This is a genomic window from Microbispora bryophytorum (assembly GCF_043197435.1).
GTDB lineage: Bacteria > Actinomycetota > Actinomycetes > Streptosporangiales > Streptosporangiaceae > Microbispora > Microbispora bryophytorum.
In genome coordinates, this window is the sequence record NZ_JBICTF010000005.1 from 222,756 (window position 1) to 277,726 (window position 54,971).

Below are 54,971 nucleotides of genomic sequence, written 5' to 3' on the forward strand. Positions count from 1 at the left end.
CACATGCGATCATTCGGACCATGGACGTGATGGAGGTGCTCGGGCATCCGGTGCGGCTGCGCGTCGTGCAGGCGCTCGCCGGTGGGCGGGTTCTCACGACATCGCAGTTGTGCGAGCGCATATCGGACGTGCACAAGGCGACCGTCTACCGCCACGTCCGCGCGCTCGCCGACGCCGGCGTAGTGGAGGTGGACGGCGAGCACCGGGTGCGCGGCGCGGTGGAACGGCGCTACCGGCTGCGCGAGCGAGTGGTGATCGACGCCGACACCGTGGCGGCGATGTCGCCGGAGGACCACCGGCGCACCTTCGCCACGGCGATGGCCGCGCTGATGTCCGAGTTCGACGCCTATCTCGGTCTGGACGGCGCCGATCCGGTGACCGACGAGGTGGGTTACCGGCAGCACGTGCTGTGGCTGAGCCGGGAGGAGCGTGCCGAGATGATCGAGGAGCTGCGCGCGACGATCGTCGCGCGGATGAGGAACGAGCCGGCGCCACAGCGCGGGCGGCATCTGCTCAGCCCGATCCTGTTCCCGGTCGAGACGCCCCCGCCGGACGCCGGGGCGTGACCGGCCTCGGGGACGTCGCGCTGCTGGCCGCCGCCGGGACGCTCGCCGGGCTGGTCGGCACCGCGGGCGGCATCACGTCGCTCATCTCCTACCCGGCCCTGCTCGCGGCGGGCCTGCCCGCCCTCGCGGCGAACGTGGCCAACATCGTCGCGCTCGTCGCCTGCTGGCCCGGCTCGGCACTGGCCTCGCAGCCCGAGCTGCGCGGGAAGGCGCCGTGGCTGCGTCGCTGGGTGCCGCTGTCGGCGCTGGGCGGGGCGGCCGGGTCGGCGTTGCTGCTGTCCACCCCGCCCGGCGTCTTCGCCCGCGTCGTGCCGTTCCTCGTGGCCGCGGGTTCGCTGGCGCTGCTGGCACAGCCCCGCCTCGCCGTACGGCACGAGCGGCGCGGTTCACCAGACGCCGCTCTTCCGCTCGGGCTGACCGCCCTGTCGGTCTACAACGGGTATTTCGGCGCGGGGTCGGGGGTGATGATCCTCGCTCTCCTCCTGGTGACGGCCGAGCCGCGGCTGCCCGCCGCCAACGCCCTGAAGAACATGCTTCTCGGCGCGGGAGCCCTGGTCTCCGCCGCCGGATTCGCCGTCTTCGGGCCCGTCGACTGGGCCGCCGTCGCCCCGCTCGCCGCGGGCCTGTTCGCCGGGTCCACGCTCGGTCCCCGGGTCGCCCGGCGCCTGCCGGCCGGGCTGCTGCGCTGGCTGGTCGCCGTGATCGGCCTCGGCCTGGCGGTCCGCCTGTGGGTCGCGCCGGGCACCTGACCGCCGCCGCATACCCGCATGCTGCCGGCTGCCGGCTGCGTTTGTCCGGCATCGAGGCACCGCACTACCGTGCCAGTGTGGATCTCTTCACACGCTCGTGGACGGCATTGCGCGGGGCGGTCGCCGAACTGCCGGACGAGGACTTCGCACAGCCGTCCGGCTGTGCCGGCTGGCTTGTGCGGGATCTGGCGTGTCATCTGGTGATCGACGCTCAGGACGTCCTGATCACCCTCGTGACCCCGGCGGAAACGGAACCGACCCGTGACGCGGTGACCTATTGGGAGGTCTCCGCGACGCCGCCGACCGGCGACGATCCGCTCGACGCGCTGATCGTCCGGCTGGCCGCCGCCTACGAGGAGCCTCGGCTGCTCAAGTTCCACCTCGACGACGTCGGCTCCGCCGCCGGCCGCGCCGCGAGGCTCGCCGACCCGGACCTGCGGGTCGGCACCCGCGGCGAGGTCCTCACCGCGGGCGACTACCTTTCGGCGTACGTCCTGGAGTGGACGCTGCACCACCTCGACCTGGTCGCGCATCTGCCGGGCGCGGCGGAACCGCCCGCCGAGGGGCTCGCCCGGTCCCGGGACATGCTGGAGAAGATCGCCGGGACCGCCTTCCCCGCGTCGTTCTCCGACAAGGACGCACTGCTGGTCGGCACGGGCCGCCGCGCCCCGGCCGACGCGCAGGAGGCCGAGCTGGGCGAGCTGGCCGCGAGACTCCCCCTCGTCCTCGGCTGATCGTCCGGCTCGTGGGAGTGTCGCTTGACGATGTCCCGGCGCGCGTGCCATCCTGATTACGGGACTGAGGTTGACACTACAGATACGTGTGGACATTCGTTTGCACGTTGCTTTATGATGCCTTCTGCGCTCGCTCTTTGGCATCCCCTTCCGCTCCAGATCGGTAGAGCTGTCGTCCGGCGTGCGCGTAGTCGATCCGCGAGCCTTCGGAAGGACATCTGTTGGCAGCCTCGCCCCACCCTTTGGCCATACCACCCGGTCCTCGTCGCGTGTCTTTCGCGCGCATCGAGGAGCCGCTCGAAGTGCCCGACCTTCTCGCCCTGCAGACCGAGTCCTTCGACTGGTTGGTGGGCAACGAGAAATGGAAGGGCCGGGTTGAGGCGGCTCGCCAGGCCGGGCGCAAGGACGTCCCGGCCCAGTCGGGTCTTGAAGAGATCTTCGAGGAGATCAGTCCCATCGAGGACTTCTCCGGAACCATGTCCCTGTCGTTCCGGGACCACAGGTTCGAGGCGCCCAAGTACTCAGTCGATGAGTGCAAAGACAAGGACATGACCTACTCCGCCCCGATGTTCGTCACGGCGGAGTTCATCAATAACACCACAGGTGAGATCAAGAGCCAGACGGTGTTCATGGGCGACTTCCCGCTCATGACGTCGAAGGGCACCTTCATCGTCAACGGCACCGAGCGTGTCGTGGTCTCCCAGCTCGTCCGGTCGCCCGGTGTCTACTTCGACCGCAGTGTCGACAAGACCTCCGACAAGGACCTGTTCGGCTGCCGGGTGATCCCGTCGCGCGGCGCGTGGCTCGAGTTCGAGATCGACAAGCGTGACAGTGTCGGCGTGCGCATCGACCGTAAGCGCAAGCAGCCGGTGACGGTGCTGCTGAAGGCGCTGGGCTGGACCAGTGACCAGATTCTGGAGCGTTTCGGTCAGTACGAGTCGATGCGGGCGACTCTGGAGAAGGACCACACCTCTGGTCAGGACGACGCGCTGCTGGACATCTACCGCAAGCTGCGTCCGGGCGAGCCGCCGACCAAGGAGTCGGCGCAGGCGCTGCTGGAGAACCTGTACTTCAACCCGAAGCGCTACGACCTCGCCAAGGTCGGCCGTTACAAGATCAACAAGAAGCTGGGCGTCCAGGCCGACATCACTCAGGGCACGCTGACCGACGAGGACATCGTGTCCACCATCGAGTACATCGTCCGGTTGCACGCCGGCGAGGACTCGATGCGAGTCGCCGGCAGTGAGGTCATCGTCGAGACCGACGACATCGACCACTTCGGCAACCGCCGTCTGCGCACGGTGGGCGAGTTGATCCAGAACCAGGTCCGGCTGGGCCTGGCCCGCATGGAGCGCGTCGTGCGCGAGCGCATGACGACGCAGGACGTCGAGGCGATCACGCCGCAGACCCTGATCAACATCCGCCCGGTCGTGGCGTCGATCAAGGAGTTCTTCGGCACCTCGCAGCTTTCGCAGTTCATGGACCACATCAACCCGCTGGCCGCGCTGACCCAGAAACGACGCCTGAACGCGCTGGGTCCCGGTGGTCTGTCGCGTGAGCGGGCCGGCTTCGAGGTCCGCGACGTGCACCCGTCCCACTACGGCCGGATGTGCCCGATCGAGTCGCCGGAAGGCCCGAACATCGGCCTGATCGGCTCGCTGGCGTCCTATGGGCGGGTCAACGCCTTCGGCTTCGTCGAGACGCCCTATCGCAGGGTCGTCGACGGCAAGGTGACCGACGAGATCGACTACCTGACCGCGGACGAGGAGGACCGGTTCGTCAAGGCGCAGGCCAACACGGCCCTCAATCCAGACGGCTCGTTCGCCGAGCCTCGGGTCCTGGTGCGGACCAAGGGTGGTGAGACCGAACTCGCCCGTGCCGAGGAGGTCGACTACATCGACGTGTCGCCGCGTCAGATGGTGTCGGTGGCGACGGCGATGATTCCGTTCCTGGAGCACGACGACGCCAACCGGGCGTTGATGGGTTCGAACATGCAGCGTCAGTCGGTGCCTTTGCTCAAGAGCGAGGCTCCGCTGGTCGGCACGGGGATGGAGTATCGCGCGGCGACCGATGCCGGTGATGTGATCACGGCGGAGAAGGCCGGTGTGGTGGAGGAGGTCTCGGCCGACTACATCACGGTGATGAACGACGACGATACGCGGACGACGTATCGGGTGGCGAAGTTCAAGCGGTCGAACCAGGGCACCTGTTTCAACCAGAAGCCGATCGTGGCCGAGGGGGATCGGGTCGAGCGGGGTCAGGTCGTCGCCGACGGTCCGTGCACGGACAACGGTGAGATGGCGCTGGGCAAGAACCTGCTGGTGGCGTTCATGCCGTGGGAGGGTCACAACTACGAGGACGCGATCATCCTGTCCCAGCGTCTGGTGCAGGACGACGTGCTGTCGTCGATTCACATCGAGGAGCACGAGGTCGACGCCCGCGACACCAAGCTGGGCCCCGAGGAGATCACCCGGGACATCCCGAACGCCTCCGAGGACGCGCTGGCCGACCTGGACGAGCGGGGCATCATCCGGATCGGCGCCGAAGTGGAGACCGGCGACATCCTGGTGGGCAAGGTCACTCCCAAGGGCGAGACGGAGCTGACGCCCGAGGAGCGGCTGCTGCGCGCGATCTTCGGTGAGAAGGCGCGTGAGGTTCGCGACACCTCGCTGAAGGTGCCGCACGGTGAGACCGGCAAGGTCATCGGGGTGCGGGTGTTCAGCCGTGAGGAGGGCGACGAGCTTCCTCCGGGTGTCAACGAGCTGGTCCGGGTGTATGTGGCGCAGAAGCGCAAGATCACCGATGGGGACAAGCTGGCCGGTCGTCACGGCAACAAGGGCGTCATCTCCAAGATCCTGCCGGTGGAGGACATGCCGTTCCTTGAGGACGGCACGCCGGTCGACATCGTCCTCAACCCGCTGGGCGTGCCCGGCCGGATGAACGTCGGTCAGGTGCTGGAGACCCATCTCGGGTGGATCGCCGCCCAGGGCTGGGACGTCTCCGGTGTCGAAGAGGCCTGGGCCGAGCGCCTGCGCGACAAGGACCTGGACAGGGTCGAGCCCTGGACCAACGTCGCCACCCCGGTGTTCGACGGTGCCGGCGAACAGGAGATCATCGGTCTGCTGGGCAGCACCCTCGTCAACCGCGACGGCGACCGGACGGTGATGCCCAGCGGCAAGGCGCGGCTGTTCGACGGCCGCTCCGGCGAGCCGTTCCCGCACCCGATCTCGGTGGGCTACATCTACATCCTGAAGCTGCTGCACCTGGTCGACGACAAGATCCACGCTCGCTCGACCGGCCCGTACTCGATGATCACCCAGCAGCCGCTGGGTGGTAAGGCGCAGTTCGGCGGCCAGCGCTTCGGCGAGATGGAGGTGTGGGCGCTGGAGGCCTACGGCGCGGCATACGCGCTGCAGGAGCTGCTGACGATCAAGTCCGACGACGTACTGGGCCGAGTGAAGGTCTACGAGGCCATCGTCAAGGGCGAGAACATCCCCGAGGCGGGCATTCCCGAGTCCTTCAAGGTCCTCATCAAGGAGATGCAGTCGCTCTGCCTCAACGTCGAGGTCCTCTCCAGCGACGGCACGTCGATCGAGATGAGGGACACCGACGAGGACGTCTTCCGCGCGGCGGAGGAGCTCGGCATCGACCTGTCCCGGCGTCCCCACGAGGGCGCGATGACCGTCGACGACATCTGAGGAACGGCAGGCCCGGTCAGCGGGCGGCGCCGGGGACGCGAAGCCGGTCGACGGCCTCGCGGCGGCGCCGCTCCGGCCGCCGGTCGTAGCGGGCGGTGGTGGCGGGGGAGGCGTGGCCCACCAGGGCCTGGGTGGTGGCGAGGTCGACCCCGGCGTCGAGCAGTTCGCCGATGAACGTGCGCCGGAAGTCGTGCGGCGTACGGGGGGACGCCCCGGCGGCGGCCAGGCGCCGGGAGACGATGTCGGCGATGGCCTGGCCGGTCATGTGGGCCAGCCGCAGCCGCCCGCCCTTGTTGACGGGGCAGAACAGGGGGCCCGTCGCCCGGCCGCGTACGGCGAGCCAGAGGCCGAGGCGTTCGACGGCTTCCGCGGTCAGGTAGACCAGCCGTTCCTTGTCGCCCTTGCCGCGCACCCGCAGGGAGCGCGCATGGGGGTCGAAGTCGGCCAGGGTGAGCCCGGCGATCTCGGCGCGGCGGCAGCCGGTGGAGTAGAGCGCAGCCAGCATCGCGCCGTCGCGGCGGCCGGCGGGGGAGGGGTCGTCGTCGCACACCTCGAGCGTGGCCGCCAGCGCCTCGGCCTCGACGTGCCGTCCCGCCGGGACGCGGGTGTGCTTGTAGGCGGGCAGGTCGGCGGCCCGCTGGTAGTCCTCGCCGGTCATCAGGCCGAGCCGCCACGCCTCCTTCAGCACGCGCCGCAGCGCGACCAGGTGCTTGTTGACATGGGAGGGCGACCAGCCCTGCTCGCGCATCAGCGTCCGCAGCCGGATGGTGTGCTCGTAGCGGAGCAGTTCCCAGGGCTGGCCGGCGCCGGTCGCCTCCGGGTCGCCGGTGATGAGGCGGGCGATGCGGTCGAGGCAGCCCCTCATCGTGCGCTTGGACTCGGGACTCTGCAGCGCGTCGAGATACACCCGGTAGGGGTCGCGCTCTGGCCGTGCGGGGGTGTTCCGCTCGGGGACGGCGGGGGTGTCCATCGCCTCGATCCTACTATGAATCTACATTGTAAAGGCGCCCGGTCACTGCAAGATCATCTGCACCTAACGGCCGAACCCTCGACGACAATGAGGGAATCATGCGAATCGGGATTCTCGGGCCGCTGCGGGTGACCGGCACTCCTATCAGGGGTGCGCGCCTGCGTGTGCTGCTGATCCGGCTCGCTCTGGAGCCCGGAAAGGTGGTCACCGCCGAGACGCTCGCCGACGACCTGTGGGAGGAGCCACCGGCGAACCCGGCGGCGGCGCTGCACTCCCTGGTGTCGCGCCTCCGTCGTGAGCTGCAGAAGGGCCTGCAAGAGGAATCGCAGGAGGAATTACGGGGTGCCGTGGTGTCGCATCCGGCCGGTTACCTGCTCGACGTCCCGCCGGAGGCGGTGGACGCGGCGGAGTTCGAGCACCTGCTGCGCGCGGGCCGGGCCGAGCGTGATCCCCGGCGTGCCGCCGCGGTCCTGCGGTCCGCCCTGTCACTCTGGCGCGGTGCGGCGCTCGCCGACGCGGCGGACCTGCCGTTCGCGCGGGTGGCGGCGGCGCGCCTGGAAGAGTTGCGCCTTTCCGCGCTGGAGGCCCGGGTGACGGCCGACCTCGCCGTGGCGGGCGCGGCCGCGCCCGGAGCGCTGGTGGCGGAGCTGGAGGAGCTCGTCGCCGCGCACCCACTGCGTGAGCCGTTCCACGCTCTGTTGATGCGTGCGCTGTGCGCGGCGGGACGGCGCGGAGACGCACTGAAGACGTTCGAACGCGTCAGGCGGCGGCTGGCGGACGAGCTGGGTGTCGATCCCGGGCCGGAACTACGCGCGGCACACCTTGAGGCGCTGCGCGACCCGCCCGCGACGCCGGCCGCACCGACGCGGGCCGTACGGGGGAACGTGCCGGCGCCGGTGACGAGCCTGGTCGGGCGGCGGGAGGACGTGGCACGGGTGCGTGGCCTGCTGTCGGCCGCACGGCTGGTCACGCTGACCGGACCGGGCGGCGCGGGCAAGACCAGGCTGGCGGTGGAGGTCGCGGGCGGGCTCACCGCCGCTTCGGGGGTGTGGTTGGTCGAGCTGGCCTCTGCCGGGGATCCGGCGGACGTGGCCGCCGCCGTGCGCGCGACCATACCTCCGGCGGCGCCCGAGCCGGACGGGGACGTCGCGAGGCGGCCGGCCGGGTCGCCGCTCGACGCGCTGGTGGAGGCGCTGGCGGGCCGGGAGCTCGTGCTCGTGCTGGACAACTGCGAGCACGTGGTGGACGGCGTGGCGGCGGTGGCGGAGCGGCTGTTGGCGGGGGTGCCGGGGCTGCGGGTCCTGGCGACCAGCCGGGAGCCGCTGGACGTTCCGGGGGAGCATCTCCATCCGGTGCGGCCGCTGGCGCTGCCCGGCGTTGGGGCGGACGCGGCGCGGGCGCTGGAGTTCCCGGCGGTGGCGTTGTTCGCGGCGCGGGCGTCGGCGGCGCGTCCGGGGTTCGCGGTGGACGAGTCCGTGGTGGCCGATGTGGTCGCGGTCTGCCGGGAGCTGGACGGCCTGCCGCTCGCGATCGAGCTGGCGGCGGCCCGGCTGCGGTCGTTCACGGTGCGGCAGCTCGCGGAGGCGGTGGGGGAACGGCTGACGCTGCGCGGTGGCCGTACGGCGGGGCCGCGGCATCGGACGCTGCGGGCGGTGATCGACTGGAGCTGGGATCTGCTGTCACCGGGGGAGCGGGTGGCGTTGCGCCGGTTGTCGGTGTTCGCGGGCGGGGCGACGGCGGAGGCGGCGCTGCGGGTGTGCGGGGCCGGCCTGGAGACGGTGGCCGCTCTGGTGGACAAGTCGCTGGTCGTCGTGGCCGAGCCGGACGGGCCCGGGGGCCGGGCCTCGCGGGTGCGTTACCGCTTGCTGGAGACCGTCCGGGCGTACGCGGCCGAGCGGCTGGAGGAGGCGGGCGAGGCGCAGGCCGTGCGGGACCGGCATCTGAGCCTGTTCCTGGAAACGGCGGAGGAGTCCGAGCCCGGGTTGCGTACGGCCGACCAGCTTGGCCTGCTGGCGATGCTGGACGCCGAGCGGGGGAACCTCGACGCGGCGCTCGGCCATGCCGTACGGACCGGGCGGGAGCGGCAGGCGCTGCGGCTGTTCATGGCCAGGTTGTGGGCGTGGACGGTGCGGGGACGGGGCGACGAGGCGGCCAGGTGGGCGCGGGCGATCAGGGCGGCGCGGGGTGATGCCCCGCCGCCCGGGCTGGAGCTGCCGCACACGTTGTGTGCGCTGCTGGCGTCCGGCGGGCCGAGTGCGTCGCCGGAGGCGCTGCGCGTGGTCGAGGAGTCGGGCCATCCCGTGGCGTTGTGGGCCTGGATCGTGGGGGTCAGGCCCGCGGGCGCGGGCGTGGACCACTGGCGCAGGGCGCTCGCGGCGATGCGGGCGTTCGGCGATCACGAGGACCCGTGGGCGCGGGCGACGGCGCTGCTGATGGGCGGGATCGGCGAGTTCGAGTACGGCAGGGCGGGGGCGAGGGCGGCCGAGGGGTGGCTGCGGGAGGCGCTGGCGGGCTACCGCGCGCTGGGGGAGCGGTGGGGGCTGTCCCTGGCGCTGTACTGGTTGTCGCTGGCGGCGGAGAACCGGGGGCAGGCGGCCGAGGCGCTGACGCTGCTGGAGGAGGCGGCGGAGCTGGCGGGGCTGCTCGGGGGGATGGAGGCGGTTCCCGTCCCGTTGATGCTGCGGGTGCGGTTGGCCCAGTTACGCGCCCGTACGGGTGATCTGGCGGGGGCGGATCGGGAGCTCGCGCGGGCTGGTGAGGTGGCCGGCCGTACGGGGGATCGGGTGGCGGCGGCGCGGGTGCGGCAGGCCGCCGGAGAGGTGGCGCGGCGGCGGGGGGAGCTCGGCGAGGCGGAGGGTCTGCTGGTGGGGGCGTTGGATCTGGTCGGCGGGCAGGCGGGCGTGCCGGGGCAGTTTCTGGCCACGGTGCATGTCGAGCTGGCGCGGGTGCGGGCGGGGCGCGGTGACCGCGAGGCGGCGTGGCGGTCGTTGCGCTCGGCGCTGGAGTCGTCGGGGCGCGCGGGTGACGAGACGGTGCGGGCGACGGTGCTGGAGGCGGTGGCCGAGTGGTGCGCCGTCGGCGGGGACCTGTCGCGTGCCGCGCTGCTCGCGGGTGCGGCGCGGTCGCTGCGCGGGCTGGACGGCGTTTCCGACGGCGTTTCCGACGGCGTTCCCGGGGACGTGCCTGGGTCGTGCCCCGGGGTGTGCGCCGGGGTGTGCGCCGGGGTGTGCTCTGACGGGGGGACCCCGCGTCCGCAGCCGCGGCTGAGGTTCGTCAGGACAGTTGCGCGCGCACCCATCGAGGGTCGGGATTGACGTGCGGTTCGCCCGCCACGACCACGGTGGGCACCGTCTCGTCGCCGCCGGTGGCGGCCCGCACCGCCGCGGCGCCGTCCGGGTCGCGCCAGATGTCGACCCAGTGCATCCGGTGGGCGTGCCGGCCGAGCCGGGTGCGGAGCCGCATGCAGTAGCGGCAGCCGGGGCGCCAGTAGACGATGGGCCGACCGTCGGCCGCGCTGCGGCGCAGCGCCTCCGCCGCGCTGACGGACCTCGGGAACATCAGCGGGGACAGCAGGACGGCGCCGACCAGGAAGATCAGGAGCAGTGTGACGGCGGCGACCGGGGACCCCTGGGCGATCTGCCGCGCCGCTGCGGTGAGCCCGGCAGCCAGGAAGAGGATCGGCAGCATCCATCGGCGCAGCATGGCGATCACGCTAACGCATCCGCCCGGGGTGTCGGCGGACGAGGGGGGCCGGTTGATCGACGAGCTGACTGTCGCCCGAGCACGACCGGCGCAGCCCGTCCAGCACGAGGGTGATGACACCGTCGGCCTCGGCCCGCCAACCGGGGCGGTCATGGGCGGCGCCGATGCCGTGCAGTGCCATCATGACGGCACCGGCATCCACGTCGTCGCGGACGGCGCCGTCCTTCACGGCGGCGGCCACCAGGTCGGTGACAGCCTGCTCCAGCGCCCGGCTGCCCTCGGCGAGGGCACCTGAGCCGACGGCCATGAGCGTGGCCAGCGTCCGGGCGAGGCCCTGGTGGGCGTCTATGTGGTCGACCATGCCGCGTAGGAAGGTCGCCAAAGCCTCCGCCGCGGGCAGCGTGGCCTGCAGCCGGCGGGCGCGGTCGCACAGCGCGGCGACTTCCCCGTGGTAGACCGCCTCGGCCAGTGCCTCCCGGGTGGGGAAGTGGCGGTACAGCGTGCCGGTGCCCACCCCGGCCAGGCGTGCGAAGTCGTCGAAGCGCAGGTCGAAGAAATCACCGGCGTCGAAGACCTCTCGTGCCGTGGCGATCAGGGCATCGCGGTTGCGTCGGGCGTCGGCCCGCAGCGGCTTGTCGGCGGTCATGGGCTACCTCGCGTTGACAAGTGGAGATGACCTCCATATTTTAGCAAAGTGGAGATTGCCTCCAGATCGATCGTACTCCACGAGGTGCAACGTGAAGATCCTGATGTTCGGCCGGGGCGTGATCGCCACCGTCTACGGCTGGGTCCTGCACCAGGCGGGACATGACGTCGAGTTCTACGTCCGGCCGGGCCGCGCGGCGACGTACGGAGACGCGGTGGACCTCGACCTGTTCGATATGCGGCGCCGGGTGTGGGGGCGGCGCGTCGTCGAGAAGTGGCCGGTGCGCTACCGCGAGGCGCTGGAGCCGGACCACGACTTCGACCTGATCGTGCTCAGCGTGCCGCACCATCGCCTCCCGGTGGCGACGGCCTTCCTGTCCCCGCGTGTCGGCCAGGCCACGGTGCTGGTCTTCGGCAACCTCTGGACCGAGCCGTCGGCCGCGATCGGCGCACTCCCCGTCGACCGGATCGCCTGGGGCTTTCCCCAGGCCGGTGGCGGTTTCGGCGCGGACGGCGTGCTCCGTGGGGGGCTGCTGCCGTCGGTCGTCTTCGGCACCCTCGGCCAGCCCCCGACCGTACGGGAGCGGGCCGTGCGCCAGGCGTTTCGCGAGGCCGGGCTCCGGCTCAAGGAGCAGCCTGACTTCCGCGGCTGGCTGTGGGTCCATTTCGTGTCGGACGCCGGCCTGTTCTCGCAGGGCCTGCGGCTGGGTTCCCTGTCCAAGCTGGCCGGGTCGACGAGCGACTTCCGCGAGGCGCTGCTGACCGGCCGCGAACTGCTGCCGCTCCTCAAGGCACGCGGCGTCGACCTGCGACGTCACCGGGGCGGTGTGCTGCTGTTCCGTGCGCCCACCTGGCTGACGGCTCCCGCGCTCGCCTGGCTGACCGCTCATGTCGCGCCGATGCGCGCGAATTTCGCCGCGCACTCCGACCCCGACGCAGAGGAGCCGCGTGAGGTCTGCCGGGACACCCTGGCCGAAGCACGCCGGTTGGGCGTCGCGGTACCGCGACTGGAAGCGGCGGAACCGAGCTTCGCCCGCGAGGTGACAGGCTGAGTGAGCGGGCCCGCTGGAGCGCTTCGCGGTCGCAGCCGGCGTCGCGGGCCGTGCCGCCGGGTGCGGTGCTGTTCAAAGAGTCGGTAGGCCCGGGGCCGGGTCCGCGCGTGCCTGCGTGACTATGCCTTCGCGTCCGGGGAACCTGCCTTGGCGGAGATCCGCACAGCGGCGCGGAGGGGACGGAGGCAGGGCGATGGCGACCACCGCGGGCGAGGCCCGGGCCGGTGCGGCGCCGGTCAGTCTGCGGCTGCCGGGGATCGTGCTCGGGGTGGGACTCGGCGGGTTCGTCGACGGCATCCTGCTGCACCAGCTCCTGCAGTGGCATCACATGCTGAGCAGCACCAACAGCGATCGCATCGGGGTGCGGTATTACAACCCCCGCACGGTCTCCGGGCTGGAGATGAACACGGTGTGGGACGGCATCTTCCACGCGGTGTGCTGGCTCGCGGTGCTCATCGGCCTCGCGATCCTGTACTCCAGGGTCACCCGAGAGCGGCGGCGGGTGTGGACCTCGCGGGTGCTGTGGGGGTGGATCCTGGCCGGCTGGGGGATCTTCAATCTCGTCGAAGGCGTCCTGGATCATCACATCCTGGCCATCCATCACGTCCACGGCGGTCCCTACCAGTTCTGGTGGGACATCGGTTTCCTCGTCCTGGGCGCGCTGCTGCTCGCCGGGGGCTACCTGCTCGCGCGCAGCGGCCGGTCCTTCGACCCCGCCGAGACCCCGCGCGGACGGGCCCGGCGTGATGGGCCAGTGACGTGATGGGCCATGACGTGATGAACCACGGTGTGATGGGTCACGGTGTGATGGACCACGGTACGCACGTGGCGGGGTTGCCGGGGGCGCTGCCGCCGGTGCTCGCCCTGCTCGTCTACCTGCACCTGGTCCGGCGGGCGCGCCGCCGCAACCCCGTAGTGGGCTGGAGCCGGTGGCGCACGGCGAGCTTCGCCACCGGGGTCGCGCTGTCGGCGGTGGCGCTCCTGCCGCCCGTCGCGCCGTTCGCGCACGCCGACTTCCGCGGCCACATGGTTCAGCACCTGCTGATCGGCATGTACGCCCCGATCGCGCTGGTGCTGGGCGCTCCGGTCACTTTGCTGCTGCGGACTCTGCCCGCCCGCGGCGCGCGGCGGCTGTCCGCGGTCGTGCACAGCCGTGCCGGCCGGCTGCCGACCCATCCGGCGACCGCCCTGCTGCTGTCGACCGGCAGCCTCGGCGTGCTCTACTTCACCCCGCTCTACAACGCCGTCACGGCCCTGCCCGCCGGGCACTGGCTGCTGCACGCGCACTTCCTGCTGTCTGGCTGCCTGTTCGCGCATGCCGTCGCCGGTCCCGATCCCGCGCCCGCCCGGCCCGGCGTACGGGCCCGCCTGGTCTACCTCGGCTGCGCCATCTTCGTGCACGCGGTCGTCGCACAGCTGATGTACGGGGGCTTCTGGGTGAACGTGCACGCGCCCATTCCCGAGATCCGGGGCGGCGCGGAGATCATGTACTACGGCGGCGACATCGCCGAACTCCTCCTGGCGGCCGCCCTCGTCTCCTCCTGGCGTCCGGAGCGCCGTTCCCGGCCCGCCGCCGGGCGGGTCAGGGGGGCCGTACGGGCCTGAAACGCGACCGGCCCGCCGCCGCGCGACGCGGGGCAGGCCGGTGGGTGCGGGCCGGTGAGTGCCGGCCGGTGCAGGGGGGCGCGACGGCGTCAGGCGCGGCTCGCCACTCGCGTGAGGAGCGGCTGGACCAGACGGGCAGCCAGGGGGCCGAAGGCGGCCAGGATCAGGACGTACGTCGCCGCCAGCGCACCCAGGTCGGGATGGGCGCCGGCGGCCACCGCCAGCCCGGCGATGACGATGTTGAACTCGCCGCGGGGGATGAGCGCGATGCCCGCGCGGACCCGTCCTGCACGGGCGATGCCGGCCCGTCGAGCGGCGTAGATGCCGGTCAGCAGCTTGGTGATCATCGTCACCAGGGCCAGGCCCGCGGCCAGGCCGGCGGAGGGCAGGATCTTGGTGGGGTCGGTCTGCAGGCCGAAGAACACGAAGAAGACCGCGGCGAACAGGTCGCGCAGCGGCGCGAGCAGCACCTGGGCGTCTTCGGCCAGTTCGCCCGACAGCGCGATGCCGACGAGGAACGCTCCGACCGCGGCCGACACCTGCAGCTGCTGGGCCAGGCCGGCCACCAGCAGCGCCAGCCCGACCACCTTGAGCACGAGCACCTCGGAGTTGGGGCTGGCGACGAACGCCTCGATGTAGCGGCCGAAGCGGAGCGCGACCAGCAGGACCACGCTCACGGCCACCAGCGCGACGGCCACGGCGACCGCTCCGGCGACCAGGCTCAGGCCCGCCAGCATGGCGGTCAGGATTGGTAGGTAGACCGCCATCGTGAGGTCCTCGAACACCAGCAGCGACAGCACTACCGGGGTTTCCCGGTTGCCGATCCAGCCCAGATCGGACAGGACCTTCGCGGTGATGCCGGAGGAGGTGGCGTAGGTGACGCCGGCCATGGCGACGGCGGCGACCGGCCCCCACCCGAGGAGCAGCGCCAAGATCGCGCCGGGGGCGGCGTTGAGCACGAGGTCGACCAGGCCGGCGCGGGCGTTGCCCTTGAGGCTGGTCACCAGCTCGTCGGCGTTGTATTCCAGGCCGAGGGTGAGCAGCAGCAGGATGACGCCTAATTCGGCGCCGGTGGCGGTGAACTCCTCGCTGGTGGCCAGGGGGAGGATGCCGCCGGTGCCGAAGGCCAGGCCCGCGAGGAGGTAGAGAGGGATAGGGGAGATGCCGACGCGCAGCGCCAGCGCTCCGAGGATGCCGAGTCCGAGGACGACGGCGCCGAATTCCAGGAAAAGTATCGCCGTATTGTGCACGCGCTGCCCTCAGCCGCTGGCGAGGATGTCGGCGACGGTGGCGGTGCTGTCCTCGCTGCCCACCACGACCACGATGTCGTCCCCGGTGAGGACGAAGTCGGGGGCGGGGCTGGCGAAGACGTGCCCGGCACGGACGACGGCCACGATGGAGGCTCCGGTGCGCGTGCGCACCTGCGCCTCGCCCATGGGACGGCCGGTGTAGGGGGAACCGGGCGCGATCGGAAGCTGGACACTGACCAGCCCCTCGACCTCGCGGTGCAGGGCGTTGAGCCGCTGGACGATGCGGGGGGCGCCGAGCAGCTCGACGAGCGCGTCCGCCTCCTCGTCGTTGAGTTTCACCGTCTCACAGGCCCTGTCGGGATCGTCGGGATCGTAGATCACCAGGTCGCGCCGCCCGGTGCGGTGGGAGACCACCCCGATGCGCCGTCCCGAGCGCGTGGTGAACTCGTGCCGCAGCCCGATTCCCGGCAACACCGTCTGCTCGACATCCACGGCGTCGCTCCTCCGATCTGATAAGTCAACACTTATCCAGGAACCTACCAATAATGGACGGTGGTCTCATTTCGGTCATCCGCACGGGTCATTGCCGGTGTGGCAAGCTGACGACGTGGACGACGACCTCGAACACGCGCTCGTGTCGGTCGGGCCCCGGCTGCGCGCGCTGCGCCGGCAGCGCGAGACGACCCTGGCCGACCTGTCGGCGGCGACCGGCATCTCGGTGAGCACGCTGTCGCGGCTGGAGTCGGGCGCGCGGCGGCCGACCCTCGAACTGCTGCTGCCCCTGGCAAAGGCCCACGGTGTCACCCTGGACGAGCTCGTCGACGCCCCGCCGACGGGAGATCCGCGCATCCACCTGCGGCCGGTCGTCCGCCACGGCATGACGATGTTGCCGCTGACCCGCCGGGCCGGGGGCATCCAGGCCTACAAGCTGGTGATCGCGGCGGGCAGCGTCAGGAGAACGCCGGAGCCGAAGACGCACGAGGGCTACGAGTGGCTGTACGTGCTCAACGGGCGGCTGAGGATGGTGCTCGGCGAGCAGGATCTGGTGCTGTCACCGGGTGAGGCGGCCGAGTTCGACACCCGGCTGCCGCACTGGTTCGGCGCCGCCGACGAGCAGGCGGTCGAGTTCCTCAGCCTGTTCGGCAGCCAGGGCGAGCGCGCCCACCTGCGTGCCCGCCCCCGGACCGTGCACAGACGATCCGGCTCCCGAACGGACCCGATCTCCTGAACAGGCCCGGTCTCCTGAACGGGCCCGGTCAGTTTCCGCAATGCGCCGCGGCGACTCGCTTCGGCACCACCATGCGCCAGGCGTCGGTCACGATCTCGGCGAGCTCGACGGTGCCGAGCGTGGCCAGACGCACGCGCACCCAGTTGTACCGCTCGTCCGACGGTATGGGCATGAGGAACCTGTCGGGGTCGGAGGCGACCAGCGCGGCGCGTTCCTCCTTGGGGAAGGCGAAACCCATGAGCGTCTCGTCGCGGGACAGCGAGACGTAGACGATCCGCCCGACCCGGAACTTGATCCGGTCACGGATCAGGTGCTCGGTGGTGCGCGGCAACGACATGGTCACCTGCCGCACGTCCTGGGTGGTCACCACGGTCGCCTCCTGACAGGTGCGTGCGGACGGTGCGGCCCACTTTAGAGGGGTCGCAATCGGTCGGGAACCCGGGTGGTGGCCGCCGCCGGCACGGTCAGCCGCGTTCCGTCACGGCGCCTGCCCGGGTGGGCGGTACCGGCGTGACGGCGGCCCGCGTCTGGGCGCGCTGCCGGGCCACGGCCAGCAGCAGGGTGCCGACGGAGACGACGACGATGCCCGCGCCGAAGATCTGGAAGGTCTGCACCGCGCCCAGTTGACGGACGGAGAACCCGGCGGCGACCGCGGGCAGCGAGATCGCGGCGTAGGCGACGATGTAGAAGGCGGCCATGACCTGGGCGCGCCGGTCCGGCGGCGCTGCGGCGCCGACGGTGCGCAGCGATCCGAACATGCCGAACCCGACGCCGATGCCGATCACCACGCTCGCCACGACGAACAGGGCCGCGCCGTCGGCGGACAGCGACCAGGCCGTCAACGCGATGCCGCCGGTGAGCGCGATCGTCCCCCAGGCGATCTGGACGGCCGGGGCCATCTTCCGAGTGACCAGCGGCGGCACCGCGGAGGTGCCGCCCAGGGCCAGGATGGCCAGACCGGCCGCGAGCTGGCTCGTGGAGTGAAGCAGGGCGGGGGCGAGCGTCCCTACGAGCCCCAGGTAGATGCCGATGATCGACCAGGTGCAGGTGATCCCGAGGGCGGCGAGCGTGAAGGGGGCGATGATCTGCCGGGGAACGCCCGGCGCGGCCATCCGGAACCCGGTGCGGGACGTGCCGGTCACGGTCTCGGGCACGCCCAGCATGCCGAGCAGCAGTACGACGATCAGCGCGGTGAGCACGATGAACGGGGTCACCAGCGGTCCCGGCGCGTACTGCACGAGCACGGCGCCGAGCAGGCCGCCGACGCCGACGCCCAGGGCGCTGGCGACGACGTTGTAGAGACTGGCCTTGGCCGGGTTGCCGCCCTGGTACAACTCGAGCAGGGCCGCGCCGGAGGCGCTGATGGCGATGCCGGTGGCCAGGCCCTGTACGGCGCGGGCGGCGAACAGCCAGCCGGTGCCGGACGCGGACATGAAGACCACCATCGAGACGAGGAGGCCGACGAGGCCGGCCACGATGACCGGTCGGCGGCCCCAGGTGTCGGAGACGCGGCCGAAGGCGAGCAGTGAGACGAGCACCCCGAAGCAGTAGGTGGCATAGATCAGGGTGACGGTGGAGGTCTGCACGTGCCATTGGGCCGCGTAGAGCCTGTACAGCGGAGACGGCAGGGCCGAGGCGGCGAGGCAGACTCCGATGACCCCCGCGGTCAGGGCGAACGCCGGCCCGGGTCCCGGCCGCCTCGCGGGCGGAGCAGCGGATGCGTCGTTGTTCACGCTCATCAGCGTCGCCCGTCGCCCGACGGCTGACGAGTGGCAGGACTGCCTGTCTTCATCAAAATCCTGCCGCTACCTTGATGACATGGAAGCCGTCACCGGCGTCGTGGCCCTCGCCGTCACCGCGGACATGCCGTTGTTCGAGCTGTCCATCGCCTGCGAGATCTTCGGCACCGATCGCAGCGACCTCGCCGACCCCTGGTACGAACTGCGGCTTTGCGCGGCCGACCCGGGAGGGACGCGGACACAGAACGGGTTCGTCCTGCACACCCCGCATGACCTGGAGGCGCTCGCCGCGGCCGACACCGTGGTGGTCCCGGCGGTGTCCGCCGACGCGGTGCTGTCCGGCGAGCCCGCCGCCCCGCGGCTGCTCGACGCGCTGCGGGCGGCGCACGCGAACGGGGCGCGGATCGTCTCGCTGTGCACCGGGGCCTTCGTCCTCGCCGAGGCCGGGCTGCTCGACGGGCGGCGGGCCACCACGCACTGGGTGTACACCGACATCCTCAGCGCGCGCCATCCTGAGGTGCGGGTCGATCCTGCGGTCCTCTACGTGGACGAGGGCGACGTTCTCACCAGCGCCGGCCGCAGCGCGGGGATCGACCTGTGCCTGCACCTGATCCGGGCCGATCTCGGCGCCGAGATCGCCAACCAGGTCGCACGCCGGATGGTCGTGCCCGCACACCGGCCCGGCGGGCAGGCGCAGTACATCGAGACCCCGGTTCCCCGCGCCGGAGACGACGGGCTGGCCCCGGTCCTGCAGTGGGCCGTCGAGCACCTGGACCAGCAGCTCACCGTCGCGCAGATGGCCTGCTTGGCCGGGGTGAGCCCGCGCACCCTGGTCCGGCGATTCCACGACGCCACCGGCACCACGCCGCTGCGCTGGCTGCACGCGCAGCGCCTGGCACGGGCCCGGCACCTGCTGGAGTCGACGGATTTGCCGATCGAGCGGATCAGCCAGTTGTGCGGCATGGGCACGGCGGGCAATCTGCGTCACCATTTCACCAGGTCGGTCGGCGTGACCCCGATGGAGTATCGGCGGACATTCCACGGCCAGTCCACGCCCGTCCTGTCGTCCGTTCCGTGAGCCTGGTTCTCGATGGAGCGTCTCGCCCTGTGACCGGCTGTCACGTGCTCAGCTCCGCGACGCCCTCCGGCTGTCTCTCGGCAGTCCTCCGGCGGCGGTGATCGAGCCGCACGTACAGCAGCGCGGCCCCCGTCACCACCAACGGCCACAGGAGATAGACGCCGGACATGAGCAGCAGCGCGACCACCGCGACCAGCGCCGCGATCGCCGTGGCCCGGCCCAGGCTGCGCCGGGGCAGCAGCTTGATCGCGGCGGCCACCCCGATCGCGTACACCGCGACGAACGAGCCGGTGGTGAGCAGCACCAGCGGCCGGGAGCCCACCCCCGTCGCGACCACGATGGCCAGCGCGGCGAACGACATGGCCGAGTTGACCGCCAGGCTGCGGCGCGGCACTTCGCCCGCCACACTGCCCTCGGCCAGCCTGCCGGGCAGGGCCCCGTCCCGGCCGAGGGCGGCACCGAGCTTGGCGGCGCCGGCGTAGTAGGCGTTCATCGCGCCGAGCGTCAGCAGCACCGCCGCGGCGGCGGCCGGCCACCGGGCGTTGCCGCCCAGCCCGATGGCCATCAGTTCGCCCAGCGGCGCGTTGGTCCGGGCCGCGCCGCTGCCGAGGACCGCGACGGTGGCGAAGGCCACCAGCAGATAGAGCACGCCCACGATGGTGACCGCGGCGGCGGTCGCCCTCGGCAGATCGCGCTGAGGGCGGCGAAACTCGCCGGCGAGATGGGTGATCGCCTCCCATCCCGCGAAACTCCACACCAGGAGCGCGGCCGCCGAGCCGATCGCGGTCCAGCCGTGCGGCGCGAACGGCTCCAGGTTGCCCATGTCGGCGTGGGGCAGCGACAGCCCGACCGACACCAGCAGCAGCAGGATCAGCAACCCCGCCAGTGCGAACTGCAGTTTGCCGCTGACCTGCAGGCCGACGGCATTGGCCGCGGTGACCACGACCATCAGGCCCGCCGCGGTCACCGTGGTGGTCGTCGTCCCGCCGCCGAGCGCGGCCGAGACGTACGCGCCGCCGAAAAGCGCCGCGGCGGCGGCCCCCGGTGGCACCGCGAAGTAGAAACACCAGCCGACCACCGCGGCGGCGTGTTCGCCGAACGCCAGCCTGGTGTAGGTGGACACGCCGCCCGCGTCGGGGTGTCGCGCGCCGAGCGCGGCGAAGGTCCCGGCCAGCGGCGCCGACAGCAGGATGAGGGCCAGCCAGGCCAGCAGCGAGGCCGGCCCGGCGGCCTCGGCCGCCAGCGCGGGCAGCGCGATGACGCCGGTGCCCAGCACCGCTCCCACGTACATCGCCGTGCCGTGGCCGACGGTCATCCGGCCCCTGTGCGTCACGTCAGTCATGGAGATCAGCATCCGGGCACGTGTCGAAGGACAACCAGTGGCAGAAACGCCATTCTGCGCTAAATTTCAGCCATGAGCCGACACGTCATCGGCCTCGCCGTCACCGACGGCACGCCGGTGTTCGAGCTGGCGGTGCCATGCGAGGTCTTCGGCACCGACCGCAGCGACCTCGTCGATCCGTGGTACGAGCTGCGCTTGTGCGCCGCCAAACCCGGGCCGCTGCGCACCACCGCGGGGTTGAGGGTCGACACGCCGTACGGGCTGGACGACCTGCTCCAGGCCGACACCGTCGTGGTGGCCGCCGTCGCCCGCGCCGTGCAGCTCGATCCCCCGCAGGGCCTGGTCGAGGCGCTGCGCATCGCGCACGAGCGGGGCAAACGCATCATGTCGATCTGCTCGGGAGCCTACGTGCTGGCCGCCGCGGGGCTGCTCAACGGCCGGCGCGCCACCACCCACTGGCTGAACGGCGGCGACTTCGCCCATCGCTTCCCCGAGATCGACTTCGACCCCGTGCCGCTCTACATCGACGAAGGCGACATCATCACTTCCGCCGGCACCGGCTCGGTCATCGACGCCTGCCTGCACATGGTCCGCCGGGATCACGGCGCGGCGATCGCCAACGAGGTCGCCCGGCGCATGGTGGTGCCGCCGCACCGGGAGGGCGGTCAGGCGCAGTACACCCAGGTCGTCACGGCCCCGGGCAGGAACGACTCGCTGACGCCCGTGCTGGATTGGGCCCGTGACCATCTGGGGGAGCCGTTGACGGTTCCCCGGCTCGCCCAGGTGGCGCACCTGAGCGAACGCACCTTCGCCCGCCGGTTCCGCGACACCCTGGGGATCACTCCGCTGCAGTGGCTGTTGCAACAGCGGGTGCGGCTGGCGCAGGAGCTCCTGGAGACCACCGACGAGTCCGTCGAGGACATCGCGCGCCGATCCGGCTTCGGCGCCGCCGCGACTCTCCGCTATCACTTCGGCCGCGTCACCAGCGTCTCCCCTCAGACCTACCGCCACGTCTTCCGCGACCGCTCCTAAAGTGCGCCCGCCCGCCGGTCACCGGTCGTCGGCGGTCTGGTTCGGAGTCGTCCGCCCGGTGCGGATGAGATGCCGCCCGTCGATCGCGTTCCGGTCGAGGAGTGGCAGCCGGAGGACGAAGCGCGCTCCGTTGGCGGAGTCTTCGATGCGCAGGGTGCCGTGGTGAATGTGGGCGATGTCGCGGGAGATGGCCAGTCCCAGTCCGGTGCCGCCGGAGTCGCGGCGTCGTCCCTCGTCCAGGCGGGTGAACCGTTCGAAGATGCGTTCGCGGTCGGCCGGTGCGATGCCGTCGCCGTCGTCGGTGACCGTGACGACGGCCTGGCCGTCGGAGGATTCGACGCGGACCGTGACGCCGGTCCTGGCGTGCCGCCGGGCGTTGGTCAGGAGGTTGTCCACCAGCCGGATCAGTTGGATCCGTGAGCCGTGCACCCACACGTCTCCGGTCGTGTCGATCTTCACTGGTGTACCGCCGGCGGGTGTGTCTGTCTCCTTGGTGATCAGTGTGGTGAGGTTGATCGGTTCGTGTGGTGCCGGCTGGCCTCCGCGGAGCCGGGTCATGGTCAGCACGTCCTGGACGATCGCCTCCAGGCGGCCGGTGACCGTCAGGGCTTTGCGGATGGTGTCGCGGGGATCGACGTGGTCGGGGTGGAGCAGTGCTTCTTCCAGTTGGACGCGTAGTCCGGCGATGGGTGTCCTGAGTTCGTGGGAGGTGACGGAGGCGAGGTGGCGTTGCTGTTCGGCCGGGCGTAGCGCCCGGTCGATGATGGTCCAGATGAGGCGGCCGCCGGTCAGGACGATCAGGAGGGTGGCTCCGGTGATGAGGTATTCGAGGCGGTGTGTCGCGAGGAGGGGTGGTTCGGTTGTTCCGGCGTAGACCACGGGTGCGTCGGGGGCCGGTGAGACGCGGTCGGCCATGAGCAGGACGCACGGCCCGCCGCCGGGGTGGCACTCGACGCGCTGCTGGAGCCGGTTGCCGGGTGGGGGCCGGAAGGTGCTGAGCGGCGGTCGTTTCGTGGCGGCCGGGCTGGCGACCGTGACCGTGCCGTGGGCGTTGACCAGTTGGACGAGGTTGACGGTGCCGGAGGCGGAGGCGGGATCGGGCAGCGCGCCGGCGCGTACCTGGGCGGTCCACTGGGTGGCGACCTGTTCGGCGGCGGAGAACGCCTGGTCCTCGATCCGGTATCGGATCGCCAGGTCCAGGCTCACACCGCCCAGGGCCGTGAGCAGGAGCAACAGCATCGTCACCGCTGTGGTACAACGCGCCTGCAGCGAGTGCAGAGACGGCATCGGTCTCACCATTCTCCTGCCGCACCCGTGGACGGCCGGCACCTTCGAGGAAAGATTGGACGATTTCGTCCACTTTGGGGCTATTTATCCGATTCTGTCAAGCGGGTGCGCATGGCCTGACGTGGCCTTTACCGCGGCCCAACGCCATTTCGAGGGCGACCATGAGGGGCCGTTCGTCCTGCATGGTCTCGGCGAGCAGGTAGCCGCCCTGCAGGGCGGCGATGACCGCGACGGAGAGCTCCCGGGGATCCGCGCCGGGGTCGAGCTCGCCGCTTTCCCAGCTCCGAGTGAGACCGTTCGCGAGTAATCCCTGCCACCTGGCGAAGACGGCCGCGAGAGACTGGCGGGCGTCGTCGCAGCGGCAGGCGAGCTCGTTGGCCAGTGCGCCGATGGGGCATCTGTAGGGTTCGCCGCGCTCCCGGCTGCCCGTCACCAGCGAGTCGCCGTCGCCCCCCTATACGGCACATCCTCGCAGCCACGTAGGGATTGGTGACGTGGTGATGCGTCGCACAGCATCAGGTGCGGACGGTGCTCTCAGACCCACACGAGCGTCAAGAGCGTCCGTCTCTGCTACGCCGGCATCGCGATCTGGCCCTGCTGGTGGGAGATCGATACGCGAAGGTGCGACGAGGACGCGACGGAACGGGGCGCCGCGAGGCGAGCTCAATTCTCAAGCGCTCACATGCTCACTCTTCAGCGGGAGTACCGCCCGCGGATCCGCCACGGATGCCAGGGGCGGCCCGTACTTTGCATCGGAGGACTGCTCCCTATGGCGGCCAAACCGGCCGAGAGACTCGTGCATCCGGTGCCGGTGCGACCCACAGCGAGGAATGAGGGTCTCAGTCACGGCGGGCCCATCTGCTCAAGAATCTCCGCCGCGTCCTCGACGGCGGCATGGCATCCCTCGGTCATGTGCACCCCGGCGGTGTTCAGGATGACCTCGTCCACGCCCGCCCGCTCGTATTCGCCCAAGGCCGCTCCTATCCGCTGCGGGGTGCCGAAGAGGAAGATCCCGTCCTCGACGATCCGGTGCGCGCCGGACACCGGATCGTACGGATTAACATCGCAGTCGGCTTGGCGCGGCTCCGTACCAGAGGCTGGTGCGTTCGCAGGTCGATGTCAGCGGCGTGTGTAGGAAGTTCGCGACCGAGACGGCCCCCGGCCAGGGCGCCGGAATCTCCGCCATGTTTCCGGGCCATCGCCGGTCAGTCCGGGAACGGCGTGCCGGCGCCCCCGGTGAGGTGCTGGTACACCTCCCAGGCGTTGCGCTCGACAAAGTTGTGCAGCAGCGTGCCGTCCTCGGCGACGGCCCACACGGCGGTCCCGGTCATGCGGATCGGCTCCTGCCTCGGTGGCGTGCCGAGGACGCCGTTGTTCCCGCCGGTGAGGATCCACCGTGAGCAGACCCGGCTGCCGTCCTCGTTCTGGAACGTCTCGACGGTTTCCAGGCGCATATCGGTGATCTTCGATTGGAAGGCCACGACCCATTCCTTGAACGCCTGGCGGGAGACGACGTCCACGCCGCCCGTCGTGATGACGAAGTCCTCGGCGACGAACCGGTCGATCGCCTCCACGTCGTACGGCGGGTTCCACACCGTCCGCCAGAAGTCGTGCACGATCTCCACGGAGTTCCTGTGCCTCATCCCCGGTCGCCCCCATTCGCCGTGCCGTCCCTTTCGGGTGTCGATACCCCAGGTGGTCGGGGCATACGGGCGGCCAGGGCGACGAACTCGGCGACGAGCGGGTCGCGGCGGCCCGACACCCAGGCGAGGGCCACCTCGTTGGGCGGGATGTCGAGGATGGGGACGTAGACGACGTCGCGCCGCTGGTAGTACATGGCCGTCGACTCCGGGAGGATGCTGATCCCCGGCCGCCGTCAGCGCGCTCCGGCGCTTGTCGCGGGTGAACAGCGACAGCCCGGCGCGGTCGCCACCACCGGTGTGGGGCCGGCACCGCGCTCGAAAGGGGCCGTCCCCGGAGCGCGGAGCGGGTGAGCCTCCCGGCCCTGACGTCGGGGAGCGCGTCGCGCCGCTCCCGCCAGGTGTGATGCCATGGGTGGCGTGGAATTGCGGGAACTGCGGGTGTTCGTCGTGGTGGCCGAGGAGGGGGGCATGTCGGCCGCGGCGCGCCGGCTGCACATCAGCCAGCCCGCGCTGTCGCAGACTGTCGGCATGCTGGAGCGCCGGCTGGGGGTGAAACTGCTGGTCCGCAGCAGCGCGGGAGTGCGGCTCACCGAAGAGGGGGTGACCCTGCTCGCAGAGGCGCGAGCCGTACTCGCCCGGCACGACCGGGCACTGCGGACGATGGCCGCGTACACGAGCGGGGACGGCGGGGTCCTGCGGGTGGGGATTCCCCTTGAGCTGCCGTCCGACCTGCTCGGACCGGCGCTGGACCGGCTTGCGGTGGCCCATCCCGGCACCCGTACGCAGGCTCGCCACCTGTCCACGGCAGCGCAGCTGGCCGCGCTGCAGGCCGGTGAGCTCGACGTGGGCCTGCTCCGGGAGCGCCCCGCCGGGCACGAGTTCGACGCGATGCTCGTGGCCAGGGAGAAGCTCGGTGTGCTCCTGGTCGCCGAGCAGGCCGCCGAGCTGCGCGGTCCCGGCGGCATCCGCTTGGATGCGCTCACCGGGCTGGAATGGGTGGGCTTCCCGCGCTCGGGCAGCCCTGCCTGGTTCGACGAGCTGACCGCGATCCTGCGCAGCCACGGCCTGGATCTCGGTCCCGCCGCCCCCGAGGGTCAGGAGCTGATCGCGGAGGTCAAACTCGCCGCCGTGAGCGCGGGCAGGGCTTTCGCACTGGCACCGCCGAGGTGGCCGCAGCCGCTCCCTCCGGCCGTCGAGTGGTCGCCCCTGGTCGGCCACCCGCTGATCCGGCGCACCTGGGCGGTGTGGCCGGCGACCGCCCGCCGCCGCGACCTTGCCGACTTCGTCGCGGGCTTCCGTGAACCGGGTGACGACCAGCCGAGATGACCGTCGCGGCCACACAGAGCCACACAGAGCCACATAGAGACCGCGCAGAGACCGCACGAGCCCGGCCAGGGACCCGCGCAGGGGATCGGGCGCGCTGATAACCGAAGGCACCAGTGGCATCCGGGCGCGCGCCCGCCCGGATGCCGGCTCGGCTCGGCGACGGAAGATTGGGCGACGGGCTTCACACTCGTGAGCGGCCTCCCTCGGCGGAGGCCGGGCGCCCGGCGCTTGTTCGGTGGGATACGTTCTAGCTGGACGGGAACGCCGAGCGCCGCGCGGCCACGCAAGACGAGGAGATCAGGCACATTGCCCAACACGCACGACCGCGGGGACGCCCGTGGAAAGGCCCCGGCCGACTCCGGCGGTGCACGGACCGGTCTGCGGGCCGACTGCGCGAACTGCTTCGGGCTGTGCTGTGTCGCGCTGCCCTTCGCCGCCTCGGCCGACTTCGCGATCAGCAAGGACGCCGGCCGGCCGTGCCTCAACCTGCGGGACGACTTCCGCTGCGGCATCCATTCACGTCTGCGGGACAGCGGCTTTCCCGGCTGCACCGTCTACGACTGCTTCGGCGCGGGGCAGAAGGTCTCGCAGGTCACCTTCGGGCGTAGCTGGCGCGACGAGCCGCGGACCGCGGCGCGGATGTTCGAGGTCTTCCCCGTCGTACGGCACCTTCACGAGCTGCTGTGGTACCTGGACGAGGCGATGTCCCTGCCGGAGACCCGCCCGATCCACGCCGAGCTGCGCGACGCGTTCGAGGAGACCGAACGCCTGACCATGGGCACTCCCGACGACCTGCTGGGCGTGGACGTCGCCGCCCACCGCGAGAAGGTCAACGTGCTGCTGCTGCGGACGAGCGAGCTGGTGCGGGCGTCGGCCGGGGGCCGTGCCGCCGACCGTGCCGCGGATCGTGCCGCCGACCGCAGAGGAGCCGACCTCATCGGCGCCCGGCTCAGGAAGGCGGACCTGCGCGGAGCCAACCTGAGGGGCGCCTACCTCATCGGCGCGGATCTGCGCGGGGCCGATCTGCGTGGCGCGGATCTCATCGGGGCGGATCTGCGCGGGGCCGACCTCGGCGGCGCCGACCTCACGGGGAGCGTCTTCCTCACCCAGGCCCAGGTGAACGCGGCCAGGGGAGACGACGCCACGAAGCTGCCCCCGGCCCTCACCCGTCCGGCGCACTGGTCGGGCCCGCAGGCCGGCCCGGCCTCCACCCGCGGCCCGCGCCCCCGCCGCGGCCGCGGATAGTCCGCGAAGCGGCCGGAAGTCCTGAGGTCTTCCGGCCCCGGGATTCAGGCGAACGCGGTGCGGTGATCGTTCGCCCAGGTGGAGAACGTACGAGCCGGACGACCGAGCACGCGTTCCACGTCCTTGGTGACTATGGCGTTGCCGCCCCGTGCGACCATCCTGGAGCCGTTGACCGCGATCTCGGCGAAGGCGGGATCGACGCCGGCGGCGAGCATCCGCTCCTTGTAGACCTCCAGCGGCACGTCGGTGACCGTGATGCGGCGTCCGATGACCTCGCCCAGGATCGCGGCCTGGTCGGGGACGCTCAACAGTTCCGGCCCGGTCAGCGTGAGGACGCTGCCCGCCTGATCGTCGGACGTCAACGCCCGCACGGCGGCTTCGGCGACGTCACGAGGGTCGACGAGGCCCTGCCTGCCGGTCCCCGTCGTGTTCGGAATCGGCTCTCCACGGCGGAGCTGACCGGCCCAGCGCAGCGCGTTGGAAGCGAAGCTGGACGGGCGCAGTATCGTCCATCGCAGGCCGCTCGCGAGTATGGCCCGCTCTCCCGGCAGATGCCAGTCCCCGACCTTGACCTCGGTGTTCTGGCCCGTGCCGATGGCCGACACCTTCACCACCTTGCCGACCCCGGCGGCGCACGCGGCGGCCAGCATCGCCTCATCATGCTCGGCCAGCCGCGGCCCTGGGGCACTGAGCAGGAAAAGCGACTCCGCCTTGTCCGCCGCCCGCGCAAGGGAGCCCGGCTCGCCGAAGTCGCCCCGCACGACCTCCACGCCCGGTGGCGGCGTGATCGCCGCCGGGTCCCTGGTCATCGCTCGCACCCGCTCACCCATGGCCGCCAGCAACCGGACCGTCTCACTGCCGATGGTGCCCGTCGCACCTGTCACAAGAATCATGGTCACCACCGTGTCAGCCCAGGTGCCGTGATCCATAGGAAGTTTCGGCACTGTCACAGTGCCGAGCGCCCCTGGGTAACGTGAGGCCGTGCCTCTCGAACTCCCGATGGCCGTGCCGGGCCCGTTGCGGTGGCTGGTCAGCGAGATCACCTCCATAAGGGCCTGCGCGCCGTATGAGCGGACGCCGCTCGTCCACGTTCCCGACGCCGACACCTCGCTGATCTTCCGGACGACATGGGCGCGGCGCAGCGCTTTGCTGGTGGCCGGGCCGCGCACCCGCGCCTCCTACCATGCGGGCAAGGACTTGCCGGTCTGCCTCAGGTTCAGGCTGTGCCCAGGCGCCGCCCGGCTCCTGCTCGGAGTCCCGATGACCGAGCTGGTCGACCGGGTCGTCGACCTGGAGGAGTTGTGGGATGGCGCAGCGGGGCTGACCGCCGAGCCGGCCCGGCCGGGAGACGACGTGAGGCGCGTCCTGCAGCGTCTTCAGGCGGCGTTGCCGGCCCGGATCACCGGCCGGTCCAGTGCGGACCTGGCCCGCGGCGAGCTGGTGCGCGCCACCGCGCAAGCCCTGCGCGACCAGGCGGGGCAGCAGCGCGAGCCCATCGCCGTCATCGCCCGGCGGCTGGCCGTCAGTCAGTGAGCGTCATCTGCGTGATCTGGTCCGCGACGGCATCGGCGTGCCGCCCAAGCGCTTCGAGCGCATCGAACGCGTGCGCCGGGTGCTTGCCGGCGGCAGGGCCCACACCGCGCGCTGGGCGCAGCTCGCCGCCACCGCCGGTTTCTACGACCAGTCCCACATGGCCGCCGAGTTCCGCACCCTGATGGGCGTGACTCCGGCCGCCTTCTTCGCGGGCCGTCTCCCCTCCCTGCAGCACTGCTGACCGGCGATTCCGCACAGGGTCCCCGCAGGGCGGGCAGGCTCACGACCGGTTCGGCTCGGCCCCGGGAGCGCCCCCGAGAGCGGCGGCGAGGTCGTCCAGGTGCGCGGCCACCGGGCCGAGTGCCAGCACGCCGCTGCCCGCCCCGGCCAGCTCCCCGGCCGCGGGCAGCAGCGCGGCGTGGGCGCGTTCCATCGTCGTGCGGTCCCCGAGGGTGAGGGCCGCCCGGGCGGCGAGGCACCACAGGGCCTCCGTCAGCAGGTCGCGCGGCGGTTCCGGGAGCGCGCGCAGCGCTGCGGCCGCCTCGGCGCGGCGGCCGCGCGCCAGCAGCACCACGGGCCGGGCCCACGGCGCGTACGGCCCCCAATCGGCAGGTTCGACGTCGGGCGGGTGCTGCCCGTGCCGCAGGCGCAGGCACAGCAACGCGAGCGGCAGCAGGCCGTGCTCCATCCCGGGCATGCCGGCGCCGTCCAGCCGGGCGGCGGCGTCGCGGTAGGCGGCCTCGGCCTCCTCCGCCGTCGCCCGGCCGGTCGCGTCGAGGCGCAGCGCCCGATACCACGCGGTGAACACGCCAACGAGGGGCCGCTCGTGCCGTACGGCCAGGCGCTCGGCGGCGGCGGCGTGGGCGTCGGCGGACGTGAAGTCCGCGAGCGCCGACCTGGCCTGCATCCGGATGAGATGCCCGAGCACCTCGAAGGTGACCAGGCCGTGCCGGGCGGACAGATCCACCAGTTCGGCGCCGATCTCGTCGCGGCGGGCGGCCAGGCCCGTGCGCTCGAAGGTCTGCATGAACAGGCCGCTCAGCGCGAACGCCAGCAGCGCGGGGTCATTCAGGCGGCGGGCGATCTCCTCGGCCTGCCGCGCCGCCCGCGGCCCGTCGCCGGAGCGGTCGCCGCGCGACTCCAGCGCGATCGTGGCCAGCAGGCGGGCCCGGGCCGCCTCGTGATCGGAGGGCAGCGTGCCCAGCGTGGCCAGGGCGGCCAGGGCGGCCAGGGCGGCCAGCGTGCGGCCGGCCGCCGCGACGATGCGCGCCGCCTGCCCGGGGTCGTCGGACCGAGTCCAGATGGCCGGGACGTCGAAGGCGCCGATCACCCTGGCGGTCAGCTCCGCGTCGCCGAGCTCCTCCGCCGCCTCGACGGCGGCCATACGGTGCTCGCGCGCCGCCCGCAGGCCGCCGCCCCCGGTCACGGCGAGGTCGCGCAGCAGCCCTGCGGTCGACTCAAGGCGGGCCCGCGCCCCGGGGGCGACCGTGCGGTCGTACGCGGCGGTCGCCTCGGCCCACACCCGTTCGGCCGTGCCGCGCGCCGAGGAGCCGAGGTGGGAGGATTCGAGGTGATCGGCCTGGCGCAGGATGTCGGTCTCCAGGCGGCGCAGCCCCGGGCCCGGGTCCACTCCCAGCTCGTCCACCAGCAGTGCCCGCGCCCGGCGCAGCACGGCGAGCGCGTCGCCCTGCCGCCCGCTGCGGTACAGCGCGAGCGCGAGCAGCCGCCAGGCCTCCTCCCGCCAGGGGTGCCCGGCCGCGTGCGCGTCCAGGTCGGCCACCGCTTCGGCCGCCCGGCCCAGGGCCAGTCGCATCCGGGCGTGACGCTCGACCGCGTGCAACCGGAGCTCGGCCAGGCGGGAGCGCTCGGCGCGGGCCCAGTCCTGGTCGGCGAACTCCGCGTAGGCGGGGCCGCGCCACCACCCCAGCGCCTGCTCCAGCCGGCCGAGCCCGTCTTCGGGGGACAGATCCGCGGCCACCGCCTGCTCGAAGCGCCAGGCGTCCACCGCGTCGGCGCCGGCCCGCAGGGCGTACCCCGGTCCCTCGGTGACCAGCAGCCGTGCGGGGGTGCGGGGCGGCCGGTCGGGTTCCAGCGCGCGGCGCAGCGCCGCCACGAACGTCCGCACGGCCCCGACCGCGCCCGCCGGCGGTTCGTCCCACAGGTCGTCGACCAGGCGGGTGACCGGGACGACGCGGCCGCGGGCGACGATCAGCCGGGCCAGCACCGCCCGGTGCCGGGGCCCCTTCAGGGCGATCGCGCAGCCGGCGCCGTCCCAGGCCGTCACCGGCCCCAGCACTCCGAACGCGATCCCCACCTGCGGCCCCCTCCAGGTCACAACACCTGTCACGGCACCTGTCACGGTAGCGCGCTGACCGGATGCTCATTCGGGCCCGGCAGCCTGGGGGCATCTGATCCCGCACAGAAAGGGGGGCGCGTGATGGCGCCTGTCCTTCCCGGTTTCGACTACCTTCGCGTGCCGGTCGCCGACGGTGTGTCGCTGAACGCGGCCGTCGCCGGGGCGGGGAGCCCGATCGTGCTGCTGCACGGCTTCCCCCAGACCCACCTGATGTGGCGGCACGTCGCCGCCGACCTGGCCGCCGGCCACACCGTGATCTGTCCCGACCTGCGCGGGTACGGCGCCAGCGACAAACCGGCCGAGGCCGGTCGCGAGACCTATTCCAAGCGCACGATGGCCGCCGACGTCGTCGCCCTGGCGCGGGCGCTGGGACACGAGCGGTTCGCGCTGGCCGGGCACGACCGCGGCGCGCTGGTCGCCTTCCGCGCCGGGCTCGACCACCCGGCCTCGATCAGCCACCTGGCGTGCCTCGACGTGCTGCCCACGCTGGACATGTGGGAGGTGATGCACGGCGCGGGCGCCGCCGTCGGATTCCACCTGTACCTGATGGCCCAGCCGCCCGGCCTGCCCGAGCGGATGATCGGCGCGAGCGCGGACGCCTTCTTCGGCCACTTCCTCGACGTCTGGACCCTCGACCGCGCGGCGATCCCCGCCGGCGTACGCGCCGCCTATCTGGACGCCTGCCGTACGGCGGTGCCCTCGATCGTGGCGGACTACCGCGCGTCGGCGGGGATCGACGCCGATCACGACCGGACGGACCGGGAGGCGGGAAACCGGCTGCGGATGCCGGTGACCGTGCTCCAGCAGGACTGGGGGGCCGCCCTCGGGTACGACGCGGAGGCGCTGTGGGGCGCCTGGGCCCCCGACCTGGTGCACACGACGGTCAAATGCGGGCACTTCATGGCCGAGGAGGACCCGGCCGGCGTCGCCGGAGCTCTGCGCGCCCTCCTCACCCGCTGATCGGCGGCGCGGGTACGCCCGCGCCGCCGGTCCGGCGAGGGTCAGCAGGCGACGTCGGCGGGCGGGAGCGTCCCGGTGACGAGGAAGGCGTCGACCTGGCCGTTGAGGCAGGCGTCGCCGAAGGCGGGGTAGGGCGCGTGGGTGTGCGCGTCGATGGTGACCATGCGCGAGCCCCGGATGCCCGCCGCCACGGCGCGGCCGTTGGCCACCGGCGCGGCCACGTCCCGCAGCGCGGCGGTCACCAGGACCCCGGGCGCCCGGCCGGCCGGCAGCCGCACCGGCTGGTCCGCGATTCTGGGCCAGAAGGCGCACGGCGTGATGTTGGCGTTGGCGGGGCCGAACAGCGGATAGCGCGCGCTGTAGGAGGCGAGGTCACGCTGGTAGTCGCGGAGATCACGCGGCCAGGGGCCGTCCCCGCACCGGTAGGCCATGTTGGTCGCCGTGTGGTTGTCGGCCGGGACGCCGGGCACCCCCGGGGGCGGCAGCGGGCGGACGGGGAACGGCACGTAGGGCTCCCGCCCGGCGGCGACGTCGGCGAACGCCGCGGCGACCAGCCCGAAGGTGCGCTCGTCGTAGATGCCCGCAACGAGCAACGTCCCCAGCTCGCCCGACGTCCAGGCGTGACCCGCGACGACGATCGGGGCTGATCCGGCGCGCCGGATCAGCCCCGCGACGGCGTCGGTGACCTCCCGCGCCGTGCCGCCGAGGCCGTACTCGGCGTCGCGCTCGGCCGTCCAGGCGGCGAAGGCGCCCGTCCCTGCCTCGAACGCCGGAGTGCGGTCCAGCTCGTACGGCCGCCACGCGATGTCCGGGTTGACGGGGCTGTCCAGCACGAACCTGTCCACCCTGCCGGGGAACAGGGCGGCGTAGACCGCCCCGAGCATCCCCGCGTACGACCCGCCGAGGTAGGAGATCTTCTCCTCGCCGAGCGCGGCCCGGATGACGTCCATGTCCCTGGCGGCGTTCGCCGTGGTGGCGTGCGGCAGGGCCCACCCGGCGGCGCGCACGCAGTCACGCGCGTACGCGCGGGCCTCGGCCGCGTCGGCGGGGAGGCTTCCGAGGCCGGCGGTGCGCACCCGGTAGCCGCCGGGCTCCTCCACGGCCTGGCCGCAGCCGATGGGCGTGCTCCGCTCGACGAACCGGATGTCGAAACCGACCAGGTCGTAGCGCGCCCGCACCTCGGGGGACAGCAGGGATGCCAGGCTCGACGGCAGCGGCACGCCCGGCCCGCCGGGGCCGCCTCCGGTGGTGAGCAGCACGCCGCGGCGCCGCGCCGGGTCGGTCGCGGGCAGCCGCGAGATCGCGATCGTGATCGTCCGGCCGCGGGGACGGCGGTGGTCGAGCGGCACGGTGACCTCCGCGCAGCGCAGGGCGGGGTCGTCGACCCCGGCGCAGTCGCCCCAGCGCAGGGGCCGCGTCGGATGCCGGCGCGGATCCCGCTGTGGGTCCTGCTGTGGGTCCTGCTGTGGATCTTGAATGGAGTCCTGGGGGGACTCCTCCGGGCGATTCTGCTGTGGGTTCCGGCCCGGGGACAGGGCCGACGCGCCCGCCGGTGCTTCCACCGCCGGCGCCGGGAGCGCCGGCGAGAGCAGCACGATCGATGCCGCGACGGCCACGATCCGCGCCGCGCCTGCCCAGTACGTCATGCCGCACACACTGATCAACGGCAGCCGCGCGCGCCACCGGCCGGCCTCCGTGCGCCGCCCGGCGGGGGAGCACGCGCTGCTCCAGGGCGCGGCCCCCACGACCGCGCGTGAAACTTTCCCGGCCTGCCCTCGCTTGATGCGACAGCTTCGACCGGGTTGACAAGGGGCGGATGAACCCAACACCCTTTCACTATTCAAATAGTGAAAGGGTGGTGCCGCTTGATCGAGTTCAACCTGGACCGCGGCTCGGGGGTCTCGACATACCTGCAGCTCGTTCACCAGGTAAAACAGGCGCTCCGGCTCGGTACGCTGCGACCGGGCGACCAGCTGCCGACCGCCCGCGAGGTGGTCGAGAGCCTGGCCATCAACCCCAACACCGTGCTCAAGGCATACCGGGAGCTGGAGCGCGAGGGGCTGGTCGAGGGGCGGCCGGGGATGGGCACCTTCGTCCGGCAGGGCATCGCGGGGGCGACGCTCGCCGAGCACACGCGGCTGCGGCGCGGTCTGGAGGCATGGGTGCGCGAGGCCCGCACGGCCGGGCTGGATCAGGAGGACCTCCGAGCGCTGTTCGCCGTGGTCCTGAGCGACGCCGCGAAGGAGGGCGTGGCATGAGACCGGCGATGGAGGCGACCGGGCTGGGGGTCCGCTACCGCCGCACGTGGGTGTTGCGCGACTGCTCGCTGTCGGTGCCCGCGGGACGCGTGGCGGCGCTCGTCGGGCCCAACGGCGCGGGCAAGACGACGTTGATGCACGCGGCCGTCGGCTTGCTGAAGCCCGCGCTGGGAAGCGTCCGCGTGGCCGGCGAGGTGGCATTCGTGGCACAGGACAAGCCGCTGTACGAAAGCTTCACCGTCGCGCAGATGCTCACCTTCGGCCGTCGCATGAACACCCGCTGGGACGCCGCCGTCGCCGCCGACCGGCTGGCCGGGCTGGGTATTGCGCTGGAGCGGAAGGTGAGCGGGCTGTCGGGCGGGCAGCAGGCGCAGGTGGCGGTCACGCTGGCGCTGGCCAGCCGGCCCGATCTGCTCGTGCTGGACGAACCGCTGGCCAACCTCGACCCCCTCGCGCGTCACGACGTGATGCGCTCGATCATGGCGGAGGTGGCCGGGCGGGAGCTGACCGTGCTGCTGTCCTCGCACGTCGTCTCCGACCTGGAGGAGACATGCGACTGGCTGGTGGTGCTGAACGGGGGCCGGCTGCAGGTCAGCGGTGACATCGAGGAACTGCTCGACGGGCATCTCGTGCTCACCGGGCCGGACGGGGTGCCGGCGGCGGGGACGCGGGTGGTGAGCGCGAGCCGTACCGGCAGGCAGGTCAGCATGCTGGTCAGGGGCGCGCCCCCGCTCGATCCGCGCTGGCGGGCGCGGCGCCCCGGGCTGGAGGAGCTCGTCATGGGCTACCTGCGCAGCCCCGAGTCGGCGGTGCTGCCGCATCTGGCGGGGGTGGACGCGTGATCTGGGTGACGTGGCGCCAGCACCGGCCGCAGATCTTCGTGACAGCGGCCTTCCTGGCGCTGCTGGGGGTGCTGCTGCTGGGGTCGGCGGTGGAGGCGAGCTGGTACGTGAGCGCACACGCCCGGCCCGGCTGCCCGGAGCCCGCCCTGTCGTGCGGCGACCTGGCGGCGGCGCTGGCGCGGCGCTACGACGCGGTCTACTCGGTGTTCGGCTGGATGCCGCTGGTGGCGCCGGCGTTGATCGGGGCGTTCTGGGGTGCGCCGCTGCTCGGCCGCGAGTACGAGCGCGGCACCCACCGCCTGGCCTGGACCCAGGCCGTGCCCGTGTGGCGGTGGCTGGCGGTCAAGCTGTCGGTCCTGGGCGGGGCGGTCGTGGCGGGTGGGCTGCTGCTGTCGCTCATGGTGAGCCTGTGGCGTCCGGTGTTCAGGTCGGGGGGCGACTCCACGTTCGGCAACATCGGCGTGTTCAACATGGTCGGGGTGGAGCCGGCGGCGTGGTGGTTGTACGCGTTCGCACTGGGCACCGCGGCGGGCGCCCTGTTCCGGCGTACGCTGCCCGCGATGGCGCTGGTCGTGATCGGGGTGACGGTGACGATGTTCACCCTGTTCCGGCTGAGCGACCACTACGCCGAGCCGGCCCGCATCGAGCTGTCCGGCACTGTGGTGCTGGACGACCGCGACGCCCGGCTGGTGAGAGCCGCCTGGGTGGAGCCGTCCGGGAGGGAGATCGCCGAGCCGTCGGACAGCGGCTGCGCACACCGCGTGGACGTGGGGCAGAGCAGCAAGAACGCGGAGGCGTGGCAGGCGTGCCTGTTCGGCAAGGGCTACCGGTACGCGGTGTACTACCAGCCGCCGTCCAGGTTCTGGCGCTTCCAGTGGACCGAGGCGGGGATCCTGGCGCTCGCGTCGGCGGCCCTCGGCGGCCTGGCCGTGCGCCGCACTCTCCGCCGCCCCGGCTGACAGGCGAGGTCCGTCCGATCACCCGGCGGGAGTGAAGCGGGACAGGTCGTAGATGCCGAGCGCCTTCTCGATGTCGGCGACCTGGCCGACCACGCCTTCGAAGCCGCGCGGCCCGAAACGCCGGTGCTCTTCGTCGCGCCGGTGGTGGGAGCGCCGGAGGTGACCGGCCCGGCCCGCCGAGGTCAGGACCGGTCGGCGGGCTGGAACAGCTCGACGAGATTGCCGGCGGGGTCGGGGAGCAGGATCTGCCGGCCGCCGGGGCCGGTGACCACCTCGCCGTGGAAGGACAGTCCCGCGGCGTGGAGCCGGTCGATCTCGGCGTCCAGATCGTCAACGACCAGCAGGATGCGGTTGCGGCCCGCGCCGGCGGCCTCGGGGGGTGTGGCGCGGGCGCCGGAGCTGGCGGGCCCGGACAGCAACAGCCGCAGCGGCCCGCGCACCACGTCGGCGAAGGCGGGTCCGGCGCCGCTGTTCAGGGTGAAGCCGAGATGGGTGGTGTAGAAGCCGACGGCCGCCCGGACGTCGTCGACGAGGTAGCGGACGCTGGCGTAGTGGCCGGTCACGGTCATGAGTGAGCCTCCGGAGTATGAGCCAGGACGGGCAGTAGGTAACGGATGCGCGTGTCGATGTCGGCCGCCGCTCGGACGAGCGCGGCATGGACGTCCTGCTCCGACCGGCCCGCCGCAGCCGGATCGGGGGTGCTCCAGTGGATCCGCCGAACGTGGTCGCCGAACTCGGGGCAGACTTCGCGGACCTTGTCGCACAGCGTGATGACGTGATCGAACCTGTGGCCGCGCAGCGTGTCCAGGTGGCGGGGCCGCCGGTCGGCGATGTCGATGCCGTACTGCTCGCGCAGCACGCGTACGGCGTGCGGGTGCATCCGAGCCGCGGGCCGGCTGCCGGCGCTGGTCACGGTCACGCGACCGGCGGTGTGATGGCGCAGTAGGGCTTCGGCGATCGGTGAGCGGGCGCTGTTTCCCGTGCAGGCGAACAGCACCGAGAGGCGGGGCCACCGCGACGGCGGCTCCGGCGGCTCCGAAACGCCCCGCAGGTCGGGATGCAGGGCCGGATGCAGGGCCGGATGGAGGGCGGCCCCGGCGCCGGCCAGGGCCTGCGCGCAGCGGTCCAGGTCGAGCCGGTAATAGCTGTCGCGGCCGTCGCGGCTGCTGCGGGTCGCGGTGACCAGGCCGCCGTCGCGCAGCAGCCGCAGATGATAGGAGACCAGATTCTGCGGCGCCTCGACCAGCGTCATCAGCTCACGGACCCGCAGGTCGCCTGCGGCGAGCTCGGTCAGCAGCCGCCAGCGCAGCGCGTGGCCGGCCAGCCGCACGAACGCCGGAGGGGCTTGATCGGACGACGCCATGAGCCGGACAATACATCAAACCGATTTGATGAAACAGCGTTTGATGGAACACTGCCGACGAGGCGGATTCCCGGCCTCGTGGCGGTGAGCCTGACGGCTCGAAGTGGAGGAGTGATCGTGGGGGAGAGCGTCGCAGTGGGGTCGATTCGTGAACTGTTGCGGGGGCTTGCGGTCTTCGACACGGAACTTCCGGGGTTCGACGCCGACGCCGCGCCGTCCGACCCGGTCGCCCTGTTCGTGGAGTGGCTGACCTCGGCGGTCGAGGCCGGGGTGCGTGAACCGCATGCGATGTCGCTGGCGACCGCCGACAGCCGCGGACGGCCGTCCTCCCGCGTGCTGATCTGCAAGGATCTCGCGGCGGACGGCACCTGGTATTTCGCGACGGGCGCGGGCAGCCGCAAGGGACGGGAGCTGGCCGCCACTCCGTACGCCGCTCTGTGCTTCCACTGGCCCGAGCAGGGCCGTCAGATCCGGGTGCGCGGCACGGCCGTCCCGGAGGACGCCGAGCGCGGCGCCGCCGACTTCCTCGCCCGTTCCCCCGGCGCGCGTGCCGACGCGCTGACCGGCCGCCAGTCCCAGGTCCTTGACCACCCGGCCGACCTCGACGCCGCCCTCCGCGCGGCCCACGCCAGGATCGAGGCCGACCCCGGGGTGGTCGCGCCGGAATGGACCGTGTACGGCGTGCACGCCGAAGAAGTCGAGTTCTGGCAGGCCGATCGCGACCGCCGGCACACCCGCCTTCGGTACACGCGCGTGGAGACCTCCTGGGCGCGGCGCCGCCTGTGGCCCTGAGACAAACCACCGTGAGCGGACATCAATGGAGGTCGCCATGGGCACACCGGCCCGGGCAGGGGAGGGGCCGCTGGAGCGCCGGCTGGGCCTGACCGACGCCGTGGTCATCGGGCTGGGCTCGATGATCGGCGCGGGGATCTTCGCCGCGCTGGCGCCGGCGGCGAAAGCGGCCGGGTCCGGGCTGCTGCTCGGGCTGGCCGCCGCGGCGGTGGTCGCCTACTGCAACGCGACCTCCTCGGCCCGGCTGGCCGCGCGCTACCCCGCCTCCGGCGGCACCTACGTGTACGGCCGGGAGCGACTGGGGGAGTTCTGGGGCTACCTGGCGGGGTGGGCGTTCGTGGTCGGCAAGATCGCCTCGTGCGCGGCGATGGCGCTGACCGTCGGCTCCTACGTGTGGCCGGAGCAGGCCCACGCGGTGGCGGCGGCGGCCGTGGTGGCGCTGACCGCGGTCAACTACGTGGGAATCCACAAGAGCGCCTGGCTCACCCGGGTCATCGTCGGGGTGGTCCTCGCGGTGCTGGCCGCCGTGGTGGTCGCCGGTCTGACCTCCGGCGCCGCGGACCCGGCACGGCTGGACGTCGGCTCCGACGCCACCGCAGGAGGGGTGCTGCAGGCGGCGGGTCTGTTGTTCTTCGCCTTCGCCGGTTACGCCCGCATCGCCACCCTCGGCGAGGAGGTGCGCGACCCGGCGCGGACCATCCCCCGCGCGATTCCGCTCGCACTCGGGCTCACCCTGGTCGTCTACGCGGCGGTCGCGGTGTCCGCGCTCGCCGTGCTGGGCAGTGCGGCGCTGGGTGACGGAGGACTGGGTGACGCGGTCGCACCCCTGGCCGCCGTCGTGCGGGAGGCCGGGCATCCCGGCCTGGCCCCGGTCGTACGGGCGGGCGCCGCGGTCGCCGCGACCGGGTCGCTGCTCGCGCTGATCCTCGGGGTGTCCCGCACCACGCTGGCCATGGCCCGCGACCGGCACCTGCCCCACGCGCTCGCCGCCGTGCATCCGCGCTTCAAGGTGCCCCACCGCGCCGAGCTGGCCGTCGGCGCGGTCGTGGCGATCCTGGCCGCGACCGCGGACCTGCGCGGCGCGATCGGGTTCTCCTCCTTCGGCGTGCTGGTCTACTACGCCCTCGCCAACGCCGGCGCGTGGACCCTCGGCCCCCATGAGGGACGGCCGCCGCTTGCCGTGCCCGCCGTCGGTCTGGCCGGGTGCCTGGTCCTGGCCTTCTCCCTGCCGCTGTCGTCGGTGGTCTCCGGGGCCGCCGTACTGGCGGCCGGCGCCGCCGTCTACGTCCTGCGCCGGGCCGTCACCTGACGAGCGGCGCTTGAGACTCGCGGGCCGTTACCATGAGCGGATGCGACCCGAAGCCTCAAGTCAGGTGAACCGCAGGGCGCTACGCCCGGTCGATCTGGCGCGGGAGGCGGGGGTCTCCACCCAGCAGATCCGCAACTATGCCGACGCGGGAATCCTCCCGCCCGCCGAGCGGACGGCCGCCGGCTACCGCAGGTTCGACACGCGGCACCGCGAGGCCCTGCTCGCCTACCGGGCGCTGGCCAAGGGGTACGGGTGGGAGGCCGCCCGTTCGATCATGCTGGCCGTGCACGACGGCGACCTCATGGGCGCGCTCGCCCTCGTGGACGCCTGCCATGCCGCGCTGCATCAGCAGCGGCTCGCCCTGCGGGCGACGGGGGAGGCGCTCGAAGCGGTCGCCGGGCAGGATCCCGGTGGCCCGGCCGCGCCGCAGTCGGCTCTGCGGATCGGGGAGGTGGCCGCCCTCCTCGGCGTACGCACCTCGGCGTTGCGGGTGTGGGAGGCCTCCGGGCTGCTGACGCCGCAGCGCGAGCCCGGCACCGGCTACCGGTGGTACGGCCCGGCCGAGGTCCGCGACGCCCGGATGATCCACATGCTCCGCCAGGGGCGATATCCGCTCGCGCGGATCGGGGACGTGCTCGACGGCCTGCGCCGCACCGGCAGCACCGAGGCGCTGCGCGCCGCCCTGTCCGAGCGCGGCGCCGCCCTCGCCTCCACGGCCGTCGCGATGCTCGAAGGATCGGCCCGCCTGCACGACTATGTCGCCGGCGCACGCCGACAGGCCTGATTCGTTGATCCTTATGGCCTCTTAACAACTAGGCTCCTAAAGTACTAGGAACCTAGTTGAATAGGGGTTGCGATGATCGAGTTCTACCTGGACGGCCGGTCCGGTCTCTCGCCGTACCTGCAGCTCGTCCAGCAGGTGCGGCATGCGCTGCGGCTGGGCCTGCTGGATGAAGGCGATCAGCTTCCGACCGTCAAGGACGTGGTGGCGCGGCTGGCGATCAACCCGAACACGGTGCTCAAGGCCTATCGGGAGCTCGAACACGAGGGGCTGGTGGCCGCGCGGCCGGGGGTCGGGACGTTCGTGACCAGGACGCTGACGGACGCCTCACTGGCCGCGCACGGCCGGCTGCGGCAGGACCTGCGCCGATGGCTGACCAAGGCCCGCCTGGCCGGCCTCGACGACGAGAGCATCGAGGCGCTGTTCATGACCACCTTCCGGACCGCCTCTCAGGAGGGCATCGCGTGAGCCCCGTCTTACAGGCCCGGGACCTGGCCAAGAAGTACGGCAAGTGGTGGGCGCTGCGCGACTGCACCATCGACATCCCGGCCGGCCACGTCGTCGGGCTGGTGGGCCCCAACGGCGCGGGCAAGACCACCCTGCTCAAGCTGGCCGCCGGCCAGCTGACGCCGACCTCGGGAACCATCACGGTGCTCGGCGGCCGTCCTGTGGGGGACCCGGCGCAGCTGGCCAGGATCGGATTCGTCGCCCAGGACACTCCGGTCTACGCGGGGCTGAGCGTCGCCGACCATCTGCGCCTGGGCGGCCGGCTCAATCCCGGCTGGGACGCGACGCTCGCGCGAGAACGCGTCGAACGGCTCGGTCTCGATCCCCGGCACCGGGCGGGGAAGCTGTCGGGCGGGCAGCGCGCCCAGCTCGCGCTCACCCTGGGCCTGGCCAAACGGCCCGAGCTGCTGATCCTGGACGAGCCGGTCGCCGCGCTCGACCCGCTGGCCCGGCGCGAGTTCCTGCAGGGCCTGATGGAGGCCGTCGCCGAGCACGAGCTCAGCGTGGTGCTCTCCTCCCACCTGGTCTCCGACCTGGAGCGGACCTGCGACTACCTGATCGTGCTGGTCGGCTCGCACGTGCGGGTGGCGGGGGAGGTCGAGGAACTGCTGGCCACCCACCACCGGCTCACCGGCCCGCGCCGCGACCCCGACCGCCTGCCCGCCGATCAGCATGTCGTCTCCGCCAGCCACACCGACCGGCAGAGCACGCTCATCGTCCGCACCGACGCCCCGATCCATGACCCCGCCTGGCGCGTCAGCCAGGTCACCCTGGAAGACCTCGTCCTGGCCTACATGGAGGCACCCGCCCCCACGCACCTGCGACCGGCCCTGGAGGTGCAGCGATGATCTGGCTGACCTGGCGCCAGTTCCGTGTCGCGGCCGGGGCGACGGCCGCCGCGCTCGTCGTGCTCGCCGTCGCCCTGGCGCTGACCGGGCCGGGACTGGCCTCCGGCTACTCCGCCGGGATCACCGCCTGCACCAGGGACGGCGGCTGCCCGCGCTTCTTCGACCGGTTCTTCGACGACTACCAGACACCGTTCCTGGCCGTGACCGTCGTCGTGCTGATCCTGCCGGCCCTGCTCGGTCTCTTCTGGGGGGCGCCGCTGGTCAGCCGCGAACTGGAGGCCGGCACGCACCTGCTGGTGTGGAGCCAGAGCATCACCCGCGCCCGCTGGCTGGCCGTCAAGCTCACGGTCGTCGGCGGGGCCGCCGTGGCCGCCGCCGGAGTGAGCAGTCTCGCGGTGACCTGGTGGTCGGCCCCTCTGGACAAGTCCGCCGCGCCGGGCTTCACGCTCATGGATCCCCTGGTGTTCGGCGCGCGTGGCATCGTCCCCATGGCCTACGCGGCGTTCGCGTTCGTGCTCGGCGTGACCACGGGGCTGATCGTCAGGCGCACCCTGCCCGCCATGGCCCTCACCCTGGCCGTCTTCGCGGCGGTCCAGATCGTCATGCCGTTGACGGTCCGCCCCCACCTTCTCCCTCCGGTCACCTCATCCTTCGCGCTCGGACCGGAGAACGTGGACGCGTTCAACAAGTCCAGCGACGAGGAGTTTCCGCAGGTGATCCTGGATTGGGCGATACCCGGGCACACGGGCGCCTGGGTGCTGTCCAGCCGCCTCACCGATCCGTCCGGACGCGTGGCCGGCGGCGACGGCGCCCCCGTCACCGTTCGCGTGTCCATGACGTCCGGACCGTGCGCGCCGTCCCAGCAGGCCCAGCAGGCACAGGATCCGGGCCGGGGCTTCGACGCCTGCATCGCCGAGATCAACCGGCTGGGCTATCGGCAACGGGCGACCTACCAGCCGTTCGAGCGTTTCTGGCCGTTCCAGTGGATCGAGACCGGGATCTACGTTCTCCTCACCGCCGGCCTCGCCGGTCTCTGTTTCCGGTGGATCCGCGGGCGCCTGTCATGACCGCCAAGTCTGTGACGGCCGGGCTCGTGCTCTTCCTGGCGGCGGCCTGCACCGCGACACCGCCGCGGACCCAGCCCGCCGCGACGACCACCGGCGGATCGCCCGTCTGCGCCGAACCCCAGGGAAATCCCCCGCCGGAGACGCCCACCACGATCGACGTCGTCGAGCAGGCGTACTTCTGCATCCTCGCCAACTACTACGGCAGGGCCACGCTGGACACCCGCGCACTGCTGACCGCGGGATTCGCCGCCTTCACCCGGGAGCTCAACCGCGGCGGACGCGACCTGCCCGAGGCGACGATGCCGGCGTTGACCGGTGACCAGCACGCCGACTGGGCCGCGTTCGAGGCGGCGTGGCGGCGCGTCGCCGGCCGGCTGCCGGACGACGCCGGCCTCCAGAGCAGGCTGGCCGCCGCCACCCTGCAGGCCGTCGTGACCGGCCTGGGTGACGACCACGCCCGCTGGGCGCACGGCGCCAAGCGGCCACCGGACTCCTATGACGGCGACCAGTACGGCCTGGGCCTGCGCGCCAACGTCGGCCCCCAGGTGAGCGCCGACCCGGGGACCGCCCTGCCCCCGCTGTTCGTCACCGCCGTGCTGGGCGGATCGGCGAAGGAGGCCGGGCTGCGCCCCGGCGACGTCATCGAGTCGATCAACGGATCGGCGCCCTTCGTTGACGGAGCGGTCACCCCGGCCGCCGTCGCCGCGCTGTACCCGCGATATCCCGAAGCCAGAGCGGTCCGGCTCCAGATCCTGCGTCAGGAAACCGGCCGGCGCCGGACCGTGACGCTGAAGCCGGGGCTGTTCCAGCCCGATCCGGCCACCCTGCAGGTGGTGACGACGAAGCTGCTGCGCGACGGCATCGCCTACGTCCGGCTGAGCGGCTTCGCACCCGACGTCGCGAACCGGACCCTCAGGGCGATCTCCAGGATGAGGACCGGCCACACGCTCACCGGCCTCGTGCTCGACCTGCGCGGCAACGGCGGCGGCAGCCCCGACGAGGCGAACCGGCTGCTGGGCGCGTTCGCCCACGGCAAGGTCACCGCGTACCAGTGCACGGCTTCCTTGAGCACCGGGGACGGCGCGTGCGACCCCATGCGCACCGACGACAGCGTGCCGTTGCTCGGCCTGCCGCTGGTGGTGCTCATCGACCGCGGCTGCGCCTCGGCCTGCGAGCACTTCAGCTCCGCCGTCAAGGACCTGCGTCTCGGGCAGCTGGTCGGAACGCGGACCGCGGGCGCCGTCTCTGGCCCTGCGCGGCCGTATCTCCTCGGGGACAACACCACCCTGACGCTCCCGTCGACGCACCACCTGGCGCCCGGCCGCGAGGTGATCGACCGGGTCGGCGTGGCGCCCGACCACCACGTGCCGCTGACCCCGCGGGACGCCGCCGCCGATCGCGACCCCGCCCTCGATAAGGCCCTCAACCTGCTGCACACGTGACCGGCGCGGCGTGAGCACGCCCCGCACGAAAGGACGGACCGCTTCATGAGTCATGCCGTGAAAGACCTGGCGGTCGCCGGGCTGGTCGTCCTCGCCGCGGCCTCCTGCGCCGCGCCGGCCCCGCCCAGGTCCGTCGCCGCCACCGCTCCGCCGGCCACACCCACCGGCGCCGCGGCCCTGCCCGCGCCCACCGGCACCCGTCCGGTCGGCGCGACCACCCTGTATGTGAAGGACACCTCCCGCACCGACCCGTGGGTGCCCGACGTGAAGGTCAGGGAGCTCATGGTGACCGTGTGGTATCCGGCTCAGGCGGGGGAGGGGCGGCGGGCCCCCTACATGACCGCCAAGGAGTCCGAGCTCACGCTGAAGGGCAAGGAGGTGACCGGTGTGCCGTACGACGTGCTGAGCCGCACCCGCACCAACGCCGTCGAAGACGCGAAACCGGCCGGGCGCACGGGCGGCCTGCCCCTGGTGGTGCTGTCACCGGGGTTCACCATGCCCCGGAGCACGCTTACCGCCCTGGGCGAGGAACTGGCCAGCAGGGGATATGTGGTGGCCGGCGTCGACCACACCTACGAGAACTACGCCACGACGTTCCCGGACGGGCGGGTCGCCGAGTGCGTCGCCTGCGACAGCGACACCGACCCCGGCTTCGGCGCGAAGGTGGCCGACGTCCGCGCGGCAGACGTCTCCTTCGTGCTCGACCAGCTGACCGGCCCACACGCGAAGTGGGAGGGCTCCCCCCTGATCGACCCGTCCGAGATCGCGATGGCCGGCCACTCGATCGGCGGGGCCGGCTCTGTGGCCGCCATGGTGAAGGACTCGCGGGTGCGCGCCGGGATCGACATGGACGGCACCACCTACGCCCGGATCCCGAAGAGCGGGCTGTCGCGGCCGTTCCTGTTCCTGGGATCGGCCGGACACCAGCCCGGAGGCCGCGACAACTCCTGGGACCGCGACTGGAAGCTCCTGACCGGATGGAAACGCTGGCTCGTCCTGCCCGGCGCGGACCACCAGTCCTTCACCGACGTGCCGCTCCTGGCGGGCGCTGTCGGCGTCGCCGTCCCGGACGGCCTGTCCCCGGCCCGCTCCGTGGAGATCACCCGCGCGTACGTCCGCGCCTTCCTCGACCGGCACCTGCGTCACGAGCCGCAGCCCCTGCTGGACGAGCCGTCTGCGCGCTACCCCGAGGTGCGGTTCTGCACCCCGGGCGCGACGTGCCGGTAGCGCCGGCCGACCGGTGGAGCCTGAGCACAGCCCGAGCCCGAGCACAGGCCGGTCGCCTGAGCTCACGGCCGCCGCCGGAACGGGGCGAGCGTGTCCCGCACGAGGTCGGCGGCACCCCAGTCGGGGTCGAACTGGGCGATCACGGCCAGGTGCTGGCGTAGCTGGAGGATCGGCATGCGTTCGCGCCAGTCGCGGTCGAGCCCGGTCAGCTCCGCGTACAGCTCGAAGAACACGTGCGCCTCGGGCGGCGGCGCCGTCGTCCAGAGGTGGGCCAGGTCGACCTCGGCCCACATGTACGACACGGCCGGGTCGATCAGCGCGGGCCGCCCGCCGGGGGTGGCCATGACGTTCAGCGCCCACAGGTCGCCGTGCGTCAGGCACGCGGGCCTGACCGGCAGCAGCTCGGGCAGCCGGTCGCACAGCCGCTCCAGCGCCGCCCGGTCCGCGGCGCCGAGCGCCTCCTGCACGCGAGGCTCGCCGAGCCAGCGCAGCAGACGGTGCTGGGCGAAGAACGCGAACCCGTCGTCATCCCAGGTGTTGACCTGCCGGCGACGGCCCAGCCAGTTGTCCCGGTGCCACCCGAAGCGGGGGGAGCGCGTGCTGGTGTGCAGGTGGGCGAGCGCATGCGCGAACCGTTCCCAGAAGGCCTCGGTGCCCGGCCGGGGCCGCAGCACCGACAGCACGAGCAGGTCGCGGCCCGCGAGGACGATCTCGGGCGTGGCGACGCCGCCCGCCTCGCGCAGCGCGGTGAGCCCCTCGGCCTCCGCGGCGAAGACGTCGTCCGACGGCGGCTCGCCGAGCCCCCCGACGAACGCCTTAACGAACCCCTTGACGAACACCGACGTGCCGTCACCGCGGCGGGCGAGCCCCGCGGTCGCGGCGAGGCCTCCGGCGGCCGGCTCGACCGCGACGACGTCGGTCAGGCCGGCCGTATGCAGGCGTTCCAGCAGGAAGGACGTCACGTCTGTCATGGGCACACTCCTCCGCTCCCCGAGGGCCCGGACAAGGGCGCCCGGAGCCGATCAACCGGTTGTCCCGCCTCCGTGGCCCGCTCGGCGACCGGGGCCTCGCCTGGTTCCGATCACGGCGGTCGCGTCGAGTTCCTCGTCGTACGTCAGACGCGCGGCGAGCCCCGCGCGGGCGACGGCGTCGGCGGTCTCCCGGGCCTGGGCCTCGCTCGTCTCCACCAGCAGATGACCGCCCGGCGCGAGCCAGACGTCCGCCCCGGCGACGACCCGCCGCACGACGTCGAGCCCGTCGGCGCCGCCGTCGAGCGCGACCTGCGGCTCGTGCACGCGCGCCTCCGCCGGCAACAGCCCGATCGCGCCGGTGGGCACGTACGGCGGGCTGGCGACGAGCACGTCCACCCGGCCCCTCAAGGCGGCGGGCAGGGCGGCGTACAGGTCTCCCTCGTACACCGTGCCGCCGGCCGGGGTGAGGTTGCGGCGGGCGCAGCGCACGGCGGCGGGGTCGACGTCCACGGCGTGCAACTCGACCGGGCCCGCGGTGGCGGCCAGCGCCGCGCCCATCGCCCCCGAGCCGCAGCACAGGTCGACGACGACGGCGCCCGGCCGGGCCAGTGCGGCGGCCTGGCGGACCAGGAACTCGGTGCGCGGCCGGGGCACGAAGACCCCCGGATCGACGGCCAGCCGAAGCCCGCAGAACTCGGCCCACCCGATGACGTGTTCCAGCGGCAGGCCGCCGGCGCGCCGGTCCACCATGTCGTCGAGTTCGGCGGGGGTACGCGCGGCGGAGACCAGCAGACGGGCCTCGTCCTCGGCGAACACGCATCCGGCGGCCCGCAACCGGGCCACGACCGAGGGAAGGGCAGGGGAGAAGGACAGTGACAAGGGAGAGCCTTTCGGAGTGCCGAGGGCGCTCCCGCGGTCGTCTGTCTCTACGCGACCGTACGCAAGGGGAGAAGGGAGCACCCTACCTGATCAGCGGTGATGGGGCCCACCTCCTCGTGTCGTCGCTGTGACCGGCACCCTACCGCACCGGACGGTGCCATAACACGGCTGGGCCCTACCGCGGCCCGCGCCAACTCGCGGTTACCGCGTTGCGGCGGCCAGTGCCGCGCGGATGGCGTCCTCGCCGGCCGGCTGGCCCTTCTGGTTCGAGAACGGCCCGTACGGGGTCCCCCACACCGGCGTGCCCGTCGCCTGCTGCCAGCTATCGGCCAGTGGTCCCGCGTCCACGACGCTGTATCCGATGGATTCGATGAATTCGGTCACCGCCGCCTTCGCCGGCGCGGAGTCCCCGGCGATCGGCAGGTACGAGCGGTCGGCCGCCTCCGCCGGGCGGGCGAGTGACAGCAGGTGCTTGAAGAAGATGTTGTTGAACGCTTTCACGACCATGGCGTCCGGGATGTACCCCAGCAGCAGTTCGCTCGAGGTGAGCGACTTGCTGTCGAGCTCCGGGATGTGCCCGTCACGTTCGGGGCCGTAGTTGCACGTGTCGATGACCGTCTTCCCGGCCAGTGGCACGGCGGGCAAGTTGGGGAACGCCTTGACCGGCACCGTGACCACGACGATGTCACCGGCCGCCGTGGCCTCCCCGCTCGTCGCCGCGGACGCCCGCGGCCCCAGTTCTGCGACCGTGTCCGCGAGCGTTTCGGGACCGCGCGAGTTGCTGAGCACGATCCGGTGCCCGGCCTCGATGGCGAGCCGCGCGATGGTGCTGCCGATGGATCCGCTTCCGATGAATCCCACAGTCGTCATATTCTCAGCGTCCCTCCAGAAGAGCCGAACCCTTGTCATTTGCCGGGCTCGTCGCGAATCGGGTCCCTGCCGTCAGCTGGCGGGGAAGTAATGGCCGTTGTCCAAGTCGGCGAGCAGGCCGGGCTGAGCGGGTTCCCAGCCGAGGGTCCGGCGGGTGACGAGGTTGGACGCCGGGTAGCTCTGCGTGACGATGTTCGCGAGGAATCCGAAGTATCCCGGCAGCACCAGTTCGTCCACGGGAACGCTCACGGCGGGCAGGCCCAGACGGCTGCCGATGGCCTCCGCGATCTCCCGGAACGGGATGCCCCCGTCGTCGACCGCGTGCCAGTATCTGCCGGCCGGGCCCTTCTCCAGCGCCAGGCGGAACAAGGAGGCGGCATCGCGGATGTGCACGGCGTTCCACAGGTTCGCGCCGTCTCCGGGGTAGCCGATGAAGCCCTTCTCCTTCGCGAGCGCGATCAGCCGCACGAGGAAGCCGGCACGATCGGTCGTGCTGTGCGCGATGTTGGCGATCCGCACGACCGAAGACCGCACGCCCTGCTCGGCGAGGCCGATCACGGTGGTTTCCACGACGTTACGAGCCCGCAGGGTGCCCTTGTGCTCATCGCCACTGGGAAGGGCCGGGTCCTCCTCGGTGGCCGTCCGGCCCAGGAATCCCTGCCCGGGCGAGCCGATGCTCCCCGCCGCGACCAGCGGCTTTCCGGTTCCCGCCAGTGCCTCGCCGTAGGCGAGCATGATCGGGAGCTCGGCGGCGGCCACGGCGTGGATCCCGCCGGAGAAAAGCAGGTCTTGCCGGTGCGCGACGTGGATGACGCCGTCGGAGTCCGCAGCCGCCTCCTTGAGGTCGTCGAGATCCCCGAGGTCGCCGCGACGCACCTTCGCGCCGAGCGCGGACAGCGCCGCCGCGGCAGTGTCCGACCGGGCCAGGCCGGTGACCTCGTGCCCGGCGGCGATGAGCTCGGGGATGATGTACGAACCGGAATGGCCGGTCCCGCCAGTGACGAAAACGCGCATGCTACTGGTCCTTGTTGGTTGATGTGGTGCGAGAAGTGGTGGTGCGGGCGCGTTCAGGCAGAAGTGTCGACGCCGAGGGTGAAGTCGAAGCTTCCCTCGCCGTAGCGGCCCAGGCCTGTCATCAGGAGTGCCCAGCGGTCACGTCCGCCCGGGCCGAGCGACGGACGGGGACCACGTGACCACGCCGGTGTGCCAGCCACATGAACACGGCGGTGGCCACCACGCCGAAACCCACGGCGTACACACTGCCCTCCGGTCCGAAGTCGCCGCCCGTGACCAGCGCGGGACCCGACATCGTCGCGTCCAGCAGGCCCTGCGGGGTGTTGCTGCCGGACACCTTGGTGCTGAAGATGGCGCTCGCGGCGATGTTCCAGCCGAAGTGCAGACCGATCGGCACCCACAGCTTGCGGGTGGCGATGTACGCGGCGGTCAGCATCCCGCCTGCCTCGATGGCGATAGCGATGGCGCCCCACAGGGTGGCGTTCGCGTTGAGCAGGTGGATCAGGCCGAACAGCGAGCCGGTCAGCACGAGCGCGATCCAGGTTCCGGTCCAGTGCTCGACGTTCCGGAACAGGACACCGCGGAAGACCAGCTCCTCGGTCACGGCGGCACCCGCCATGATGCCGAGCAGGCCGACGGCGCTCGCCGGCGTGCCCAGGCCGTTGATCGTGTAGTCGCCTAAGAAGGCGATGTTCGCGATGACCGCCCCGAACAGCGCGATGCCGAGCAGCGTGCCCCAGCTGATCCCCGCGCCTGCTCCCTTCAGCGACACCTCGACGGGGGCCCGGTGCTCGGTGCGCCGCACCACCCAGCCGTAGACCAGGACCGCGACGACGGCCGTCAGCAGGCCGGCGACGAGCGCCAGCCAGGGGGTGTCCTTCACCGCCGCGGTGCCCAGACTGCCGAGGATCCAGACCGCCACAACCGCCAAGAGCTGCCATATCAGACGCACGATGACTCCTTCGTGAGAATCCGCGGCGGGAGCGCCGCGGGCCACTGGCGGGGGTGCGCTCAGCCGGGGAGGTCGACGCGGAGGGCGATGTCGAAGGTCCCCGCGCCGTTGCGGGCCAGGCCCATCAGCAGCGGCCCGACTCCTTCCAGCCAGCGGGCCATCTCCAGGCCGCCGACATCGAGCGGGCGCAGTCCGAGGCTCTCGATGAACGCCGACACGTCGGCCTTGGCCCGCGCGTCGTCTCCGGCGAAGAACACGTCCAACGGACGCCCCTGGGCCAGCACGTGGCCGAAGACCGTGTTGAACGCCTTCACGACGTGCGCGCTCGCCGGGACCGCCTTGGCGATCTCCTGCGCACCGGACGTGCCGTCAGGGATGACGAGCCCGGTGGCGTCGGCGTTGAACGTGTTGGAGATGTCGATGATGAACTTGCCGGCCAGTGCATCCCCGTACTGGGCGACGACCGGCACGGCGCCGGCGTATGGCACGGCCAGGACGACGATGTCGCCGACCGGGACGGCGCCGAATGTTCCGACCGTGGCCCCGCCGCCGAGCGCGGCGGCCAGGTCCTTGGCCTTGGCCGCGTCGCGGCCGATGAGCTCGACGGCGTGGTCGCCCTCGAGCGCGCGGGCGGCAATGGCGCGGCCCATACCCCCCAGGCCGATGATGCTGATGCTGCTCATGGAGTGCCTGCTTTCCGGAGCTGGATAAGACGCCATGCCCACCCGTCGTTGTCAACGGCTGTGGCATCGACGCCCACCTTTTGGTTAACGTGTGAACCAAAAGGTACGTGGCACTTGGTTACCATGTCAACCAGACGGTAAAGTGGCGCGCGTGACCGAGCCGCGGTGGTTGGACGAGCGAGAACAGCTGGCCTGGCGCAGCTTGATGAAGATGCAGGACGGGCTGTCGGAGTTCATCGAGCGGCAGTTGCGTAACCGGTGCGGGCTGTCCGGCGCTGACTACCAGGTCCTGGCTCATCTTTCTGAGGCGCCCGAAGGCCGGCTGAGGTCGTTCGAACTCGGCCGGTTGTTGCGCTGGGAGAAGAGCCGCCTGTCGCAGCACCTGGGCCGGATGCAAAATCGCGGCCTGGTGTCCCGCGAGCGGTGCCACGCCGACCAACGGGGGGCGGTGGTCGCCATCACTCCCCGGGGCAGCGAGCTGATCAAGGTCGCGGCTCCGCAGCACGTGGCCGACGTCCGCGACGTGCTCATCGATCATCTCACCGCGGAAGAGATGGCGATGCTCGTCACCATCGGCGACAAAGTACGCGAACGGCTGGCGGCGCTGGAACACAAGCACTGACACCCGATCCCGGACCTCATCGCTCACGAACTGCGTGCGTGTCAGACCGCTGCCCTTGCTTCGCCCCTGGTGGCGCCGACCCGAGTGGGGGCCTACTCGCGGCGCAGGGGCGGGCGGCGGGCCCAGGTGGCCCAGCGCCACAGCCACTCCAGAGGGCCCTGCCGGTAGCGGCGCAGCCACAGCGTGGACCACGCCCACTGCACGGCGAGGACGACGCCGGCGATCAGGGGCACGGCTGGGGCCGGCCAGGTGTGCGGCGGGCCGTCGAGGACGCGGCCCGCCGCCAGCACGAGGACCGTCGCGGACAGGTAGTTGGTCAGCGCCATCCGCCCGAGCGGCGAGAACACGGCCCGCAGCACCGGCCGCAGCGGGGTCCTGAGCACGACCAGCAGGGCGCAGACGTACACCCCGGCGATCAGCAGTCCGGCCCCGGCCAGCGAGATGCCGAAGCCGCGGTCGGCCGAGTCGAACCGGGTCTGGAGCCACAGCATGGGTGCCGCGGCGGCCGCCAGGACCAGCCCGAGCGTGGCCGGCACCCGCGCCGACTGCTCCAGCCGGTCGATCACGCGATACCGCACCAGTGCCGAGCCCAGCAGGAACAGCCCGGCGATCAGGGCGAGCCGGTCGCCTCCGGCGAGCAGCGACACCGCGACGAACGCGGGCGCGAGGGCGGCGACGGCCAGGCGGGGCAGCCAGGTCGAGGGCAGCAGCACCAGCAGGCCGATGACGGCGTAGGTGCTGAGGATGTCGCCGTGCCACAGCAGCACGAAATGCGCCACGCCGAGCGCGAGCAGCGCCAGGAGCCGGCGCAGCAGGACCACGCGCGGGTGAGCGGCGCGGGCGGCTGCGGAGTCCAGCAGTAGCGAGAACCCGACGCCGAAGAGCAGGGAGAAGATCGGGAAGAAACGCTGCTCGACGAGGAGGCCCAGCCAGGCGGCGTCACTTCCCCCGGGACCGGACGGCTCGATGAACGCGCCGGTCGCGGCGATCGGCTGGACGTTGGCGAGCAGGATCCCGCACAAGGCGAATCCGCGCACGACGTCGAGCGCGGCGATGCGGGGGCGGCCCGCCGAGGTGGTGGCGTGGCCTGCCTCGCCGGGCCGGAGGCGCACGGCGGGGGAGGCGGAGTTCTCACGATGCATGGGGCCTCATCCTGCGGTCGGCGGCCCCCTGCCGTTATCGGCCGGAAGCATGGTTCGCGCCGCCCGCGACCGTACTTCCGGCCGGTTCCGCGGGCCGGACTCAGCGTGCCGGACTCAGCGTGCCGGACTCAGCGTGCCGGACTCAGCGTGCCGGACTCAGCGTGCCGGACTCAGCGTGCCGGACTCAGCGTGCCGGGCCCCGGCCGGCTTACCGCGCCGTCTGCTCCGCCAACTGCTCCGCCGTCTGCTCCAGCCGGTTCCGGTAGCTCTCCCACCACTCCTGATCGCCGGAGGGCAGGTTGAGGTTGCCGTCCCGCAGCCCGGCCTCCCCGTCGATGAGCTCCCTGACGATGTCGGCGTGGCCGGCGTGCCGGTTGGTCTCGGCGATCACGTGCACCAGGATCTGGTGCAGCGTCACCTCGCTCCGCTCGTCCGGCCACCACCGCACGTGGCCGGGCGCGTCGAGCGCCAGCGTGTCGATCGTGCCGTCCGCATGCTGCCAGACGCGGTGGTACAGCCCGACGATGTCGTCGCGCGACTCATCCGCTGTGGCCCACATGTCCGCGTTGTCCTCGGCGTCGTCCTCCGTCCACGGCAGCGGTTCGCCGAACGGCCGCCCGAAGGTCTCGCCGAAGTAGCCCGCCTCCACCCCCGCGAGGTGTTTGACGAGCCCCAGGAGGTTGGTGCCGGTGGGGGTGAGCGGGCGGCGGACCTCATACTCGGACAGCCCGTCGAGCTTCCACAGCAGCGCGTCGCGGGCGGCCTGCAGATAGCGGTGCAGATCATTCTTCGGTTGTGGTGCGATCATCCGCGCAGTCTCCCAGCCGGCGCCTGCCGCACGCATCGGAGTTTTCCGGCGGGGGCGTCGAGCCGCGCGACGATGGGAACGATCGCGGGCGTCGCGACCTGCCGGACACGGCCGGGAGCGGTGGTCCTCCTGCCGTGCGGAACGCCCCGCCCCCGGCGGGCGCCGGGGGCGGGGCGTGGCGGAGCCGGGGTCAGCAGACGATGAAGATGCTCTTCCACCCGACCGGAGTCCTCTGCTCCGCGTTCCTGTCGGCGGCGAGCGTGAAATGGGCCACGCCCTGTGCGTCGGGCTGGTTGTACATCCGGCCGCTCTGGCCGTCGCCGTACCACCGGTACGAGCCGTGGAAGGGGATGTTGGACATGCCGCAGCGGTCGATCACCACCGACCTGCCGCTGAAGCCGGGCCCCTCATAGGCGACGTACTGGGAGGCGTAGGCGGCGCCGGCGCTGATAGCGATCGTCGCGGCCGTCAGGGCGGGGACGAGGACGAACCTCTTCATGACGCTCCTAAGGCAGGCCGAGTTCTGCTTTCAGTAATCGGATGGTAACGCAGCGTGCTCGATCCGTCACCCTGCGTATCTGATGGCCTGCCTAGGGATCCTAGGAGGATTCATAATGAATTGCCGCTAAAACCGGCTGCCGGTAGGTTCGTGCCTATGAGGCCAATTGCCGAGCGCGAGATCCGCGCCTCGTTCGTCAACTGCACCAAGGGTGAGGCCAAGCGCCTTGCCGTACCGAGGGACCTGGATGTGCGGCCCTGGGACGACCTGGACTTCCTGGGCTGGCAGGATCTGTCCTCTCCGGGCCGTGCGTACCTGGTCGCCGAGCAGGGTGACCGTCTGGTGGGGGTGGCGCTCCGCCGGGCCACCTCCAATGCCGGGCACGTACGGCGCAGCATGTGCTCGCTCTGCCTGACCACCCACACCGGCGACGGCGTGTCGCTGATGACCGCCCGCCGCACCGGTGGCGGCGGCAACTCCGTTGGCGCCTACATCTGCACCGACCTGGCCTGCTCCCTGTATCTGCGGGGCAAGAAGGACGTCGGGCCCGGCGGGCGGATGCCCGAATCGCTCACGCTCGAAGAGAAGATCGGCAGGACCACGGTCAACGTGAGCGAGTTCCTCCAGAGGGTGACCGTTTGACCGGTGCTCCCGCACGCGAGGCCTCCTGCGCACGCCGAGGAGGCAGGGTTCGGCAGGGCTCGGCAGGGCTCGGCGGTGGAGGGTCACCCCGGCGTGATGATCAGCTTGCCCCGCTTGGCCGTGCCGTTCCGTTCGAGCTCGGTGAGGGCGGGGATGGCTTGCGAGAGTGGGACGGTGCGGGCGATCGGTAGCCGCAGTGCTCCCTGGCCGGCGGCTCGCGCGACCTCTTCGAGGTCTTCGGTGACCGGTTGGGCGATCAGAACGTGGAACGGCCCGGGCAGGACACTTCTCGCGAGGTTCGACGGGGTGGGCAGGACGCTGACGATGCGGCCGCCGGGCTTGAGCATCGTCCGCGCGGCTTTGACCGGGAGCGTGCCGGCGGTGATGAGGACGAGGTCGAACCGCCGTGCGAGCGAGTCGGGGTCGAAGCCGAAGCCGACGACCGGGTCGACACCGAGGTCGCGTGCCTCGGACCCGGCGTTGTCGCGGCAGCTACCCGCGACCGTGGCCTGGTGGGCGAGGGCGATCTGCACGGCGGAGCGGCCGACTCCGCCGAGGCAGCTGTGCACGAACACGGCCTCGCCCGGCTGCAGCCTTCCCTTCGTGATCAGGGCCTGCAGGGCGGTGATCCCGACCGTCGGGACAGCGGCGGCGTCCTCGAACGAGAGGTTCTCGGGCTTGTTGACGACGCCCTTCTCCTGAGCGACGACCACGTCGGCGAACGCGCCCGCGGACTTGATCGGCGTCCCGCCGA

Annotated in this window: 57 protein-coding genes (1 of these 57 only partly in view); 29 read left to right on the forward strand and 28 right to left on the reverse strand. The window is 72.2% G+C overall.

Annotation, left to right across the window (positions count from 1 at the left end; translation table 11 throughout):
* Positions 1–20 precede the first annotated feature (20 nt).
* The 4 genes from ACGFIB_RS18420 to rpoB all read left to right on the forward strand — a co-directional run bounded on the left by ACGFIB_RS18420 (position 21) and on the right by rpoB (position 5,747).
* The gene (locus ACGFIB_RS18420; RefSeq protein WP_393373231.1) at positions 21–566 is read left to right on the forward strand and encodes a helix-turn-helix domain-containing protein; all 546 of its coding nucleotides are present in this window, start codon (positions 21–23) and stop codon (positions 564–566) included.
* Entirely contained in the window at positions 563–1,315 is a 753-nt protein-coding gene (locus tag ACGFIB_RS18425) for a sulfite exporter TauE/SafE family protein (protein WP_393373234.1), read from the forward strand. Before ACGFIB_RS18420 ends, ACGFIB_RS18425 begins: the two co-directional genes overlap by 4 nt.
* Before the next feature lie 77 nt (positions 1,316–1,392).
* Positions 1,393–2,049: a maleylpyruvate isomerase N-terminal domain-containing protein gene (locus ACGFIB_RS18430; RefSeq protein WP_357247332.1), complete on the forward strand. Its 657-nt coding sequence runs from the start codon at positions 1,393–1,395 to the stop codon at positions 2,047–2,049.
* 221 nt (positions 2,050–2,270) lie between these two features.
* Positions 2,271–5,747, forward strand: a complete 3,477-nt coding sequence (gene rpoB / locus ACGFIB_RS18435) for a DNA-directed RNA polymerase subunit beta (protein WP_393373237.1) — start codon at positions 2,271–2,273, stop codon at positions 5,745–5,747.
* A 16-nt stretch (positions 5,748–5,763) separates the two neighbouring features.
* On the opposite strand, the gene ACGFIB_RS18440 is transcribed toward rpoB, so the two are convergent.
* The gene (locus ACGFIB_RS18440; protein WP_357252173.1) at positions 5,764–6,717 is read right to left on the reverse strand and encodes a tyrosine-type recombinase/integrase; all 954 of its coding nucleotides are present in this window, start codon (positions 6,715–6,717) and stop codon (positions 5,764–5,766) included.
* A gap of 98 nt (positions 6,718–6,815) precedes the next feature.
* Between ACGFIB_RS18440 and ACGFIB_RS18445 the strand changes: the two genes are divergently transcribed.
* Positions 6,816–10,031, forward strand: a complete 3,216-nt coding sequence (locus ACGFIB_RS18445; RefSeq protein ID WP_393373241.1) for a BTAD domain-containing putative transcriptional regulator — start codon at positions 6,816–6,818, stop codon at positions 10,029–10,031.
* Here the strand turns inward: ACGFIB_RS18445 and ACGFIB_RS18450 are convergent.
* Positions 9,991–10,419 (reverse strand): glutaredoxin domain-containing protein, encoded by a 429-nt coding sequence (locus ACGFIB_RS18450; protein ID WP_357252179.1) that lies wholly within the window; start codon positions 10,417–10,419, stop codon positions 9,991–9,993. The two genes, ACGFIB_RS18445 and ACGFIB_RS18450, sit on opposite strands and share 41 nt — an antisense overlap.
* A 10-nt stretch (positions 10,420–10,429) precedes the next feature.
* Entirely contained in the window at positions 10,430–11,065 is a 636-nt protein-coding gene (locus ACGFIB_RS18455) for a TetR/AcrR family transcriptional regulator (RefSeq protein ID WP_393373244.1), read from the reverse strand.
* A gap of 91 nt (positions 11,066–11,156) precedes the next feature.
* Here ACGFIB_RS18455 and ACGFIB_RS18460 point away from each other — a divergent pair, with 91 nt between their 5' ends.
* The 3 genes from ACGFIB_RS18460 to ACGFIB_RS18470 all read left to right on the forward strand — a co-directional run bounded on the left by ACGFIB_RS18460 (position 11,157) and on the right by ACGFIB_RS18470 (position 13,721).
* Positions 11,157–12,116 (forward strand): ketopantoate reductase family protein, encoded by a 960-nt coding sequence (locus ACGFIB_RS18460; RefSeq protein ID WP_393373247.1) that lies wholly within the window; start codon positions 11,157–11,159, stop codon positions 12,114–12,116.
* Positions 12,117–12,309: 193 nt separating this feature from the next.
* Complete coding sequence (locus ACGFIB_RS18465; protein ID WP_393373250.1) at positions 12,310–12,879, forward strand: DUF2243 domain-containing protein; 570 nt, start codon at positions 12,310–12,312, stop codon at positions 12,877–12,879.
* A gap of 44 nt (positions 12,880–12,923) precedes the next feature.
* Positions 12,924–13,721 carry a cytochrome c oxidase assembly protein gene (locus ACGFIB_RS18470; protein ID WP_393373253.1) on the forward strand — a complete coding sequence of 266 codons (798 nt, stop codon included), beginning with the start codon at positions 12,924–12,926 and terminating at the stop codon, positions 13,719–13,721.
* Between the two features lie 89 nt (positions 13,722–13,810).
* Here ACGFIB_RS18470 and ACGFIB_RS18475 read toward each other — a convergent pair whose 3' ends face one another.
* Both ACGFIB_RS18475 and ACGFIB_RS18480 read right to left on the reverse strand, forming a co-directional pair.
* Positions 13,811–14,971 (reverse strand): cation:proton antiporter, encoded by a 1,161-nt coding sequence (locus tag ACGFIB_RS18475; RefSeq protein WP_357025791.1) that lies wholly within the window; start codon positions 14,969–14,971, stop codon positions 13,811–13,813.
* 9 nt (positions 14,972–14,980) lie between these two features.
* Entirely contained in the window at positions 14,981–15,463 is a 483-nt protein-coding gene (locus ACGFIB_RS18480; RefSeq protein WP_142576236.1) for a cation:proton antiporter regulatory subunit, read from the reverse strand.
* 115 nt (positions 15,464–15,578) lie between these two features.
* Between ACGFIB_RS18480 and ACGFIB_RS18485 the strand changes: the two genes are divergently transcribed.
* A complete protein-coding gene (locus ACGFIB_RS18485) occupies positions 15,579–16,199 on the forward strand; it encodes a helix-turn-helix domain-containing protein (protein ID WP_393373256.1) in 621 nt (206 codons plus the stop codon).
* A 28-nt stretch (positions 16,200–16,227) separates the two neighbouring features.
* Here the strand turns inward: ACGFIB_RS18485 and ACGFIB_RS18490 are convergent, their stop codons facing one another.
* The gene (locus ACGFIB_RS18490; protein WP_393373259.1) at positions 16,228–16,569 is read right to left on the reverse strand and encodes an MmcQ/YjbR family DNA-binding protein; all 342 of its coding nucleotides are present in this window, start codon (positions 16,567–16,569) and stop codon (positions 16,228–16,230) included.
* A 94-nt stretch (positions 16,570–16,663) separates the two neighbouring features.
* A complete protein-coding gene (locus tag ACGFIB_RS18495) occupies positions 16,664–17,932 on the reverse strand; it encodes an MFS transporter (protein ID WP_393373262.1) in 1,269 nt (422 codons plus the stop codon).
* Between the two features lie 85 nt (positions 17,933–18,017).
* On the opposite strand from ACGFIB_RS18495, the gene ACGFIB_RS18500 reads away from it, so the two are divergent.
* Positions 18,018–19,016, forward strand: a complete 999-nt coding sequence (locus ACGFIB_RS18500; RefSeq protein ID WP_393373265.1) for a helix-turn-helix domain-containing protein — start codon at positions 18,018–18,020, stop codon at positions 19,014–19,016.
* A gap of 40 nt (positions 19,017–19,056) precedes the next feature.
* On the opposite strand, the gene ACGFIB_RS18505 is transcribed toward ACGFIB_RS18500, so the two are convergent.
* The gene (locus ACGFIB_RS18505; protein WP_393373268.1) at positions 19,057–20,358 is read right to left on the reverse strand and encodes an APC family permease; all 1,302 of its coding nucleotides are present in this window, start codon (positions 20,356–20,358) and stop codon (positions 19,057–19,059) included.
* 72 nt (positions 20,359–20,430) lie between these two features.
* Between ACGFIB_RS18505 and ACGFIB_RS18510 the strand changes: the two genes are divergently transcribed.
* On the forward strand, positions 20,431–21,390 hold the full coding sequence (locus tag ACGFIB_RS18510) for a helix-turn-helix domain-containing protein (protein ID WP_393373270.1): 960 nt from the start codon (positions 20,431–20,433) through the stop codon (positions 21,388–21,390).
* An 18-nt stretch (positions 21,391–21,408) separates the two neighbouring features.
* Here the strand turns inward: ACGFIB_RS18510 and ACGFIB_RS18515 are convergent, their stop codons facing one another.
* From ACGFIB_RS18515 to ACGFIB_RS18535, 5 genes are all read right to left on the reverse strand, one after another.
* Positions 21,409–22,677, reverse strand: a complete 1,269-nt coding sequence (locus ACGFIB_RS18515) for a sensor histidine kinase (RefSeq protein WP_393373273.1) — start codon at positions 22,675–22,677, stop codon at positions 21,409–21,411.
* Positions 22,678–22,774: 97 nt separating this feature from the next.
* Entirely contained in the window at positions 22,775–23,110 is a 336-nt protein-coding gene (locus ACGFIB_RS18520; RefSeq protein WP_357252213.1) for an LmrA/YxaF family transcription factor, read from the reverse strand.
* Positions 23,111–23,520: 410 nt separating this feature from the next.
* Entirely contained in the window at positions 23,521–23,721 is a 201-nt protein-coding gene (locus ACGFIB_RS18525) for a hypothetical protein (protein ID WP_393373276.1), read from the reverse strand.
* Positions 23,722–23,882: 161 nt separating this feature from the next.
* A complete protein-coding gene (locus tag ACGFIB_RS18530) occupies positions 23,883–24,302 on the reverse strand; it encodes a nuclear transport factor 2 family protein (protein WP_357252218.1) in 420 nt (139 codons plus the stop codon).
* A gap of 14 nt (positions 24,303–24,316) precedes the next feature.
* Positions 24,317–24,514 (reverse strand): hypothetical protein, encoded by a 198-nt coding sequence (locus ACGFIB_RS18535; RefSeq protein WP_357252221.1) that lies wholly within the window; start codon positions 24,512–24,514, stop codon positions 24,317–24,319.
* Between the two features lie 214 nt (positions 24,515–24,728).
* Here ACGFIB_RS18535 and ACGFIB_RS18540 point away from each other — a divergent pair, with 214 nt between their 5' ends.
* Both ACGFIB_RS18540 and ACGFIB_RS18545 read left to right on the forward strand, forming a co-directional pair.
* Positions 24,729–25,646 (forward strand): LysR family transcriptional regulator, encoded by a 918-nt coding sequence (locus tag ACGFIB_RS18540; protein WP_393373280.1) that lies wholly within the window; start codon positions 24,729–24,731, stop codon positions 25,644–25,646.
* 378 nt (positions 25,647–26,024) lie between these two features.
* Positions 26,025–26,891, forward strand: coding sequence for a pentapeptide repeat-containing protein (locus ACGFIB_RS18545; RefSeq protein ID WP_393374119.1), 867 nt, complete (start codon positions 26,025–26,027; stop codon positions 26,889–26,891).
* A 44-nt stretch (positions 26,892–26,935) separates the two neighbouring features.
* Here ACGFIB_RS18545 and ACGFIB_RS18550 read toward each other — a convergent pair whose 3' ends face one another.
* Positions 26,936–27,784: an NAD(P)H-binding protein gene (locus tag ACGFIB_RS18550; RefSeq protein WP_393373283.1), complete on the reverse strand. Its 849-nt coding sequence runs from the start codon at positions 27,782–27,784 to the stop codon at positions 26,936–26,938.
* Positions 27,785–27,872: 88 nt separating this feature from the next.
* Between ACGFIB_RS18550 and ACGFIB_RS18555 the strand changes: the two genes are divergently transcribed.
* Positions 27,873–28,424, forward strand: a complete 552-nt coding sequence (locus tag ACGFIB_RS18555; RefSeq protein WP_393373286.1) for a hypothetical protein — start codon at positions 27,873–27,875, stop codon at positions 28,422–28,424.
* 37 nt (positions 28,425–28,461) lie between these two features.
* Complete coding sequence (locus tag ACGFIB_RS18560) at positions 28,462–28,665, forward strand: AraC family transcriptional regulator (protein ID WP_393373289.1); 204 nt, start codon at positions 28,462–28,464, stop codon at positions 28,663–28,665.
* 39 nt (positions 28,666–28,704) lie between these two features.
* Here the strand turns inward: ACGFIB_RS18560 and ACGFIB_RS18565 are convergent, their stop codons facing one another.
* The gene (locus ACGFIB_RS18565; RefSeq protein ID WP_393373292.1) at positions 28,705–30,771 is read right to left on the reverse strand and encodes an AfsR/SARP family transcriptional regulator; all 2,067 of its coding nucleotides are present in this window, start codon (positions 30,769–30,771) and stop codon (positions 28,705–28,707) included.
* A 90-nt stretch (positions 30,772–30,861) separates the two neighbouring features.
* On the opposite strand from ACGFIB_RS18565, the gene ACGFIB_RS18570 reads away from it, so the two are divergent.
* The gene (locus ACGFIB_RS18570; protein ID WP_357266000.1) at positions 30,862–31,740 is read left to right on the forward strand and encodes an alpha/beta fold hydrolase; all 879 of its coding nucleotides are present in this window, start codon (positions 30,862–30,864) and stop codon (positions 31,738–31,740) included.
* Between the two features lie 41 nt (positions 31,741–31,781).
* On the opposite strand, the gene ACGFIB_RS18575 is transcribed toward ACGFIB_RS18570, so the two are convergent.
* Positions 31,782–33,386 (reverse strand): alpha/beta fold hydrolase, encoded by a 1,605-nt coding sequence (locus ACGFIB_RS18575; protein WP_393373295.1) that lies wholly within the window; start codon positions 33,384–33,386, stop codon positions 31,782–31,784.
* A gap of 219 nt (positions 33,387–33,605) precedes the next feature.
* Between ACGFIB_RS18575 and ACGFIB_RS18580 the strand changes: the two genes are divergently transcribed.
* The 3 genes from ACGFIB_RS18580 to ACGFIB_RS18590 are packed head-to-tail and all read left to right on the forward strand — an operon-like array spanning position 33,606 to position 35,799.
* A complete protein-coding gene (locus ACGFIB_RS18580; RefSeq protein ID WP_357252238.1) occupies positions 33,606–33,998 on the forward strand; it encodes a GntR family transcriptional regulator in 393 nt (130 codons plus the stop codon).
* Complete coding sequence (locus ACGFIB_RS18585) at positions 33,995–34,840, forward strand: ABC transporter ATP-binding protein (protein ID WP_393373298.1); 846 nt, start codon at positions 33,995–33,997, stop codon at positions 34,838–34,840. Before ACGFIB_RS18580 ends, ACGFIB_RS18585 begins: the two co-directional genes overlap by 4 nt.
* Positions 34,837–35,799, forward strand: a complete 963-nt coding sequence (locus ACGFIB_RS18590) for an ABC transporter permease (RefSeq protein WP_393373301.1) — start codon at positions 34,837–34,839, stop codon at positions 35,797–35,799. The genes ACGFIB_RS18585 and ACGFIB_RS18590 overlap by 4 nt, the downstream gene beginning before the upstream one ends.
* 182 nt (positions 35,800–35,981) lie before the next feature.
* Here ACGFIB_RS18590 and ACGFIB_RS18595 read toward each other — a convergent pair whose 3' ends face one another.
* Complete coding sequence (locus ACGFIB_RS18595; RefSeq protein ID WP_357265994.1) at positions 35,982–36,368, reverse strand: VOC family protein; 387 nt, start codon at positions 36,366–36,368, stop codon at positions 35,982–35,984.
* On the reverse strand, positions 36,365–37,162 hold the full coding sequence (locus ACGFIB_RS18600) for an arsenate reductase/protein-tyrosine-phosphatase family protein (RefSeq protein WP_393373305.1): 798 nt from the start codon (positions 37,160–37,162) through the stop codon (positions 36,365–36,367). The genes ACGFIB_RS18595 and ACGFIB_RS18600 overlap by 4 nt, the downstream gene beginning before the upstream one ends.
* A gap of 117 nt (positions 37,163–37,279) precedes the next feature.
* Here ACGFIB_RS18600 and ACGFIB_RS18605 point away from each other — a divergent pair, with 117 nt between their 5' ends.
* From ACGFIB_RS18605 to ACGFIB_RS18640, 8 genes are all read left to right on the forward strand, one after another.
* Positions 37,280–37,954, forward strand: coding sequence for a pyridoxine/pyridoxamine 5'-phosphate oxidase (locus ACGFIB_RS18605; protein WP_393373308.1), 675 nt, complete (start codon positions 37,280–37,282; stop codon positions 37,952–37,954).
* Positions 37,955–37,991: 37 nt separating this feature from the next.
* Entirely contained in the window at positions 37,992–39,263 is a 1,272-nt protein-coding gene (locus ACGFIB_RS18610) for an APC family permease (RefSeq protein ID WP_393373311.1), read from the forward strand.
* Between the two features lie 40 nt (positions 39,264–39,303).
* Complete coding sequence (locus ACGFIB_RS18615) at positions 39,304–40,047, forward strand: MerR family transcriptional regulator (RefSeq protein ID WP_357252255.1); 744 nt, start codon at positions 39,304–39,306, stop codon at positions 40,045–40,047.
* A gap of 72 nt (positions 40,048–40,119) precedes the next feature.
* Positions 40,120–40,512, forward strand: a complete 393-nt coding sequence (locus ACGFIB_RS18620; RefSeq protein WP_167748235.1) for a GntR family transcriptional regulator — start codon at positions 40,120–40,122, stop codon at positions 40,510–40,512.
* The gene (locus tag ACGFIB_RS18625; RefSeq protein WP_393373314.1) at positions 40,509–41,399 is read left to right on the forward strand and encodes an ABC transporter ATP-binding protein; all 891 of its coding nucleotides are present in this window, start codon (positions 40,509–40,511) and stop codon (positions 41,397–41,399) included. The genes ACGFIB_RS18620 and ACGFIB_RS18625 overlap by 4 nt, the downstream gene beginning before the upstream one ends.
* A complete protein-coding gene (locus ACGFIB_RS18630) occupies positions 41,396–42,466 on the forward strand; it encodes an ABC transporter permease (RefSeq protein WP_393373317.1) in 1,071 nt (356 codons plus the stop codon). Before ACGFIB_RS18625 ends, ACGFIB_RS18630 begins: the two co-directional genes overlap by 4 nt.
* Positions 42,463–43,908: a S41 family peptidase gene (locus ACGFIB_RS18635; protein ID WP_393373320.1), complete on the forward strand. Its 1,446-nt coding sequence runs from the start codon at positions 42,463–42,465 to the stop codon at positions 43,906–43,908. The genes ACGFIB_RS18630 and ACGFIB_RS18635 overlap by 4 nt, the downstream gene beginning before the upstream one ends.
* A gap of 45 nt (positions 43,909–43,953) precedes the next feature.
* Complete coding sequence (locus ACGFIB_RS18640; RefSeq protein ID WP_393373322.1) at positions 43,954–45,135, forward strand: alpha/beta hydrolase family protein; 1,182 nt, start codon at positions 43,954–43,956, stop codon at positions 45,133–45,135.
* Between the two features lie 62 nt (positions 45,136–45,197).
* Here the strand turns inward: ACGFIB_RS18640 and ACGFIB_RS18645 are convergent, their stop codons facing one another.
* The 6 genes from ACGFIB_RS18645 to ACGFIB_RS18670 form a co-directional block, all read right to left on the reverse strand.
* Positions 45,198–46,106, reverse strand: coding sequence for a fructosamine kinase family protein (locus ACGFIB_RS18645; RefSeq protein WP_393373324.1), 909 nt, complete (start codon positions 46,104–46,106; stop codon positions 45,198–45,200).
* Between the two features lie 51 nt (positions 46,107–46,157).
* Positions 46,158–46,985 carry a putative protein N(5)-glutamine methyltransferase gene (locus ACGFIB_RS18650; protein ID WP_393373327.1) on the reverse strand — a complete coding sequence of 276 codons (828 nt, stop codon included), beginning with the start codon at positions 46,983–46,985 and terminating at the stop codon, positions 46,158–46,160.
* Between the two features lie 201 nt (positions 46,986–47,186).
* Positions 47,187–47,855, reverse strand: coding sequence for an NADPH-dependent F420 reductase (locus ACGFIB_RS18655; RefSeq protein WP_393373330.1), 669 nt, complete (start codon positions 47,853–47,855; stop codon positions 47,187–47,189).
* Between the two features lie 72 nt (positions 47,856–47,927).
* Positions 47,928–48,869, reverse strand: a complete 942-nt coding sequence (locus tag ACGFIB_RS18660; RefSeq protein WP_393373332.1) for an SDR family oxidoreductase — start codon at positions 48,867–48,869, stop codon at positions 47,928–47,930.
* 121 nt (positions 48,870–48,990) lie between these two features.
* Positions 48,991–49,821, reverse strand: a complete 831-nt coding sequence (locus ACGFIB_RS18665) for a CPBP family intramembrane glutamic endopeptidase (protein ID WP_393373335.1) — start codon at positions 49,819–49,821, stop codon at positions 48,991–48,993.
* Positions 49,822–49,880: 59 nt separating this feature from the next.
* Positions 49,881–50,504, reverse strand: coding sequence for an NADPH-dependent F420 reductase (locus tag ACGFIB_RS18670; RefSeq protein WP_393373337.1), 624 nt, complete (start codon positions 50,502–50,504; stop codon positions 49,881–49,883).
* A gap of 151 nt (positions 50,505–50,655) precedes the next feature.
* On the opposite strand from ACGFIB_RS18670, the gene ACGFIB_RS18675 reads away from it, so the two are divergent.
* Complete coding sequence (locus ACGFIB_RS18675) at positions 50,656–51,126, forward strand: MarR family winged helix-turn-helix transcriptional regulator (protein ID WP_142571102.1); 471 nt, start codon at positions 50,656–50,658, stop codon at positions 51,124–51,126.
* 92 nt (positions 51,127–51,218) lie between these two features.
* Here the strand turns inward: ACGFIB_RS18675 and ACGFIB_RS18680 are convergent, their stop codons facing one another.
* The 3 genes from ACGFIB_RS18680 to ACGFIB_RS18690 all read right to left on the reverse strand — a co-directional run bounded on the left by ACGFIB_RS18680 (position 51,219) and on the right by ACGFIB_RS18690 (position 53,575).
* The gene (locus tag ACGFIB_RS18680) at positions 51,219–52,268 is read right to left on the reverse strand and encodes a DUF418 domain-containing protein (protein ID WP_393373340.1); all 1,050 of its coding nucleotides are present in this window, start codon (positions 52,266–52,268) and stop codon (positions 51,219–51,221) included.
* A gap of 208 nt (positions 52,269–52,476) precedes the next feature.
* Entirely contained in the window at positions 52,477–53,076 is a 600-nt protein-coding gene (locus ACGFIB_RS18685; protein WP_142571100.1) for a DinB family protein, read from the reverse strand.
* A gap of 190 nt (positions 53,077–53,266) precedes the next feature.
* Positions 53,267–53,575, reverse strand: coding sequence for a MiAMP1 family antimicrobial peptide (locus ACGFIB_RS18690; protein WP_142571099.1), 309 nt, complete (start codon positions 53,573–53,575; stop codon positions 53,267–53,269).
* Positions 53,576–53,731: 156 nt separating this feature from the next.
* Between ACGFIB_RS18690 and ACGFIB_RS18695 the strand changes: the two genes are divergently transcribed.
* Positions 53,732–54,217, forward strand: a complete 486-nt coding sequence (locus ACGFIB_RS18695; RefSeq protein WP_393373344.1) for an FBP domain-containing protein — start codon at positions 53,732–53,734, stop codon at positions 54,215–54,217.
* Between the two features lie 83 nt (positions 54,218–54,300).
* Here ACGFIB_RS18695 and ACGFIB_RS18700 read toward each other — a convergent pair whose 3' ends face one another.
* Positions 54,301–54,971: the 3' portion of an NADP-dependent oxidoreductase gene (locus tag ACGFIB_RS18700; RefSeq protein WP_393373347.1), read on the reverse strand. Its footprint extends 271 nt past the window's final position; the window shows 671 of its 942 coding nt (coding positions 272–942); the start codon falls outside the window, past its right edge; its stop codon occupies positions 54,301–54,303.

What these genes read in the sequence shown, in the direction of transcription:
- ACGFIB_RS18635 (WP_393373320.1), top strand. Translation starts at nt 42,463, where the DNA reads ATGACCGCCAAGTCTGTGACGGCCGGGCTCGTGCTCTTCCTGGCGGCG.
- ACGFIB_RS18615 (WP_357252255.1), top strand. Translation starts at nt 39,304, where the DNA reads ATGCGACCCGAAGCCTCAAGTCAGGTGAACCGCAGGGCGCTACGCCCG.
- ACGFIB_RS18505 (WP_393373268.1), bottom strand. Translation starts at nt 20,358, where the DNA reads ATGACTGACGTGACGCACAGGGGCCGGATGACCGTCGGCCACGGCACG.
- ACGFIB_RS18610 (WP_393373311.1), top strand. Translation starts at nt 37,992, where the DNA reads ATGGGCACACCGGCCCGGGCAGGGGAGGGGCCGCTGGAGCGCCGGCTG.
- ACGFIB_RS18645 (WP_393373324.1), bottom strand. Translation starts at nt 46,106, where the DNA reads ATGACAGACGTGACGTCCTTCCTGCTGGAACGCCTGCATACGGCCGGC.
- ACGFIB_RS18660 (WP_393373332.1), bottom strand. Translation starts at nt 48,869, where the DNA reads ATGCGCGTTTTCGTCACTGGCGGGACCGGCCATTCCGGTTCGTACATC.
- ACGFIB_RS18690 (WP_142571099.1), bottom strand. Translation starts at nt 53,575, where the DNA reads ATGAAGAGGTTCGTCCTCGTCCCCGCCCTGACGGCCGCGACGATCGCT.
- ACGFIB_RS18455 (WP_393373244.1), bottom strand. Translation starts at nt 11,065, where the DNA reads ATGACCGCCGACAAGCCGCTGCGGGCCGACGCCCGACGCAACCGCGAT.
- ACGFIB_RS18500 (WP_393373265.1), top strand. Translation starts at nt 18,018, where the DNA reads ATGGAAGCCGTCACCGGCGTCGTGGCCCTCGCCGTCACCGCGGACATG.
- ACGFIB_RS18630 (WP_393373317.1), top strand. Translation starts at nt 41,396, where the DNA reads ATGATCTGGCTGACCTGGCGCCAGTTCCGTGTCGCGGCCGGGGCGACG.
- ACGFIB_RS18685 (WP_142571100.1), bottom strand. Translation starts at nt 53,076, where the DNA reads ATGATCGCACCACAACCGAAGAATGATCTGCACCGCTATCTGCAGGCC.
- ACGFIB_RS18670 (WP_393373337.1), bottom strand. Translation starts at nt 50,504, where the DNA reads ATGAGCAGCATCAGCATCATCGGCCTGGGGGGTATGGGCCGCGCCATT.
- ACGFIB_RS18620 (WP_167748235.1), top strand. Translation starts at nt 40,120, where the DNA reads ATGATCGAGTTCTACCTGGACGGCCGGTCCGGTCTCTCGCCGTACCTG.
- ACGFIB_RS18470 (WP_393373253.1), top strand. Translation starts at nt 12,924, where the DNA reads ATGGACCACGGTACGCACGTGGCGGGGTTGCCGGGGGCGCTGCCGCCG.
- ACGFIB_RS18570 (WP_357266000.1), top strand. Translation starts at nt 30,862, where the DNA reads ATGGCGCCTGTCCTTCCCGGTTTCGACTACCTTCGCGTGCCGGTCGCC.
- ACGFIB_RS18465 (WP_393373250.1), top strand. Translation starts at nt 12,310, where the DNA reads ATGGCGACCACCGCGGGCGAGGCCCGGGCCGGTGCGGCGCCGGTCAGT.
- ACGFIB_RS18680 (WP_393373340.1), bottom strand. Translation starts at nt 52,268, where the DNA reads ATGCATCGTGAGAACTCCGCCTCCCCCGCCGTGCGCCTCCGGCCCGGC.
- ACGFIB_RS18585 (WP_393373298.1), top strand. Translation starts at nt 33,995, where the DNA reads ATGAGACCGGCGATGGAGGCGACCGGGCTGGGGGTCCGCTACCGCCGC.
- ACGFIB_RS18695 (WP_393373344.1), top strand. Translation starts at nt 53,732, where the DNA reads ATGAGGCCAATTGCCGAGCGCGAGATCCGCGCCTCGTTCGTCAACTGC.
- ACGFIB_RS18575 (WP_393373295.1), bottom strand. Translation starts at nt 33,386, where the DNA reads ATGACGTACTGGGCAGGCGCGGCGCGGATCGTGGCCGTCGCGGCATCG.
- ACGFIB_RS18440 (WP_357252173.1), bottom strand. Translation starts at nt 6,717, where the DNA reads ATGGACACCCCCGCCGTCCCCGAGCGGAACACCCCCGCACGGCCAGAG.
- ACGFIB_RS18445 (WP_393373241.1), top strand. Translation starts at nt 6,816, where the DNA reads ATGCGAATCGGGATTCTCGGGCCGCTGCGGGTGACCGGCACTCCTATC.
- ACGFIB_RS18450 (WP_357252179.1), bottom strand. Translation starts at nt 10,419, where the DNA reads ATGCTGCGCCGATGGATGCTGCCGATCCTCTTCCTGGCTGCCGGGCTC.
- ACGFIB_RS18595 (WP_357265994.1), bottom strand. Translation starts at nt 36,368, where the DNA reads ATGACCGTGACCGGCCACTACGCCAGCGTCCGCTACCTCGTCGACGAC.
- ACGFIB_RS18420 (WP_393373231.1), top strand. Translation starts at nt 21, where the DNA reads ATGGACGTGATGGAGGTGCTCGGGCATCCGGTGCGGCTGCGCGTCGTG.
- ACGFIB_RS18510 (WP_393373270.1), top strand. Translation starts at nt 20,431, where the DNA reads ATGAGCCGACACGTCATCGGCCTCGCCGTCACCGACGGCACGCCGGTG.
- ACGFIB_RS18515 (WP_393373273.1), bottom strand. Translation starts at nt 22,677, where the DNA reads ATGCCGTCTCTGCACTCGCTGCAGGCGCGTTGTACCACAGCGGTGACG.
- ACGFIB_RS18655 (WP_393373330.1), bottom strand. Translation starts at nt 47,855, where the DNA reads ATGACGACTGTGGGATTCATCGGAAGCGGATCCATCGGCAGCACCATC.
- ACGFIB_RS18550 (WP_393373283.1), bottom strand. Translation starts at nt 27,784, where the DNA reads ATGATTCTTGTGACAGGTGCGACGGGCACCATCGGCAGTGAGACGGTC.
- ACGFIB_RS18535 (WP_357252221.1), bottom strand. Translation starts at nt 24,514, where the DNA reads ATGTACTACCAGCGGCGCGACGTCGTCTACGTCCCCATCCTCGACATC.
- ACGFIB_RS18640 (WP_393373322.1), top strand. Translation starts at nt 43,954, where the DNA reads ATGAGTCATGCCGTGAAAGACCTGGCGGTCGCCGGGCTGGTCGTCCTC.
- ACGFIB_RS18600 (WP_393373305.1), bottom strand. Translation starts at nt 37,162, where the DNA reads ATGGCGTCGTCCGATCAAGCCCCTCCGGCGTTCGTGCGGCTGGCCGGC.
- ACGFIB_RS18540 (WP_393373280.1), top strand. Translation starts at nt 24,729, where the DNA reads ATGGGTGGCGTGGAATTGCGGGAACTGCGGGTGTTCGTCGTGGTGGCC.